Genomic DNA, 54,679 nt, shown 5'->3' on the forward strand with positions numbered 1-54,679 from the left:
GGCTATCGGCAGCGGGAAATCGGCTTCCGCTCCGCTACAGCCGCTTCCCCGCTGCCGATAGTGCCCAGCCTCAATCCGAGGCTGTTTGACTGAACCAACTGGCCCCTTTTTAAACCGGTGCCTGGCCCCATTTTATACCGGCGTTGACAGGCCTTGTCGGTGGTGATCCCCTGCGCCATGTGCATGTTGAGCGCATAGGCCAGGTCCACCCGGCTCAGCATGGGATCGCCAGACGCGAGCACGACCCGGTCCCTCCCCGCCGTCTCGACTGTCACGCTGTCGCGATCGACGGCGACAACCCGAGCGAGCGAGGCGTTGGTCAGGCCGCGCGGCTTGTCGTTGGCCGTCCAGCGTATGCGGTCACCGGCCCGCAAGTGGAGATCCTTCTTCTCGCTGAGCTGGAGGCGATCGCGTATCTCGGTCGGCGACAATTTCTGCGGATCGAAACGTATTCGGCGGCGGCCTTCGTCCAGCTCGACCTTGCCATTGGCGTGGACAGCCAGGACATCGTAGCGCCCGGCGCGGAGCCCTACGTCCTGGCCGCCGCCCCGACCGACCTCGAGCGTCATGCCGGCGCGGTAGGTGGCCGCGTAGCGCAGTTCCTCGCGCGTCGTGTTGACCCGCTCATAGACCGTGAGGTGGATGCCCTCCCCTTCCAGCGATCCTTCGGCGGCAAGACCCGCCTGGATCCTCTCGTTGATCGTCGCACGTGCCTCGCGCCCCGAGGCAAAGACCGCGGTCGCCTGGCGCTCCGCGGGATCGAGCGCCAGCCAGAGATCGGCGGCATGTTCTGCGGGCTGGGAGGCTTCGATGACCTTGTCGCCCAGCACCCGCATCGCCTCGCTTGCCTTGCCGATATTGGCAAGCGCGGCGACGGTGCGCAGGACGTCGGTCCGCTGGCGGATATTCTCGTCCATGCGCGCCAGCGTGCCGCCCGCCGCCTGGATCATGGCAAAGGATTTGCCCGCATCGATCGAGGAGAGCTGCTGCCGGTCACCGACCAGCACGAGCTTGTCGACGCCAAGTGTCTCGACGATGGCGTGGAGCTTGAGCATATCGTTCGACGACACCATCGAGGTCTCGTCGACGACAAGCATCGATCCGGCATGTGCCGCCCGCGCCGCATCGTAGCCCGGCTCATGCGGTTCGGCGACATACCGTTCATGGGCAAGCACGAAGGAGGCGATGGTTTGCACAGGGACGCCTGCGCCTTCGGCGAGGTCCGCGACCATCTTGTTCTGGAAGGCAAGGCCGGTGATCGCGCGTCCTTCCGCCTCCGCCACGCGGGCGACGGCCTGAAGCATCGTCGATTTGCCGGCGCCGGCGATGCCCTGGATAGAGACCGTGCGGTCGGCCGAGCCGAGGATCAAGGTGGCGGCGGCGAGCTGGCCCGTATTGAGGGGCTGCGTCGCGGCGGCCTGCAGGCGGCTCGGCGCCTCTGACGCGTCGATGATTGGGTTCGCCTGTCCGCGGCCCGCCTCTACCTGGGCCAGGATCTGGGTTTCCGTCGCAAGCGCCTGCCGGGTGGTGACGAAGTCGGCTGCGCGCTCCTGTCCCCTGAGCAGCGTGCCGCGCGCGACGAGTTGCTGGATCCGCTGTTCGATCCGATCGATCGTCACGTCCTTGAGGCCAAGGTCGAGCGCGGTCTTGGCAAGACGATGGATGGGAAAGGCCGCCTCGCGTTCGCTATGAATACGGACTGCCGAGGCGACCGCGAGCTGGGCCCGCGCGATGGCGGGCGACTGGGTGACGCGGGCAAGGCCGCGATCGACCAAAGGATCCGCGGGCCGGACAAGGTCGCCGAGCTTTTCGCGCCCGGCGGCGATCGCCTCGGTCACCGCCTTGTAGCCGCGCTCGAGGGGTCCGAGCGCCCCATGGCGATCGGACCGCGCCAGGGCGCCCTCGACGAGGGCTTTTCCGTCGAATCCGAGCGTCGCGGCCTTGTCGATCCATTGCTGCTTGAGGGCGTCGCGATCGTCGACATTGAGCTTGGGATCGCGGGTATTGGTGGTGATCTGGTCGCGGCCCTTGTGTGAGACGATGCCAAGCGCCGCCGCCTTTTCGAGGATCGCTTCGCGGCGCTGGCTGTAGGCATCAATCACCTTGCGCGGTACGCCGGCGATCTCGAAGGTGCCGTGCTTGCCGAGCGCCTCGATCCTGAAACCGAGCTGCTCGATGCCTTCGCGCAGATAGGCGTGGTAGATCGAGCCGATGACGGTGTTGTGGCTCCAGATCTTGTCCGCGTGGAGCGCTTGCCATTTGCCGTCGGGCAGACGGGTCAGGTTGGCGATCACTGCATGGATATGCCCCTGGGGATCGAGGGCGCGGCTCGTGTCGTGCTGGAAGAGGGCATGGACGAGGTTGCCGGTCGCGACAGGGACGGTCCGCCCGCCAATATCCTTGCGACCTTCCGCGAGGTTTTTCTCGACCCAGGCCATCGTCTTCTGGACCGCCGCCATGTTGGCGGCGAGAATGCGCTTGTCGCCCGCCACATAGGCCAGGATCGAGGCTGACTTGGGCATGGAGAAGGTGAGGTCGAGGCCGGCCCGCCGGTTCTCTACTTGAGCCACCCCTTCTCCCGAAGGCAGGATGCCGTTGAGCATGCCCTCGAACGCTTCCTTGCCCACTTCTCCCGACAGCCCGAGCGCCCCCGCGCCCTCCCCGCCCCAGGCGCTGATCTCGGAGGATCCTTCGACGGTGTAATAGTCATCCTTCGCGAAATAGTTCGCGGCACCCGAAGCGGAGCGGACCGAGGCGACCGACAGCATGTCAGATCCCCATGTCCATGCCGTCGTCCTCGCGCCCGAACGCCTGCCTTAGCTCGATCAGCGTCTGATCCTCGACCTGGGGCGCTGGCGCAGGTTGACCCCGCCCGTCGCGATCGCGCGGCACGCTATGAGGATCCTCGGTCGAAGCGCGCGCCGCCTGTGCCTTGTCGATGGCGTGCGTGGGGGTTGCTGGCCGCTCGTCGCTCTCGGCCGCACGCTGCGCCCGGCGGGCCGCTTCATCATGCTCATCCTCGACTTCGGCCGACAGGATATTGGCAGCGAGTTCCTTGGCCAGATTGACGGGAACGGCAACCTCGCCGATCACCTGCGCGGCGCCGTCGCGCCCGCCCGCCTCGCCCCCATCGCTCCCCTCGAACGCCTCCTCTCCGCGCCTTGATCGCACCGGCTGGAGATTGGGACGGGCGATGAAGCCCTGGGCGACCTGGGGATAGTCTTTCCACTGGAGCTGGATGCGCGCGGCGGGGAAGCCGTCGGGAAATTTCACGAAACCATGCATCGAGGGAAGGTTGGTGATGTCGTCCGCGATGACGAGCGGCTCGACCTGCTTGCGCGGCGTCAGTGTCGAGGCGTCGCGCGTGTTGTTGTAGCCGTAGCTATAGGCTTCATCCATCTGCCGTACTTCGCGGTTGCCGATGTAGCGCGCGCATTGCTCGGCGGTGTCGAGATCGGCGGTTGCGAGCATCAGCTTCGAGCGCGCGAGCGAGGCGAGATTGCGGGCACCCTGCTCGCCATAGACCTCGATCAGTTTTTCGAAGCTGTGGATCCCCAGGATCATCGCGCCGCCGAACGCGCGGGCGGTCTGGAGACCATTCTCGATCGCGGGCAGACGATGGAGTGCGCCGAGTTCGTCGAACATGAACCAGGTGCGCAGATCGCGGGTGCGCGGCATGGTCATGAGGCGGTTGATGGCGATGTCCATCCACAGCGTCAGCAGCGCCCGGTTCATCGCCAGATCGACATAGTTCGAGGTGATGAACAGGATCGCGCCGGGCTTCTTCTCGGTCGTGATCCAGTCGCGGATCGAGAAGCGTGGCCCCTCGTCGGGAAGGAAGCGCAGCACCTGCGCATTGGTATTGAAGACCGCGCGGATCGATTCCGCCATGCGTGCGGCTTCCGGCGCGGTGAGCGGGTCCGCGATCGTGTTGGCAAGGAAACGGTGAACCCGCTTCAGGTCGGCCGTCATCAGGTTCTCGGAGAGCGCGAGATTGGTCGTCGCGCCGCGCTCCTGGAGCCGGATGCACATCTCGATGAAGAGGGTGCGCGCCGCGAGCGCCCAGAAGGGTTCGGCAGAGCCGCCGTCCGAGGGAATGAGCGCCGCCGCTGCGGCAGTGAATTCGCTATGCGTGGTGCAGTCGTTGAAGATCGACCAGGCCGGGCAGCGCGCGTCCATTGGGTTGAGGATCATATCGCGCGCGGGATCGTAGAAGGCTTCGACATAGGCGCCGGTGAGATCGAAGATGACGGCCGTGTCCTCGCGGGCCCGCATCTGCGAAACCAGGCTCCTGAGTTCGGTCGTCTTGCCCGATCCGGTCGTACCGATGAGCATGGTATGCGACTGCTCGGTGCGATGCGGATAGGGGATGCCCGCAAGCGTATAGGGGTGATGGATACCCGCCGCCTTGCGGGCACGAAACGGCATGTCGAGAATCTTGGCCGGGGCGAGGCCGGGCAAGCGATCCTGCGCCTCCTCTTCGAACTTCGCATAATTATGTTGGCTGATCTCATTGAGCAGGACATGGCGGGCGACCAGCATGGCTCCGCGCTCGTGGCGTTCCTGAAGGATCGTCTTGCCCCGCCGGCGCGAAAGATCGACGAACCAGAGTGCGACCGGGATGGAGATGAAGATGGATACGAAGAAGGCCGCCAGAAGGCCTTTCATCGCGATCTTCCAGGCCTGGATGACCTCGGCGATATAAGGCACCGCGGGCATCACCGTACGCATGACCTCGCCGCTCGGCAGGGTGACGTTGACGCGCTTGTTGGGGTTGAGGTCGACCCAGTTCCAGAGCGCCGCATAGATCTTCATGCAGATGAGCTGGAAGCCGTGCTCGTCGAGCTTGATCGACATGATCACGAACCAGGCGGCCGCGAACAGGAAGAACCACATCAGGATGGGCAGTTTCGCACCCGAGAACCACATCAGAAGTTCGTGGGTGAGAAGCTGCGAGCCGCGGGTAAAATTGCCCGAATTGCGCTGCACCCGTCCGCGCGCGCTGTGATGGGTCAAGGGGATGACCCGGCCGTCTGTGCGAATGTCGTTTTTACGCGCCATGATACTGCTCCAGGCGCTTGTCAGTTTCCGCGACGATGCGGTCGCGGAATTCGGGAAATTGCTCGCGGATGATGATGTCGAGGGCGAGCTGCTGGAACTCGCCGATGCGCGCGAGACGAAGCTGGCTGGCAGTCAGGACCGAAGCTCCGCCAAGATAGGCATCGATGGCGCGGCGGATGACGTCGGACGGCCGACAGTGACGCGCATCGGCGACCGCGACGAGACGGTCGAACCGGTCTCGCGCCATGCGCAGCGAGACGATCTTCGAACTGTGGGACAAGCCAGCCTCCTAGCAGAGAGGCTGGTGGAGCTTGAAGCGCGATGCCGCTTATAGAGGAGAGCGCGACGCTCCGCAAGAATAGGCGCAGTCAGTAGGGCCGCCGTAAACAGCGATGACAGCTAAGATATTGAATTAGGGCTTATTATTACTTCGGCCGCGCGCGTCATACAGTGTAAACACCGGCCCCTCTGCCGTAACCCGTTGGATTGCGGGCTTATTTCCTGCAGCTTGCTGCGTAGGGTGTGCTAAAATCCTGAGAGTTTGCCCCGTTGCCCTGGGACGTGCGGGTCGTCGTCTATGAGGGGATGGAACCGGCCTCCGGCGGGCGGCGCTCCGCCCTTTGCGGCGGAACTTGCCTTGGGTCAGGCCGGCAGGTGCGGCGCTTTGAGGCGCCAGTGCGGCATAAAGCGGCGCGGTGGTGCGAGCGGTGACACGTTGTCGGTCCCGACTGGCCCTTCGGACGTCCGCCTCAAATGCGCAGGCAACGTTCTTTTGCTCTGACGCAAGGGGAACCCGCAGCCCCGCCTGCGTGAGGTCTCCGTCGCTTTGGCAGCGGGGGCGAAACGCCCCCGCCCCAGGCGAGGATCGTCACCCGGATGGGCGGAGACGAGGCGTTCGCATCGGCTCCGTGCGCTTGGCCGGGGACAGGCCCCGCAGGGGTCGGCGGCGGCCTAGCGAATAGAGCCGTCATCGGGCCTGGCCCGATGGGCCCAGCGATCCCTTTCCTGTCTTCCGCCGGGCCTCTCCATCGCTTATAGGAGAGCCGCGTTCACAGCCCGATCAGCTTGAACGAAAGGCCTTCCTATGGCGAAATCCCTGGACGATGAACGCGCGGCCATTGCCGCCGACGAAGAGCGACTGGCCGATCGCCGCAAGCGGCTCGCGGAACGTGAGCGCGACGCGGCGTTGGCGGCCCTCGACAAGGCGGGGCTGCTCAAGCTCCCGCTCGACCGCATCGAGGCCTTCGCCGCGCAGGTGAAGAAGCTCGGTTTCGAGGAAGTCACCAAGCGCCTCGCCGCCTGAAACGACCCCGCCGCGCCGCGGCGCGGCACGGACGCGGGGGGCTCGATGCCCCCCGCGTCCGTCTGTCCCGAGCAGCAAAAAAGGAGAGGCCTTGCGGCCCCTCCCCTCGGTTTCAATATTCGTCCGACAGACCGCCCGGCACTGTGTGCACCACCCGGTCGATAAGCCTCATCGGCAGCGCATCATAGTCGCCTTCGTCGATGCTGATGTAGCGGCCCTCGCTCTCCTGGATGACATGCTGGTCGAAGAAGCTGTGGAGCGCGCGGCGCTGTGCGCAGGCGACGGCGGCGAAGAAGGCGGCGTTGTCGGCGGCGGCGCTGGTCATCTGGGTCTGCATCGTCTTTCTCCTCTTGTCTTGAAGGACAGGGGAGTGGCCGTCGGCCGTCCGGGATCGGGTCAAGGACCGCCGGCATCGCCGGCGGCCGCGAAGCGGGCGACGGGGGTGCCGATTTTGTCCTGGTTGCCGTGGAGCGAAGCGGAGCGGTGGCCAGGTCAAAATTGGGGGGACCGTCGATCCTTGAGGCGGTCCCGGACGGCTGACATCATGGGATGTCTGTGAGAGATATTTTCCTCTCGTGGGGGCGCCCCGGCCGAGGCGAGCGGCCCGCGGACCGAAGGGTCCGCTTGGGGGTCGCGAGCGAGCCGGGCGAACCGGCGCGGGGATGGCCGGTAGAAGCGGAAATCCGCAGCGACGGGCGGCGGTTCAGAGCGGGTTCACGGGCATCCCGCCAAGAAAAAGGCGACCCCTGATGATGCAGGGATCGCCTCAAGTTTGGGGTGCTCGCAACAAAAGCCGCGAGTCCCTCGGGTCGCACCGTGTTTGTAGCATCAAATGATGCAGGAATAGTTGGCGAATTGCGTCGGCTTTGGCAGCTATTTGCCTAAAGCATCAGGCGGGCGGGATCGCGACTTGCCGCCGCCGCGTCGAAGCCCCGCTGCCAGGCTTGATCTCTCGCGCTGCCCCGCCGGTAGCTGCTCCCGCCATGACCCATGACGAAGGCGCGCCAGCCGGCCTTTTCCGCTTCCCACAAGGCATCGACTGGCGCGTGGCCGAACAACATCAAAAGGTCGAGGCGCGGCGCGCGTTCGGGCTGCAAAGGACGTGCCCGGCGTGTCATCGTGCCCCGCCCTGCACTGCCGATTCCGGCGCGCTCATACCGGCGCCGTCGACCGCGCCCTGCCCGCCGATTTCGAGCACAATGTCGCCGCTCATCGGCAGGCGGCGGGTGCGGATCTGTGCGCGCGTGAACTGCGCTTCGTCGAGGACCGCGATCACATCAGCGTCATAGTCGAAGAGCCTGGCGAGGGCGGCCAGGGCCAGCGTGTCGACCCGGGCGCTCAGCGCATAGTCCAGCGCCTGCTCGTCGCCCTCTTTCTGCCGCAGGAGGTCGAGACCCTGCCGGAGCGCTTCGGCTTCGAGATAGGTGCGCAGGCGGGCATAGTGTCGCGCGCTGATGCGGGCCACGAGCGGGCGATATTGGATCGTGGACGCGGCGGCAGCATTGCGAAACGGGATCGACATGGGAGCTCTCCTTGTCTGTTGGCTCGCGCCTTTCCACCCCTCTTTTCTTTGGGCTTTGCGGGCCGGTCTCCAGAGCCCGCCGATAGAGGTTTCAGGGCCGCCTTTGGCGCGGCGCGACGGGGTTCGATGCCCCGGCGCGCCGCCCTGCCAGACGAAAAGACGGAGGAGAGGCCCCGGCCTGAGCCGGAGCCTCTCCGATGGGCTCATGCCCGCTTGGCCGTCCGCTGGTGGGCGAGATTGACGACGTGGAGCGGAACCCCGGCCTGGCGCAGCTTCTGTGCGAGGTTCATCTGGATGCCGGAGCCCTCGCAGATGACCGCTTCGACGGGCTTGAGGTTCACCAGCCGGTCGTTGCGGACGAAGGCGGCGCGGTTGCCCTGGCTGCGGTCCAGGCGGAACTGGATGACCTTGACGCCGCGAGCGGCGGCCCAGGCGTGGGCAATGGCATCGCAGCCCTTGGCCTGCGCGGTCGTGGCGAGGATCATCTCGGGGATGCGCGTCTTGATGCGGTCGAGACCCTTGTAGAGCAGGTCATGATCTTCCCAGACCTGGCCGCCCGAGAAGATGACCACCGGACCATCGGGCGCGAACTGTTCGCGGCGCGTCCGGGCGCGTCCTGCCAGATAATCGCGCGCGTCGATCATCGAGGCGCTGAGCGCGGAGGATACCCGGCTGCCCTTGACGGGCGAGAAGGGCTTGCCGGTCTCGACCCGGTAGACTTCGGCGGCATGGTCGCGCATGCATTCCATCGCTTCGCGGCATCCCTGCAGCGTCTGGCAGAGCAGCTGCGTGTCCTCGAGTTCCGTCGCGTAGATTTCCGAGGGGTCGTAGTGGCGCGCGAGCTCCCCGAGCGCCTTGGCGGCGTCATCCTCGCGGCCCTCGATGCGCTTGGCCACGACATGGAAGCTGTTGGCAAAGCCCCAGGCGAGATCGGCGGCATAGGCTTCCATCCTGGTGTCGCGCAGGACGTCGAACATCGTCTGCATCATCATGTCGACCGCGGCGCGAACCTGCTCCGGGTCGGGCATGTCGAGCGCTTCGGGCGCCTCGACGATGGAGAGCTTGGCCATCTCGCTATGCTCGATGAAGGCGGCTCCATAATTGCGGCTGGCGTCGTCATTGTCGCGGCTTGCGGCGATGAAGCTGGCGAGATCGGCGAAGTTGGTGAAGTTGGTCATGAGTGCCTCCGTGTGAGTGTCTCATCCATTCGATGAGGTCCTCCGCCGGGCGTGCGGCGGTCAAGCTGGTCAGGGACGGCGACCGGTCTCCGGTCGCCGCCGCTTTGCGGGGAGTGGGGGAACCGATTTTGTCGGGGTCGGCGCGGCACGCGGCGGCGCCGTCAAAATTGGGGGGACCGCTCATCCTTGACGAGCGCCGATCCCCGCACGCCACACTTGGACGACTAGAGAGAGATAAATAGAAAACTGGGGGATCCGGTTGGCGCCCCCGCAAGGTGATCGTCACCCGGCAGGGCGGAGACGCGGCGCAGGCGCGGCTCCGGGAGCGCCAGCGACTAGAGCGCCGGTCCCGGCCGGCGGCCGGGATGCGCCGCCCCCCTCCCTTTTATCGCGCCCCGCCGCGCCGGCGACGGGATATCCAGCCCAGCTCGGACTATCGAGGATCGCCCTGCCCACGAGATCGCTGGCGCGGGCCAGGCGCTAGGGCTATTTTCGAGACCGGACGCCAGGGACTCGGGCGTCAAATGCGGGACACGAAGATCATGGTCAAAGGCAAGGGCAGCGAGCGCGCCGCGCGGGCGCTGTGCGAGGCGGAGGGCCTGGCTTGCGACATCCGCTTCGAGGGCGCGCCAATGTGGCAAAGCTTCCTGCCGCAGGTCCAGACCGTCCTCGCCGCGATCGAGGACCCGGGCGTGGCCCATGGCGAGGAATGGACGCGGATCATCGCCCATCTGCGGGCGCAGGCCGGGCCGCGCTGAGCGCCCGGCCCGGTCTTCGACCTAGCCGCCGGGCTTGGCGGCGCGGTCGGTGTTGCGCTTGTCCGCGACATAGGTCTGGCCGTTGTCGCCCTTCATGATGACGAACAGGCCGGTCGCCTCGAACAGTCGGGGGAAATTCTTGACCCCATAGTTGCGCGGATCGATCGGCGCCTGGCGCTTTACCGCGCTGCCGGCCGCCGCCATGTGCGCCCAGCCATCGTCGCGGGCCGCGGCCTCGACCGCGCCGCGCAGGGTGGTGATGAGCTTGCTGTCCTGCGCGAGCGACTTGGCGACCGGCGTCGTCGTCGCTTCTGGCGGAGCGGCAGGCGCGGCGGCAGCGGCCGGCGCAGTGGCAGGCGCCGCCTTGCGGCGACCGCGCACCTTGTGCGGCGCAGCAGCCAGAGCCTCGGCCTCCGGTTCGGCAGGCGGGGTGCTGTCCTCGAGGCCGTCAAGGAAGAGGAAAGTGGTGCAGGCGTTGACGAAAGGCGTCGGCGTCTTGCGCTCGCCGAACCCGTAGACCTCATGGCCATTGGCCTTGAGCTGCATGATCAGCGGCGTGAAGTCGGCATCGCTCGACGCGATCGCGAAGGCGTCCAGGTCCTGGGTATAGAGCAGTTCCATCGCGTCGATGACGAGCGCGATATCGGTGGCGTTCTTGCCGGTGGAATAGCTGAACTGCTGGATGGGCCGAATCGCGAAATCGTGGAGCTTTCCGGTCCAGCCCTTGAGCGTCGTCGCCGCCCAGTTGCCATAGGCGCGGCGGATATTGGCAGTGCCATATTTGCTGAGCTCGGCGAGGATGGCGCCGATCTTGGCATGGCTCACATTGTCGGCATCGATGAGAAGCGCGATGCGGCGGCTGGGTGTGGCGGCGAGGGGCGTGTCGGGTTCCAAGAGCGGTCCTTTGTGCAAGAGTGCCGCAGGCGCGCGGGGGATGCGCACCTGCGGCCAGCGAAGGGCGGCGCATGGGCGCCGCCCTTCGCCTGTCAGAAGAAGTGGAGCCGGTCGGCGATGACCTCGGCGCCGTAGCGGGCGTTGCCGTCGCGGTCTTCCCAGCTCGAATAGTGCAGATAGCCCGAAATGGCGACGACGTCGCCCTTCTTGCGCGTGGCCGCAGCCTTGCCCTGGCCGTTGAAGCAGGTGACCTTGTGGAACTCGGTGGTCTTGGCCGTGTAGCCGGTCGACTCGTCGATATAGGTCTTGCCGTCCTTGAGCTTGACCCGGTCGGTCGCGACGATGAGGGTGACGGGGCCATTGCCCGAGGGGGTCTGCGGATCCTTGGCGACGCGGCCGGTGAGATTGACTTCGTTCATGATGAGCCTCCTTGGGTTGCCGGCGTTCCTTCCCGCCGGTGACACCGATTGGCGGCGTGGGGCTGGGACCTGCACCGACGCGCGCAGCGCGGGAGGGGAACCCCTGGAAGGCGCTGGCGCGGGCCGCCGCGCAGCGGCAACACGGGCGCCTGGAACGGGGTTGCCGGGCCCATCCCCTCGCCGCAGGTGTCACGTCAACGGCGCGGAAGGGACGCTGGCAGCCCAGGCCGGCGGTGAACGGACAATTGTCAGGCCGCCCCCAGGATCGGCTCCCCTTGCGGCAATGGCCCTGGCACCCGGCGCGGCGGGCGAGGCTCATGCGCCGGCAGACCGGCCGGACGCGGGCGCAGGGCGAGCGACCAATGGCGCGCCGACGGGTTCCCCTGGGATACCAAGCGGTCCGGGCGGCCCGGCGATCTTGCGCGAAGCAGGCGGCCCTCGCCCGCCCGGGCTATCGGCTTGAGCGAGAGCACCGCATCAGCGCCCGCGCGCCGTCAGGGCTGGACGATGGCCTCCGACCAGGTGCCGAGCACCGCCCCATCGGCGGGGTTCTCGATGCGCACCTCGTCGAGCGCGATGGCAAGGAGGCAGACCGGGCGCTGGTCCGGGCCGGCGGCCTGGGTGCAGCGCAGGCTGCCGCCATCCGGAAGGCGGGCGAGCCGGCCGATGAGCCGGATACGGAGCCCCTTCGGCCCGGGCGCTGCGTCCGGCGCCAGCCGCTTGACCAGGTCATAGGCCCGCCCAGCCCGCGCTGTATCGGTGCGTCCCGGCTCGCTGCGCCATTGGGCAAGGGCGAGCGTCTGCTCCGTCGGCAGCGGAGGTGCCCCCTCGCTTGCAGGCGGTCCGGGAGCAACGGGCGGACAGGTCTCGGCGTTAGACCAGGGCCGCTCGATCCAGAAGCCCTCGAGCCGGGCCTGCCCGCCCGCTTCCCCCGCCCTGGCGTCCACGCCCGTATCCCCTTCGCCGCTCGTCCCGTCCCCGCCCTTATCCGGAGCAAGCCCCCAGTCGGCCAGCGACCAGCGGGCGGGCGCGACATGAACGCGCAGGGTCTGCTGCGCGGCATCATAGCGCCAGCGCACGGGCGCGGCGCTGTCGGCAGTGGCAGGCCCGGCGCAGCCGAAAGGGAGGACGAGCTCGAACCGCTGGCCCTGCAGGCCGGTCGGCAGCGTCTGCCCCGATGCGGCGGCATCGGCCGCCTTGGCGACGAGCGCGACGAGGTCCTCGCGGCCGAGGATATGCGGCGGTTCAGGCTGTGCCGCCGGCGACGGCGGCGCGGGCTGGGTCGCGGGCGGCGGCGCGCTGTCCGGCCTCGGCGACGTGCTGCGCCCGAGCAGGAATCCCCCGCCCGCCAGCGCGAGCGCGGCCACGAGACCGCCGGCAATGGCAAGACGGCTGGTCCTGAGATTGGGCTCGCGCATGTCCTGGTGATACCAAATTGCAAGGCCGGCTCCACCCCGCCCGGCCTGTTTCTTTTGACCGGGCGTTGACAGGGGCGGACCTGGGTTCGAGGCAGGGACGCGATGACGATCGATCAAATTCTCACCTTGCTCGTGCTGGTCGGCGTGGTCGGCGTGATGATCTGGGACCGGCTGCGCGCCGACGTCGTGGCGCTTGCGGGCGCGGCGATCCTCCTCATGACCGGGGTCGTGCGACCGGTCGACGTGCAAGGCGCTTTCGCCAGTCCCGCCATCATCGCCCTCGCCTCGCTGTTCGTCATTGCCTATGCGCTGGAGCTCTCAGGCCTGCTCGGCCGGGCCATCGAACTCGGCGTCGGTCTCTGCCGGCGCCTGGGCGCCAAGGGGGTGTGGCTGCTCCTCTCGATGATCGGCGGCCTCTCCTGTTTTCTCAATTCGACGCCGATCGTGGTGCTGGGCGCGCCGGTGATCCGCGATATCGCACGCACCCTGGGACAGTCGCCCAAGCGCTATCTGATGCCGCTGTCCTACATCACCGTGCTCACCGGCTGCTGCACGCTGGTGGGCACCTCGACGAACCTTCTCGTCGACGACATGGCGAGCATAGCCGGGCAGGCGCGCTTCGGCATTTTCGAGATCACGCCCGTGGGCCTGCCGATCGCCCTGGTCGGCGGGCTCTATCTCTATTTCGTCAGCGGTCGGCTGCTGCGGGCGCATGAGAGCGACGAGCGGGACCGCGAGCCCGGACCGCTCGAACCCGTCCATATCGGCAATGCCCAGGTCGGCGACGCGAGGCTGTTCGCGCAAAAGCGCCCCTTCCAACCGCTCAAGGCCGCGATGGCCTTTGCCATCTTTGCCGGCGCGATCGCGCTGGCGGCGTTCGGGGTCGCACCGATCGCGGCGACGGCGCTCAGCGGCGCGGTCCTTCTGATCCTGTTGCGCGTGATCAGCGCCGACGAGGCCTATGGCGGACTGCGTCCGGAAATCCTGATCCTCATCGCGGGCATGGTGGTGATCGGCATCGCCATGGAATCGAGCGGGCTGGCGGGCGAGGCCTCGGAGTTCCTGATTTCCAGCGTCCACGGGCTGAGCCCGCTCGTCGCGCTGATCGTTCTCTACCTCGCCACGATGGTGCTGACCGAGCTTCTGTCCAACGCCACCGTGGCGGTGCTCGTGACGCCTGTCGCCGTGGCGCTGGCCGACAGTCTTGGGGTCAGCCCGCGGCCTTTTCTGGTCGGAGTCATGATGGCCGCGAGCGCCGCCTTCGCGACCCCTTTCGGCTACCAGACCAACGTCATCGTCTACCAAATGGCGGGCTATCGCTATATGGACTTCGTCCGGGTCGGCCTGCCGCTCAACCTCCTGACCGCAACCGTGGCGATCCTCGCGATCCAGGCCTTTTTTCCGTTCTGAGCCGGACTGGATCGGCCCTTTCCAGCCGAAACGAAGACAGGACCCGCTGCGCGGGGGAAGCGCGGCGGATCCTGCCAGAGCCTTCCGCGCCGGAGGCGCGGCGCGGAAAGGGTAAGAGGATGGTTGCGGTCAGTCGGCGGTTTCGACCGCGCGCTGGCGACGGCCGCGGCGGCCCTGGGCGGGCGCCTGCGCATCATCACCGCCAAAATCGTCGCCCGCGGTCGAGGCGCCCAGCCCTTCGGGCTCGCGCTGTCCGGCCTGGGCGGCGTCGTCGCCCGGCAGCGGCGGCAGGCCCTCATCGGCGGGCATCGCGATTTCGGCGGGGAGTTCGCGGCGGCGCGAGGGGCGCGACCAGACGACATTGTAGGAGCCGTCCTGCTGCTGGAACAGCGAGACATAGAGCGGCTGGGCGAAGCTCGGATCCTCGATCTTGCCGTTGTAGAAGATGAGGCCGCTTTCGCGCGAGGCGAGCTCGAACAGCGCGCCGACGCGGACCCAGGCGCGCGCAGCCGACAGCGCCATCACCTCGAATTTGGGCGCGTTGGGATTGGCCGAGTGGACCGGGCGGAGCGCGATGGTGAGCTCGACGGTCAGGGTGGAGACACGGCCGACGAGGTGGCCGGCGGCGTTCTTGGCGATGGAACCGATGTTCATGGGACTTCTCCGTTGTCGAAAGCGTCCTCGAACCCCTTGTCCGGGACGCCAGTCCCTCACCCCCTCCTCTCCTCGGCCGTTCGGCCGAGCAGGCGCCGCCAGGCGCCCAGCATCGCCCGCGTCTTCCCGCGGGCGATGGCCTGAAACTGGCCCGTCTTGTCCGCGCAGTCCGGTCTTGAAGCCTAATGCTGCGAACCGAACAGGATCCGCTTGACCTCGATCTGGTGCGCGCCGTCGCGCTTGCCGGCGGCGGCGTTCATCTCTTCGCGCAGACGCGCGGCGAGATCGTCCGGAATGAGCGCATGGGGCGCGACAAGCGCGATCGCGGCCTCGGGGTCGAGCAGTTCGCCCGGCTCGGTGCCGACCCACAGCAGGATTTCGCCATCCTCATCCCCATCCTCCTTATTGTCCCGGGCGCTCCCGGCCTCGGGATCTTCGGCCTCGGGGGTACGCGAGAAGACCTACGCAAATAGGGTCTGGAGCGGGCGGTCGAAACCGACGACGGCGCGCAGCACCTCTGGGCACTCGGGGCGGGGCGCAAGCCTATGACGGCTCATGATTTTGTCCTCCTCGCAAGTTGCTTGAATGGTTGGCGCTGCGACATCGCCGCCATATCTTCCCAAGTTCAATCCCAAGATGGAGACAGCCATGGGCAAAGCCACCGAAGGGCATATCGATATCGGCATCGGCGAGAAGGACCGCGCGGCCATCGCCGAAGGTCTCTCCCGTCTCTTGGCCGACACCTATACGCTCTACCTCACCACCCACAATTTCCATTGGAACGTGACCGGCCCGATGTTCAACACGCTCCATAACATGTTCATGGTGCAATATACCGAGCTGTGGAACTCGGTCGATCTCATCGCCGAGCGCATTCGTTCGCTGGGACACAAGGCGCCGGGCTCCTACGCGCAGTTCAGCGAACTGGCATCGATCGACGATGCGCCCGTCGATCCGCCCAAGGCGCTCGACATGGTCGCCATCCTGGTGACGGGCCATGAGGCGGTGGCGCGCACCGCGCGCTCGATCTTCCCCCTGGCTGACAAGGCGAGCGACGAGCCCACCGCCGATCTTTTGACCCAGCGGCTGACCGTGCACGAAAAGACGGCCTGGATGCTACGCTCGCTGTTGCAGAACTAAGCGACTGACCGTTATCCGATAGGGTGCCCGGCCTCTGTGCGCCCTGTCGGACGAGGCGGCTCCTAATCTGCTCGGCCTGGGAAACTTAAACTGTCCCCGGGGGTTTGTCCGTCATACCTGCCCAGCGTCCGGCGTGGGCGGGTTCACCGACATGACCAGTGACAGGAGCTCCCATGCCCAGGAAACCCGCGACCGATACCGCTGTGATCGTTCCGGCCGACATCGCTCCGGGGAAGCCGGTGTCCGGGGAATCCCGGCAGAAGGCCTCGCCCGTGCCTCCCGACGCACAGCTGTCCGAAAGCTATGCTGAAAAACAGGGCGACGGCGGCGAGACCCATCAGGTCGCGGCCGACGGCGCGCCGGCGCTCACCACGAGCCAAGGGGTTCCGGTCGCCGACGATCAGAACAGCCTGAAGCAAGGCGCGCGCGGTCCGACGCTGCTCGAGGATTTTCATTTTCGCGAGAAGATCTTTCACTTCGACCATGAGCGGATCCCCGAGCGCGTGGTCCATGCCCGCGGCTATGGCGCGCACGGCTTTTTCGAGCTGACCGACAGCCTCGCCGACATCAGCCGGGCGGACATCTTCCAGCGCGTGGGCGAGCGCACGCCCGCCTTCGTTCGCTTCTCGACCGTGGCGGGCTCGAAGGGTTCGTTCGACCTGGCGCGTGACGTGCGCGGCTTCGCGGTCAAGCTCTATACCAAGGAAGGCAACTGGGATCTGGTCGGCAACAACATCCCGGTCTTCTTCATCCAGGATGCGATCAAGTTTCCCGACCTCGTCCATGCGGCAAAGCCCGAACCCGACCGCGCCTTCCCGCAGGCGCAGACCGCCCATGACAATTTCTGGGATTTCATCAGCCTGACCCCCGAATCCATGCACATGATCATGTGGGCCATGTCGGACCGGGCGATCCCGCGTTCATTCCGCACGATGGAAGGCTTTGGCGTCCATACCTTCCGGCTTGTCAGCGCCGAGGGCAAGTCGACCTTCGTCAAGTTCCACTGGAAGCCCAAGCAGGGCCTGCAGTCGGTGCTGTGGAACGAGGCGGTCAAGATCAACGGCGCCGACCCGGACTTTCATCGCCGCGATCTGTGGGAAGCGATCAATGGCGGTGACTTTCCCGAATGGGAGCTCGGCGTCCAGCTGTTCGACCAGGCGTTCGCCGACCAGTTCGATTTCGACGTGCTCGACGCGACCAAGATCATTCCCGAAGAGATACTGCCCGTCCGGGTCGTGGGCCGTCTGGTGCTCGACCGGGTGGTCGACAATTTCTTCGCCGAGACCGAACAGGTTGCTTTCTGCACGCAGAATGTCGTGCCGGGTATCGACTTCACCAACGACCCGCTGCTCCAGGGGCGTAATTTCTCCTACCTCGATACTCAGCTCAAGCGCTTGGGCTCGCCCAATTTCACGCATATCCCGATCAACGCGCCCAAATGCCCCGTCGCCCATTTCCAGCAGGACGGTCATATGGCGATGACCAACCCCCGGGGGCGGGTCAATTATGAGCCCAACAGCTGGGGTGCGACGCTCGGCGGACCGCGCGAGGATCCGGTCCGGGGGTTCCGAAGCTTCGCCGAGGAGGCGGATGGCGCCAAGCTGCGCATCCGCCCGGAAAGCTTTGCCGATCACTACAGCCAGGCCCGGCAATTCTATGTGAGCCAGGAGCCGATCGAGCAGAAGCATATCGCTGATGCCTTGGTTTTCGAGCTCAGCAAGGTCGAACGCCCGGACATTCGCGCCCGTGTCGTCTCGCACCTCATCAACATCGACGACGGCCTGGCCGGCACCGTCGCGGACGGCCTGGGCCTTCCCGAATTGCCCGCGCCCGCGCAGGCTGCGCAGCCGACCCGGAGCGATTTGCCGCCGTCGGACGCGCTGTCGATCGTGAAGAACGGACCGCCGAGCTTCAAGGGCTGCAAGCTTGGCATTCTCCTGAGCGACGGCGCCGATGCCGCGCTGTTTGGCGGCCTCGTCAAGGCGCTCGACAAGGTGGGCGCGGTCTATGACGTGATCGCCCCCAAGATCGGCGGCGTGACGCTTGATGATGGCACCAAGGTCGCGGCCAAGCAGAAGATCGACGGCGGACCTTCGGTGCTGTTCGACGCGGTGGCCATCGTCGTCTCGGCCGACGGCGCTGCGCTGCTTGCCGATGACGCGGCCACGCAGGACTTCGTGCGCGATGCCTTTGGCCATTGCAAATATATCGGCCTCACGCTCGATGCGCAGCCGATCTTTGCCAATGCCGGCATCCTCCAGAAGCTCGACGATGCCTGTATCGAGCTTGGCGCCGCCAAGGATGCGGCGGCCTTCGTCGACACGATCGCGGCGCTGCGCTTCTGGCCCCGCGAACTCAAGGTCGACATGGATGCCAAATGAGCCCGGCGATCTGCCGCCCCTGCCCTCGCCCGAGCGGCTGCGCGAACTGATGTTCGATGCGGCGCAGCTGGGACGGACCGACGTGCTGCCGGCCCTGCTGCATGCGGGCTGCGCGGTCGAGGCAAAGGATGAGCGGGGCTATACCCCGCTCATCCTGGCGGCCTATCATGGGCATGACGAGGCCGTGGCGCTGCTGCTCAATCACGGCGCCGATCCCGAGGCGGGTGATGCCGCGCGCGGCAATACCGCGCTGATGGGCGCGGCGTTCAAGGGCTTCACATCGGTCGCCCGGCTGCTTCTCGAGCGCGGGGCAGACGCCGAGACGACCAACAAGGCCGGCCAGACTGCCCTCATGCTCGCCGCGCTGTTCGACCGGCGAGAGATTGCCGATCTCCTGGTCGCGCAGGGCGCGGACCCCGAGCGGTGCGACGCCGCGGGCAACTCGGCGCTGTCGGTTGCGCGAGACCAGAACAACGCCGCCATGGGCGAGCATTTGCGCGGCGCTTGTCCTGCATCTCGGCCTGGGAGTTGGCCGGCAGAAAGCGCCATTCTCACATCGTAGGAGGGCGTGGGAGCGTGCAGGGGCGACCATGTCCGATGGTATTGGGCGCTGCATCGCCGTCATTGGCCGCCCTTATCGCGGTCTGCCCAACGCGGTCTGCTCAAGGGAGCGCTGGCTGATCTGGGGATGCGATGCGCGGTCGGCGACACGGGGCAGTAGGACGCGGAGAAAAGGGCGGCTGCTCTTGTCGGGCGGTGCCCGGGAGACGCCGCAGGCGATAGGCGCGTTCGATGGCTGCGACGGCGTGGCCGGCCAGCAGACACTGGGCTTCGAGCGAAAGGGGCGCAGCGCCCACGAACGCGAGGGTGACACCGGCGTCGCCGCGGCGCTCGAAACGAAGAGTACCCTGGGCGCAGACCGCAAGTCCTGCTTCAAAGTCGCGCGACCAGAGCCCGGGCGTTGTGTGCGAATCCATGCACACTTGTACCGCAAAATGACGAAAGGCTGGTTATGGCGACGACGTTCAAAACCCTAGACATTGGTCGCATGGCGCTTGACCCCGCCAAGGCGTCGCGCGAGAGCGCGGGCGTCACGTACTCGTCCGCCGGATCCGGTGCGCGACATGCCGGGCCGCGCCTTCGGCGCTGCTGATCGCTTTGCCGGCGGCGGCCGCCGCCTGGTGCGCGCCGGCCTGGCGCAAGAGGGTGCGCGCTTCGCGCAGGCGCTCGACAGCGTTGGCGATGGCCTGGCCCTGCTCGGGCGAGGCAGGCGTGATGGGACGCATGGTTGACCTCCTTGGTGGATAAGCTTGTGGTCAGAGCCGGCATAACCGGTGGGTATGCTGTGGGCGCGCGGTGCACATGTCGCGGGATGGCGCAGCGCAGCGCGGCTGCCTAGAGACGGCTGGTGGCCTGCCCCGCGGTGAAGTCGGCGAGCCATTGCTCCATGGTCGGTCTTTCGCTCACCGGCACGAGCGCGGCCGCGTCCTGGAAGCGCAGCAGCTCGGTGGGAGCGGTCCGCAGGATCTCGCCGATCTCGGCCTCGGGCAGCAGCTGCTCGGCACGGATAAAGTCGGTGATCCGCCCCGGACGGGTTCGGGTAGAGCGCCGCCAGAGCCCCTCGACCGTATGGAGACGGGGGCCGCGCGCGCCTCGATGAGCACGATGAGGCGCAGGCACCAGGCCGGCAGGGCGCGGACCTCATCGGGCTTGATGGCGCCGCAGAAGAAGCAGGACGATTTGGGCGGGACCGGGAGGCCGGCTTGCGCAATCCGGGCCTCGCAGCGTGCGCGCGTCCAGCCCCAGTCGCGCAGCGGATAGCGGCACTCGAACAGCGGGTCGTCGATCCCGGCGGCATGGCGATAACGGCGTGCGTCGGCGGGCGAGGCGTCGTAGCCGATCAGGCGCACGACCTTCCGGCCTGCCGCCCAGGCGGCCTTGGCCGGCGGCCATTGCTTGAGGAAGGCCTCCTGGGGCGCGACCTTCCATTTGAGCGAGCAGCTGTGACGGCCCAGGCTAATGCTCGGCAGCGTCGCGTTCGCCAGCAGGTTGGTGAGGATCGTCGCATAGGGCGGATAGTGCTTGAAGCGCTTGGGCCGGTAAGCGACGACTTCATAGGGAATGCCCCGGGCCGCCATCCAGGCGGCCATCATCGTCTGATATTCATACGTTTCGGGCTTTTCGGCCCCAGGGTCGGCGGTGAGGACGAGATCGGGCGTTTCGCCGCGCGCATGCAGCTCGATAAGGAGCGCGGTGGAATCGACCCCGATGCCGTAGGCAAGGATGATGGGGGCCTGCGGATCGAGGGCGATCCTGTCGGGCACGCGGCAAGGTGCCGCGTCATTAGGCGCGCGGTGCATGAGGTGTCCTTTTGGGGGCCTGCCCGCAGGCGGGCGCTACTGACAAAAATGTGGACAGCCGCCCCGCGCGCGCGCAGCATCGTGCCGCGGGGGGAAACGAAAGATGCCGCTCAGGGCGCATATGATCGTCTACGCAGCGCCGCCCCACGACGCGGTGCGCACCGTGCAGTGCCAATGCGGATGGAAAGCGACGGCCGAACCCGACAGTCCCGCTGACTATCGCGCCACCATGGCGCATTGGCTCGCCCGGTGGCTGGGCCATGTCGACCCGCCGCCGGCCTGAGAGTCAGGCGAACAATCGGCAATCCGATGGGGTGGCGGGTGCCAGATTGAGATCCCGGCGGATCTTCCGGGCGAAGCGATCGGGCGCCATGAGGTCGCGGATCGAGGCATAATGGTTGCGCTCGCCGATATGGTCGCTTCGGCCGTGGACGCGCCGGTAGACGATCTCGCGGTCCGGTCCCATGAGGCCAAGGCTAAGCTGGACCCAGATGTCCTCGCCGTGGAGCGTGATTTCGCCGGAGACGGCAACGCCGCCCTTGTTGGACCGGACATCGAAGCTGCCCTCGGCCAAACCCAGGGCCTCGGCGAGCCGCCGCACCGCGATCCGTCCCTCGCTATGGAAGAGGCGCTTGGCGGGCTCGTCATAGGCAACGCCGCGATAGGCGAGCGTCTTGAGCACAGGATGCCGCCGGATCTCAGCGATCGCGTCCAGGCATTCGCGGCGCAGGAGAGTGCTGGGCGGCCAGGCTTCGCACACTTGCGACAGGTGACGGATAAGGAGGATGACCGCAGGGTCGATCTCGGCGTCCTTGCCAGCGTTGCGGCAGTCGGTGATCGCGGCGCCGATCGCGTGCAATGTGGTGGTGACACTCGAGAGCGCGCTCGGGTCGAGGGCCTGCTGGTGGCGAAACGCAACATCGTAGCTCATGGGGAAAGTCTCCGAGGGGCCAAACGATCCACGTCGCTCGTCCTCTCGGCCCCCCTCCCCTTTTTCCGGCGCCTGGCGCTGGGCGGTCCTTGCAGACTGCGGACCTTTCCGGTGCGGCCACGGGAAAGAACCGCCGGATAGTCAGACGCCTCGGCAAGGTATAAAATTCCTCCGAAATGGAGAGGACTCAGGCGATGGGCATCGACATGATGGAATGCCTGCGTGGCGGCGTGTCGGACCTGCGCATCCCTGGACATCCTGAGCTTGGTGAGCGCGCGAACGAGATGGCGGGACCGGATGCGACCGGTATCTTCAGCGTCATAGGACCGTTTCAGGTCGATCTTTTCGCGCGGGCCGTCTGCGCCACCGCCTTTTCCCGTGGCAGTGTCGCGCCGCCCGAGGCGGCCGCAATCGAACTGCGCTACGTGCTAGCCCAGCCGGTCCGGTTCGACCGGCTGGTCGGAGCCGTACGCGACCGCCGGGACGCGCGGAACAGTCTGCCCGTGAAGGTGCAACGCCTGACGGTGGCTGGACTTCCCGCTCTCTATCAGGTCATCGAGGGGCGTCACCGGGCCTTCGCCGCGCGCGACGCGGGCGACAACACGATCGCGGCCCGGATCGACATGGACTATCGCTGCGATCCCTCCGCCTTCTGCCTGCTTGGCGATACGCTGATGCGCGAGGCCGAGGGCATACGGTGGCCGGTCTCGCCGCTTCGGCCTTGGGACCTGCCGATCGAAGCGGCGGGCGCGGCGGTGACGCCCGACCTCAACTATACGCTCCAGGCCCTGGGCGTGCGTAGCCTCCCGGTCAGCAGCGCGCTCAGCTACGACCTCAATCTCGCCAGGGCCGTTCATCGCGAACTCCCCAGTGCGGCCGACAAGGCCTGATCCAGGTCGATGCCGACCAGTTGACCATGCCAGATGTTCACGGTCCGTTCCCACGCGAAGGGAGTTTCCGCCATGAGCATGTCCAATTTTCTCGACCGGTTCGATCTCGATATCACGCTACGGGATGCCGCGCTCGATCCCGACGATCGGCCGACGCGCCGGATGATCGCCAATGCGGCCATCGGCATGGATGCGCTCGATGCTTATTATGCCGTGCGCGAGATCCGCGAGGCGGCCCAGTGGATCCACGAGGGGCTGGCGCAAGGCAAACGGAAGCTCGCAAGCCTCCTGTCCAATCCGCAGGCCGACGACTTTCAGCGGACGATCTATTTCTGCTTGGCTGGTCGCGGCGTGGTCGAGATGCTCGACGACCTCGCCTGGTTGGAGGATCTGCTCGAGCGGCGCGGCCGGATCGCGGGCCAGATCCACCGTGAAAAGCGAACGATCCTCCCGCTGACCAACCCCTATGTCGCGGCGGAGCCCGATGGTCCCCTGCTGGAGAGTCGTGCCGATTTCGTCCAAGGTGCGTCCTGGTGGGCGGAGGCGGTCGTCAAATCCTGAGCTGCAGGGCTGTGCCGCGTCCGGCGCCGTGCTTGGTGATCGCCATCAAGCCTCAGGGTGCATCAGGTCTGCGGCCCATTGCTCGACCCATCCGGTCACAAGCGCATCATGATCGAGGTCGCCGCTTTCGATGAGCGCGCGCAGATCCTCCCGCGCTTGGGCGATCGCCTCCTGCCAGAGATCGAACCGCAGCGGCGACGCTATCGCTGGCGCCGCGATCGGCAGGGAGCGGGCAGGCTGGCGTAACCGCGCCAGCTGCTGCTCGACCCACCGCTCCATCTCGTCGGCGACGAGGTCATCCGACTTTCGACACCCATGCGCCCGCGCCTTACTACGCGCTGCGATGCCATAGGCCTGGCTGTCGATCGAGGCGACGCGGCGCGCGAAGGGTTTGAGGAAGGGAATAGCCGCGCCCTTGACGCCGAAGAGATGCAACCGCACCGCCGGCGGCAGGACGCGGTCGAGATGATCCACCACCGCGATGAGACCGGCGTCGCCATGGATGGGTCGTCGGCACATCGATCCGACACCGATGAGGGTATGGCGATCGACAAGACCTGCGAGCGCGGTGTCACAGCGTTCGTAATCTTGCGGCAGGCGGCCCTGGATGACCGGCAGGAACGTGCTGGCGATATTCCGATCGACAGCGCGCGCATGGCATTCGATATTGGCCCGGACGGTGCGCGCGATCCGGTCCAGAACCTCCTCCCGGTCTCGGGCAACCTCTTGCTCCACGCAATAGTCGAGGCTCGCCCACCAGCGAAAGGGATAGGCGGATGCGAGCGCGACATAGTCGTCGATGGTCCAGGGAAAGCCGCCATAGCGAGCCATGGCGCTGAACCCGGCACTGTCCAGGCAAAGACTGTGGAGACCGGCCGCATTCTTCAGGCCCTGGAGTTTCCAGCCGGCCCATTCACGTCCCTGCGCTGCGTCCACCCAGCGGGAGAAAGCGTTGGCGGAGACGAGGACCGGCAGCGCAAGCCTGCGCGCGCGGGCGAGCAGCGGGCCGGAGCGAAGATGCGGCAGCCCGACCATCAGCGTGATCGCGCGCGATTGGGACGAGGACGTAATCATACGACATGTCCTTGGAGACCAGTCTCATCGGCAAAGCCCGCCGCCAGCCTCGGCGCGCCCAGGTGCCTGCGGGGTGTGCCGCGCGCTTCAAGCGCCGAGGTGATTATTGTCGGCGCTCGCAGGCGAGGCGTTCGCCCTTGCGCCATCGTGCGGGGGGCAGCCAGGTGCCGGCAAAGGCCCCTGCCTTGCGGCCTTGGGCCTCGGCGTAGGCCGCCTCATAGCGCGCGCGGCGCGCGGGATCGCGGCGAAGATACTGCGATTGCGGGATTGCAAGCCCGGCGCGGAGCAGCGTCTCGCCGAGGTCAGCGCCGCGAACGGTCACGGTGGCGACCGGACGGCCATAGGTTGATGAGGGCGTCAACGTGATGACCGCCTCGGCGTCGCGCAGAGCCCGTGCTGCGAGATCCTGCGCGGCCTTGCCGCACGACCAGCGGCCGTTCCGGCGCTCGCACATCTGCCTTGTCTCGAAGGCATCGATCCCGAGCAGGCGGATATCGACGGCGAGCGTATCGCCGTCGAGCGCGCGGCCGCGCGCATGGAAGCTCTGGGCGTCCGACAGGCTGGAGCCCATAAGCAGGGCTGCAAAGACGCTTGAGAGCATGACCTTGCGACCCATCATGATACTATGACCGTCTCGACCTGCTCATAGCGGGCCGGGACCAGGGCCACGCGGTAGGGCTGGAGAAGATCGCCGGTGCGCACGACGCTGATCGGCCCGCCGTCGGCGGCGAACAGACGTGCAGCGACGCGCTCGGCATTCTGTCGGCTGCACAGGAGGTCGCGTTTGGCGGACCGGGGAAAGGGAAAAGGGAACATGATCAGATCCTTGTCTTCGCAGGAGGGACGGGAGGCAAGAGCGCTCAGGCGAAGAGGGTCTTGTGGACCTTGGTCTCCGGGACGATCGTCCAGGCCTGGTCCATGAAGCGGCCAATCCGGTAGGGCATGCGCGTCTCGGGATCGCGCAGGATGACCCGGCGGCCGATCCGGTCAACGATGAATTCTTCGCCCACATGCCCGTCGGAGAACCGGACCGGGGCGGGCAGCTTGATGCGCGCGCCGGTCTCGATCTTTCGGGAACGGCGGGCGAGCGCCTCGCGGGAGCGACGTCGCCAGTCGAGCGCATGCTCGTTTGTGGTCGGTGTCAGAAGATCGAGGATCGCGGCGGGACAGGCAGCCTCGCAGGGGCCCATATTTTCCGTCATACCCTTGTAGCCAAAATTTTCGCCGCTCGCGCTGCGCGGGTTCCACAGGACGAGGCAGACGATGGCGAAGACCTCGCCGCCGATGCCGTCGCGTGTCACCTGAGCGGCCGCATAATAGACGCGGTTTGCAGGGCAGGACGAGGCGAGCACCTTGAGGCCGCGCGTGCCGCCCTCGGGATGGTCGCGCTCATAGGTGAACTGGTCGTCGAGATAGGCTTTCGCGGTTGCGTGCCCGCCCATCGAATGGCGGGACATGGTGAGCCAACCCATGAGGGTTCTCCTTGGATGAGAGGGGATTACCAGTCGTAGACCGGCAGTTCGGCGATCGGTGCGCAGTCGCGGTCGAACTGCAGCCAGGCCGCGCCGGTCGCTTCGGCGAGGTCGAGGCAGGCCTTGAGCGAGCCGGGCATATGCGCGCGGGCTGGCGACGCGACCCAGATGAACCAGCCACAATCCAGTCATCGGTCCATGAGGATATGCGCCTGCCACAGCTCGGGGTTGAGGCGGGCCGCAAGCGGCGGCGGATAGGCGAGGATGGCGTCCAGTTCCGCCGCGACCTCGGCTGAGAGATGGGCCGTCGACAGGCAGGCCAGGATCTTGGTTTCAAGGGTCATGGCGGCCGCCTCATGCAGCCGCGGCAAGTTCGGGCGGCGGGGCGCTGCCCGCTTGCCCGGCCTCGCCGAACGCCGTCAGATAGGCGAAGGCCTGTTCGGCCTTGGACGCAGCGTGGATGATGGCGGTCTTGTCGGCCTTGAGGATGCCGAGCCAGTGGCCGACATAGCTCGCGTGGCTGTCGTGCAACTCGTTGGGGAGGCCAAGCTCGGCACAGACCAGCCCGGCGGTGATCTCGGCGACAAGTTCTTCGAATGCGTAGGCCTTGTCGCCAAAGCGTTTGCCGAAGCTGCGCGCGAGCCGGTCGCCATGGCCGGTCCAATGCCCCGTTTCATGGACCCTAACGCTCGCATAATGGTCCATCGAGATGAAGCTCGAGCGCTTGGGCATCTGGATATAGTCGAAGGTGGGCGAGTAGAAGGCGCCGTTGCCGCCACGACGGACATCGGCGGGGATCGCCGCGAAGAAGCTGTCGATCGCCGCTTGCCGCAGAGAGGGGGACAGCGGCGTGGCCGGCACCTCGGGCGGGTAATAATAGCCGGGCAGGCCATCGATCTGGTCGGCGTTGAAGACGATGTAATGGCGCAGGAAGCGGATGCTGCGTGCCACGGCCTCACCGCTCACGGCGTCTGTCTCGGTCTTCTTGAACGAGGAATAATAGACGGACAGGGCACCCTGCTCGCCGCGGCGGACCTGCGCGCCGAGCTTGCTCGCCTGCCGATAGGTCATCCAGTAGCGCGACCGGTAGCCGTGCATGTCGCCGAGCGCCCAAAGCAGGAGATTGTTGATCCCCGTATAGGGCGTGCCGCAGTGCCGGAGCGGCCGGCCGCCGCTGCCACTCGTGCGCCAGGGCCGGGTCCAGGGCGGTACGCCCTTTTCAAGGCGATCGATGATGAGGGCGCTGATTTCGGCCGCGGCATCCCGGCCGGTTCGTGCAGGCTTGGACATGATGGAAAACTCCTCACAGACGAGACGACCACCGGCGCGAGAACACGCCGGTGGTCGCTTGCGGACAGGATTTGAGGCTCAGGCCTCGGCGGCGGCGAGTTCGTCTTCGTCGGCCTCGGCCGGCTTGGAGGCCGTCGGCGCGGCCGTCACCGCGTCACCGTCGTCCGTCTCGCTGTCATCAGCCCCGTCGCTTTCGGCCACGTCCAGGTCGCCAGGCGCATCGAGGAGTCCCTCTGCCTGTTCCGGCACGCGGTCCAGGAAGCGCATGGCATTGGGGACCCACGCGAGCGCCGCCTCCTTGACGTCGGGCTCGACGATCGACTCCCCGGCAAAGAGCTTTTCGCAGCTCGCGGCGATCTCGCCCTTCTTGAGCGTGGCATGGCGCGCGGTCAGCGAGCCTCTACCGACATCGTTGAGCAGGGTGAGGATCGTACCCTTGTTGACCCGGTCGAAGAAATTCTCCGCGGTGGGTCGCCACCAGGCGGCGACATCGATCTCGAGGATCGAGGCGAGGCGGTTCTGCAGCGGGATCTGTTCCGCCTTGAAACCGCCCTTGGCCTCGAGCGAGACGGCGACGATGTAGGCGAGCCAGGCTGCCTTGGCGTCGTCTCCGAGCGCGCGGAAGGCCTCGAACCGCTCCACGATATCGGCTGGTTCCGTCCAGGCCGCGTCGAGCCCGTCATGGGCCTCGGCGAGATACTGCCGCGCCCGGGTCACCGGCATATCACCCGAGATCGGGTCTTGCGGTGCTCCGGCCCGCAGCGTCGAGCCATAGTGGGCACTGTGGTAGCCGGTATGACGCGTGGACTGGCTGCGCGCGTCGATCATCGTGAACAGGGCATAGTCGAGCGCGAGCGCGGGTTCGGCGAGGAGCGAGGCCGCCAGAATGTCACGGCGCTGCATGGCGAGTTCGTCGTAGAGCCGGGCGCTGAGCGGCTTGCCGCCCGGACCCACGGCTTCCTCGGGCAGGCTGGGCGCCTCCTTGTCGGCCCCGCCGATGCGGAAACCCCCTGCGAGGCGCTCGCCCTCTTCGCCGCCCTCGCCGTCGTCCTCCTCGCCCTCGCCCTGCGCCTCGTCATCAATGCGCTGGATGGGCTGTTCGCTGAAGAACTGCGTGTCGAGGCGCATTTCGCCCTGCGGGGTCAGCAGGAGGAACGCACCGACATGCGGCTTGAGCTCGTCAGGGAGCACCGGCAGCCGGTTCTCGATGGCTTCGGCCTCGGCCATCAGCGCGTCGTCCTCGCTGTCGAGCGCCTTGAACTGATCCTCGTCGAGCGCCTCGTCCTGCATCAGCTCTTCGAGCTCGCTGCGCCGCGCCTCGATCGCTTCAAGGCGTGCGGCCTGCTCGTCGGTCAGTTCAGGCGGATCGAGCATGACGCGGTAGAGATCCTGCGCGTGGTTATAGGCATAGCTGCTTGCGATCGGCCGGATCCAGGCGAGCCCGGATTCCTCGCCGATGCGCTTGGCCTCGGCTTCCATCATCTTGGCAGCGACGCCCTTGGCGATCTCGGGATCGATCCAGCGGTCGCCGCCCTCGCTGAAGAGGTCGCGATCGACCCGGCCGCCGGCGGCAGCATAGCAGTCCTCGCCGATCAGAAGCGCGATCGGTTCGTTGGATTTAAGGGCGTCGTTGGCGATGACGCGGCGGATGGAATCGGCGTTGACGTAGCTGTTCTGGCCGTAGGTGCTCCAGACATCGAGCTGCTTGTCGTGACTTTCCGTCGAGGCATAGGCCTTGGCGATGTCGAGCGTAATCGCGCCCGAGGCCAGCGCGTCGAAGATCGGCTCGGCCAGCGAGGCCAGGCGCAGGCGGCCTTCGACGAAGCGGCGGGTTTTGCCGAAGCGTTTGGCGACCCCGTCGATGTCGGCGCCCTTGCCGACGAAATGCTCATAGGCGCGGCATTCTTCGGCCGGGGTGAGCGGCAGCTGGTGATAGGTGGCGGCGAAGGACGTTTCGCTCAGATGTGCGATGTCGCCCGTGATGACGCGCACCGGCACGTCATAGTCGGCCGCGACGATCGAACCCGCCTCGACCAGGCGCATCAGTGCGCGCCAGCGCCGTCCCCCGTCGAGCACTTCAAACGTGCCCTTGGGCTTGGCCGGGGTCACCAGCATGTTCTGCAGGATGCCGCGGGCCTCGACGTCGGGGGTGAGTTCGTCGAGACGCAGCCGGTCTTCCGAAACCTTGCGCACATTGATCGGCGAGAGGCGGAGCTTGTTGAGTTTGACGCTGTCGATCACTGGAAGTCTCCTTGATGCCCGGACCATCCCGGGACACCCCTTCCGACCCCCCTTCTCTTTGCAGCGGCCCCGCCGCTGGCCGTTTCGGGCGCCTGGTCTGTCCGACCAGGGGCTGCGGCCTGCGGGTGCGACAGCGATCGCCTAGGCACGCGGATCGGGGCGCCGACACCTGCCAACGACGCTGGGAACCCGGTCAAAAAAAGGAACCGGTTGGCCGCTCCCGGCCCCTCTGTTAGGGCGGGGCTGCGCTGCGCAAAGGGTAGCGCCGGACCTCGCAAGTCCGTGAACACAAGCAACTCGAAAACCATCGGTTTCCGGGCTGCCGTCGCGCATGTCCAGACCTTCGGGTTAAAGGTGACGGCGCATGTGTGTTCACATGTTGCGAGGTCCGGCGGCTCCCGCGTCCAGTGCGCGGGAGTTCGGACGACAGGCCAATCGCCCCTCTCCCGCGGTTCAACCGGGAGCTCGAGGATATGGGCATGGCAGACACGAACAGCCGGGGCATCGCGATAGGCCTCATGCGGCATGCGATGGTGTTTCTGGAAAAGGCCGAGGACTGGGAGACGGCGGCGCGCCTGCAACATGCGCTCGATGTGGCGCTCGCGGCGCGGCCCCTCCAGCCCGGCGAAGAGGTCGATCCGCAATGTGCCGCGCTCATCGCGGCTATTCCGCTCAGCAGCGACTAGGCCGCCCCCGAGCGGGCGGCCGGAAGACCGGGAGGCGCGCACATCATCCGGTAGCGGACGGCGGGGCTTATGCTATCCTAGGCCCATGGCACCAGCACGAGTGGATGCAATGGACACATGACAAGAGGGCGCTTGCGGTCGGCCTGATCCGCAAGGCAGTTCAATTGCTCGAATAGGCGGGCGACAAGGCTGGCGCGGCAACGACCCAGGCGGCGCTCGCGGCCATGCTGCTGACCCAGCCCCTGGCGGGATTGGAAATCGAGCCGGATGCCGCGAGCCTGATCGTGGCTATGCCGCTCGAGCCTCGGGCCTGAGCAGCCGGCCGAGGATATCGGCAGCACCCTCCACCGGCACGAACACGCGCGTGCGGTAGCTGATGATCTCGGTGAAGCAGCCAAGCGATTTGAGATAGGCAAGCTGCGCGGGCGGCGCGCCCACCAGTTCTATGCGGGGCAGGCCGTTCACCACCGCGCGCTTGATCGCCATCGGGAACGGCTGCGTCAGTTCGACGCTGCGTCCGCCGAGCGCGGACTTGACGATATCGCCGGGCGGCAGGTTCTCGGCGCGATCGAGGCCGAGTTTGGTGTAGAGCTGCACGACATGATCGTCGAAGACGATGCGGCCGAGCCAGGACTGGCCGCTCTGGTCGGCGATGCGGTTGACGACGAGATGGTCGCTCGGCAGCGCTGACCAGATCGGCAGCAGGAGCCCGGTCGCGAGCCGGATCGTCTCGGTATCGACCTGCGCCGCCGCCGCTTCGGCCTCGGCGGCCCAGAGTGCGCGGAAAGCCTCCTCGTCGATCGGTGACCAGGCGGTTTCGGCGAGATCGGCAAGGCGCATATAGTCGTTGCGGGTCGGGCGCATGAGTTCGATGCGAGGGATGGGCGTCCCGTCCTTCTCTTCCATATGGGCGCGGGCCTTCACCTGCAGTGCGACCAGGCCGGATTTGGCATTGCGCAGGAAGGCGTGGCGGGGATGACTTTCAGCGATGCGCAGGATGCGCTCGAGCGAGACAGGCGTCTTGCGGCGCGCCACCTCGATGGTGAGGAGGTGGGACGTCGCGCCGCTGACCGGATCGGTGCGCAGGATCGTGTCGTCGATGATCGTCGCGGTATCGACGAGCATGGTCTCCACGCCGACGTCTAGCCGCCCCGCTTCGCGCGCGGCCTGTACCCGGGTTTCGACGAGGGCGAGGAACTCCTCGAAGATCCGGTTCTGCAGCCCAATCGGGAGCGCAAGCAATCGGTTGAGCCAGCGCTGGATCGGCGGCAGCTCGTCCTTCAGCACGCCGTCCTTGTCGGTGAGCTCCAGGCCGGTGCGCTCCTCGAACTCGGCCAGCGTGGTGCTCTTGAGCTTGCCCAGGTGCAGGAGGTGGAACCAGCTCGTCAGCGCCGCGCAGGCGTAGCTGCTTTCCAGATTGTCGGCGGGGTCGAAGAGATTCTGTCCTCCGGTCTGGCGTTGCCCCCGGGTCAGCGCGCCCAGCGTATCGAGGCGCCGGGCGATGGTGCTGGTGAAGCGCAGCTCGCCCTTGCAGTCGGTGGTTACCAGCCGGAACAGGGGCGTGCAGGCCTGATGCGTGCGATGGGTGCGCCCCAGACCCTGGATCGCCCGGTCGGCCCGCCAGCCGGGTTCGAGCAGGAGATGGGCCCGCTGCTCCTGGTTCACCGGTTCGAGGCTCGCATGATAGGAGCGGCCAGTCCCGCCCGCGTCGCTGAAGATGAGGATGCGCTTGAGGCCGCCCATGAAGGCGGCGGCCTCGGCCTGGCTGGTTCGGGTCGAGCGGGTCTCGAGCTTCTGGCGCCCGTCGCTCGCCTGGATCAGCCGCTTGGTGCGTCCCGTAATTTCGGCGACATTGTCATGGCCGAAATGATTGAGCAGCCCGTCGAGCGCGGAGGTGATCGGCGGCAGCGCGCAAAGCTGCTCGATGAGACTGGCGCGCGCCGCGAGCGCCTGCGGATTATCAACCGGATTGCCGTTCTCGTCGTCCATCGGCACCGAGCGCTCGGCGCCGGTGTCGTCGGTGGAGACGCGCATTTGCCGGGTCGGAAAGGCGCGTTCGAGATAGTCGATGACATATTCGCGCGGGCTCAGGTCGATATCGAGTTCGGCGCGCTCGTCCGGGGCGAGCTGGCCCAGGCGGCGGTCGAGGATGGACTCGGCCGTGGTGACAAGCTGCATGACCACCGATTTGCCTTCGGCGAGATGCTGCTCGGCCGCAGCGATCACGGTCGGCAGTTTCATCGACAGGAGCACCTGTCCGAAGAAGCGCTGCTTGGTCGACTCGAAGCGCGAGCGCGCCGAAGCCTTGGCGCCGCTGTTTAGCGTATTGCCTTCGAGGCCGTCGAGCGCGGTCCAGTCGCGCCGCGCATCTTCGAGCAGCGGCTCGTTCTTGGTGACCCAGATGTTGCGCCGCTGGCCCTGCAGCCAGTTGTCGAGGATGCAGGCGGCGACCTGCCGGCCCTTGCCGGCCCCGGTGCCGTCGCCCAGGAAAAAAAGCCCTTGCGATAGGTCCGCCCGTCCTCGGCGAGGACGAGCCCGACGCCCTCCTTGTCCGGCTTGAAGCGGCCCGGGAGGGTCTGCGACCAGGCATGGCCTGCATAGACGACCGTTTCGAGCTGGGAGGCGGAGAGCAGGCGTTCTGACACAGTGCGCTCGGGCAGTCGGGGCACATAGTGTGGGATAGGAGCGGCGATCGATCCCATCGCGACGGATTCGACGAGTGCGGTCGGGTGCTCGCCCGCTTTGTCGAATACGATGCGGCTCGGCCGATAGGGCAGATAGACACCGGTCTGCTCCAGCAGCGGTGCCGGGGCTTCGAGGCGCTCATAATCGACCGGGAGAACGTCGTTGCGCGCCGGTGCGAAATAGGCGCGCGGCTTGACCGAAGCGCTCTTGACCGCGCGGAAGAGCGAGATGCCTTTGGCGGGCACCGGTGCCGCGCGGACGGGTGCTGTAATGACAGGCGGCGCGGCACGYGGCGGCACGGTGAGGACCGCGGCCAGTTCTTCGACCGACGCGCGCTGGATGACGGCGGGCGGCGCGTTCCCCGCGACCTTATCGATGACGAAGAGCCGCACGGCGATGCTCGTACCATGCTTGATGTAGCATTTCTCGAGCCGCAGCGACGTTCGCACGCTCGCCTCGCGCAGCACGGTTTCGAAATGGTCGCGCATGCGCGCACTTGGGCCAAACCAGTCGGGCATGATCGCCACCAGGCGTCCGCCCGGGGCAAGGTGGCGCAGTGCCGCCTGGAGGTGCCGCACAGCGGCCAGGTCGTCGGCGCCGCTTCCCAGCGAGCGCGAGAAGGGCGGGTTCATCAGGATGATGCTCGGCCGCTCTTGCCGGGCCATGAGCGACCCGATCGCGGCGCCGTCATACCCGGTGATGAGGGCTTCGGGGAACAGGGCCGCCAGCCGCGATCGCCGCGTGGGATCGAGTTCGTTGAGTTGGAGCGACCGATGATCTCCGAGCTGTGCGACGAGAAGGCCATTGCCTGCGCTGGGTTCGAGCACCACGTCCTGCGGCCCGACGTCGGCGAGCAGCACCGCGAGCGCCGCGATATCGGCGGGCGTCGAGAATTGCTGCCAGGCGAGCTGCGCTTCGCTGCGCACGGTCTGGGTCGGCAGGCGCTGAACGAGCGCATGGGCCTGCGTCACGTCGGCGAAGCTCTCGAGAGCATAGGGCTTCTCGCGCAGATAGAGGGCCGTTGCGTGCTCCAGGAGTTCGAAGCTGTCGCGCTGTGTCCAGCGGCCATCGGCGTCGCTGCCGCCAAAGGCGCTCGTCATCGCTTCGTTGAGCTGGCGGCGGGTGATGGGCGCCCCCCTGCGCAGCAGGAGAAGCAGGGCCTGGGCAGCAAGGCGGTCGGATGCGCCGGCGGCGGCGAAGAGATCGGACATGAGGGTATGCTCCTGTGAAAGCTGCCCCTTCGGCAGCATCACAATTCCGATCCCCCTTCCCTTTTCCGGGCCGCGCCGCGCCGGGATGGTGATGGTCATCCGGCGCCCTCCGGGACGTCGCTCGGCCTCGCTATGGCCCCCTGTGCGAGACCATTCGCTCTCAGAGCTAGACTGCGCGCCGAACGCGCATTTCCCCTGCATGTTGAACGACGCATGTCGCTCTTGCAGGTAGCGTGATCCGCAATATGAAGGCCGGGCCGGTCGATGGCCGCTGCTGCCTTAGGGCCCTAACAACGGAGAACAGATTGGCCGACGATCTTCTTGTCACACTGACCGCCGATATCGTGTCGGCCCATGTGTCGAACAATTCCGTGTCTCCCTCCGACCTGCCGGTACTCATCGAGGCGGTCTATGGAGCGCTGGATCAGGCCGGGACAACGCCTTCCGTGTCCGAAACTGCCAAGTTGCAACCGGCCGTTCAGATCCGCCGGTCGATCATGCCAGACTATCTGGTGTGTCTGGAAGATGGCAAGAAGCTGACGCTGCTCAAGCGCCATCTGGCGACCCATTATCAGCTGAAGCCCAAAGCCTATCGTGTAAAATGGGGCCTTCCGAAGGACTACCCGATGGTCGCGCCGAACTATCGGGAACGGCGGAGCACATTGGCCAAGGCGTTAGGGCTGGGGAGAAAGGCTGGCGAACAGGCTCCGGCGACGAACGCCACTGGCAAGGGCCGTAAGAAGCTCGGCATCGCGATCCCCAAGCCGATCGACGATCGCCCATAGCCTGCAAGTGCAGGTTTATCGGTCGGCAACGCGACAGGCTAGCACGATCCGATGGCGTTCCGCGAAGATCGCTTATCGCGACCGGCGTAATCTCCTGTCATTTGCCGCCACCTTCTGGCGATAATGCTTCAGGGTGCCGCGTGTTTTGCTCAATGGCGTCGTATCAAGGGCACCGGTCATCATCTTGGTCTGCAGTCCGATCATGGCGCGGACTTTTTCTGAGACCATCAATTCCGCTTCGACGCTTCCATCGTCTTCGCCTGCGGCGATCTTGGCAAGCCTCATCGTCATGACTGTCTCGGCTTCGGCGCCCAGCATCCAGAAATCGAATCCGGCTTTCATCCACGCGGTGTACATGGCGGTCATCGACTGGCTCCTGCCTCATGTGTGGTATCATTGTCGGCTGTCTGCATCTTCCTTCCAGACTGCGCCGTTCGACTGAACATTCTCATCGGCCCGCATCAAGATGCCTATTCAACGCGCAAAGCACAGATTTCGCTTGCAGTAGGCAGGCGCACAAGCTCCAGGGTGCTGCCGCGCCACCGCACAAGTCCAAGCCGTTCGAAATCGCGCAGCCAGCCTTCCATCGGCCATCGTTTCCAGTGTGCGTGAAATGTCTTTGCATTGCGAACAATATCGGACACGTGCTGCACGGGCGGTTCATAGCTTTCATGATATTGGTGGCAGGCGATGGCCTGTCCGACGAACAGCAGCCTGAAGCCGGCAGCGACAGCCCTGAAACCAAAGTCGGTGTCCTCCGCGCCATAGCCCGTGAACGCCTCATCGAAGCCGCCCAACGCCGCAAAGCTTGATCGGCGCAGCGCAAAGGCCAGCGACCAGAACAGCCCGGCATTGCTCTCCTCGCGCACGCCGCGGGCAGGAAATGAGCGCACAGGGTGCGCCCGCCCGCGTTCAAGCAGGTCGCACTCCTGCCAGCTTCCGCGCGCATCGTCGGGGCCAAGATAACGAACATCGGCGCACAGCAGGCTATCGTGCTCGCTGAGGGTATCGGCCAGCAGGCCGACGCACGCGCGCAGAGGAATGCAATCGACATCAAGGAAGATCAGCATCTCATGCCGGGCCAGGGATGCGGCCCGGTTGCGGGCGGCCGCCAGGGGGAGCCCTTGGGTCTCGAACCGATCGATGCGAACGGGAAAGCTTGCTGCGCCGACCTCGACCGGCTCGTCACTCATATCCACGATGATCAGTTCATCGGGTTGTCGATCGCTTCTGCGCAGGCCCTCGACAAGCTGCGCCAGATGCGCGCTGCGGTTACGAACGATGGTAAGGACCGATATGCCCATCAGCGACGCGTCCACAGGTCGAGCCGGTAGGTATCTCGGCGCTCGGCCAGTTCCACATCGAATTTCTGGGCCATGTCGAACCACAAGGTCTCGACCGCCGCATCCCCGCTTTGCGGATAATCGGTTTGCGCGGTGTAATGGACCAGGATGACCCTGCCGCCGGGCACAACATGATCGCGCAGCCATTTGCCAGCACGATCCAGATCGGCCAGATCCCAATAATAGGTCACCTCAGACAGCACCACCAGATCGAAGTCCTTGGCTTCGGGGGCCTCCTGCGGGAACGCCATGTGCGCCAGCCTGACGCCGGGCTGATCGCCCAGGCGCGCCCTCGCCTGCGCCAACGCCTTCGCGCTGATGTCCACGGCAAGAAGGCTGTCGCACAGGGGTGCGAGATAGCCCGTCAGAACGCCATGCGCGCAGCCGATCTCGAGGGCGCGCGCATACCGTCGGTCGGGCAGCACATCATGGGTGTGGGCAAATTTGGCGGCTTCATACGCGCTCGACGCCAGATCCCATGGGTCGTCATCCGATCCGAAAATGTCGTCGAAATATTGTGCGTCCAGGCTCGAGCGGGTCATCGGCAATCCCTTCTCAATGTCAGCACGTCTCGCGCGGCCATGCGGCGCTTTTCGCGCGGAAGCCGAAATCCATCGCCCATCACCGGCGAAATCTGGCTTCGATGGGCGAGCAGGGCCTGACGCCGCTGTCCGACGGGCATGGCCGGCGTGGCGATATGTCGCGCCAGGCGCGGCGCCTCACCCCAGACATGATAGGCAAACAGAGCGACCGGGCGCTTCGCCCTGTGCACAGCGGCCTCGGCCAGTCTGAAGGCCGCGACATGGTCGCAATGCGCCTCGCTATGGTCGGAAACGGCGATCGCATCGATCCGGCGCCAGCGCAGCAGCGCCGCGAGCCGACCGGCCTCCCGCATGAACGGATTGCTGTCAATCGGATGGGGATGCGCGTCGCGCCACCCCATCCAGATCGTCGGGACCGCTTGGGCGCCCAGCCTGCCGAGTGCGTGGCGGGCTTCTTTGCGTCTGGTCACAGCGACGCGCGGCGTAGTTTCGAGATGCGAGCCCGTGCCATCGGTCAGAAATGCGATCATACCGAGCCGGTCTTGCGCGGCGCAATGCGCGATCAGCGCGCCCGCCCCCAATGTCTCGTCGTCGGGGTGGGGAGCTAGGACGAGCCAGCGCGCCGATGCCCATCGGCTTTGTACCAGAGGCTCGCCCTTCACCATAGTCGGTCACTCTCGTCCCAGATGTCGTGATCCAGAAGCATTTGGGCGGCCTCGTCCCGCGCATGATCGGGTCCCGCTTGGCGCAGATAGAGGGAGAGATCGCGAATGATCTTGTCCGCCCGTTCCCCATCGAATGCACTGCGCGTCCCCAATATCCGGGCTGCGGCCTCCATCACGGCAAAGCCTGCATTTTCGACGACCCCGCGGGTCAGGCGCGCAACGGCGACGGCATCGTCATGACCTGACGCAAAGCGCCGTGCTGCTTCATCGACCCAGAAACCTGCGGTGCGCACCGCAACGACCGCATCGGCAAACCGTGCCCGCTGCTGCGGCTCGTTGCAACCCGCATCGCCCATGGTCGATCGGATTTCCGCGACCAGGGCCTCGATGCCACCCAGTTGCGCCGCGCAGAAGCGCCAGGCTCCGGCCGTAAAACGAGGATCACGGTCATAGTCGCCCGGTTGGCCCAGCAGCATGCGCGGTTCGACGGCTATTGCGTCGAGCAGATAGCGACCGCTCACGCTCGCGCGCATCCCCCGGACTCGCCATCCCGACAGGTCCGTTCGGGCCTGCTCGTTGGCGGGGACGATCACCAGGCGCCGGTCGGTGCCTTCGCCGGCGGCAGTGACCAGCGTATAGTCGAGCCCGCCCGCCCCGCTTGCGAACATCTTCTGGCCGACAAGAGACATGGCCGCTCCGCCGACTATCCGTACGCCGGGGGAAGGCTCGGTGGCCCACACCCCGAACCATGCGCCGCGATCCAGAACCTGGGTCAACCAGTCTTGCTGATCGCGCGTCCCGTACCAGTCGAACAGCGACATCGCATTGACATGCCCTTCGTAGAGCCGTCCGATACTAAGGTCGCCCCGTCCCACCTCGCGCAAGGTCTTCGCCATAGCGCATGCGCGCGCCGCTTCATTTTCAAAGCGAACCCCTCCGCATGCTTCGGGGGCGAACCTGCGATGATGACCGCTCTCCACCAGAACCGCTAGGCTATCACACGGGAAATTGGGGGCCGCGTCGTAGCCCGCGCCCAGCGTTGCAAGGCGATCGACGATGTCCGCCGTCGTCTCCATGACCCGCTCGTGTTGGTCCAGGATCATGCGATACCACCTTTATGTTCCATGGCAGCGACAGAAAGGCTGTTCAACCACTCCGCCACCCGTTGCGGCCCGCTCTCCCCGGTCAGGCAAGTGGGCCACTGCTGATTTTGCGCGATCGCCCGATCGATGAGGTCGGACCACTCCCGCGGATGAGGTGGCTCGCGGCACAGGATCGCACCGCCCACGGCAGCCAGGCTGTTGGCCTTGGACATCTGCTCGTCGAAGGGCCGTGGTTCGGGTAGACAGATGTAAGGCCGGCGCGCCGATAGTACGGCGCTGACGACGCCATCGCCGGCGCCGCCGATGACCACCCCGGCAGTCGCAATCTGCGCGTCCGCGTCATCGACCCACCCCCGCAATTCGAGATTATCGGGCATGTCGCAGGGCATGGTGCAGGGCCCTATGACGCGCCATCGCCATGCGGGCGTGGCTCTGGCTGCGGCGGCCCATCGCTCTCCGTCGGAGATGCCGCCCCCGCGGCCCACAACGACCAGCACGGTGCTATCCCCGCCGGGCGCATAGTGTGGATCCGACCGGATGATGCCCGGCGCATGGAAAGTTTTCTCGCGGATCCAGATCGGTATGTCGTCATCGTCCATGGCTTCGTGGAACGGCGCAAGCAGCCCCGTAGCCCCACGAAATGCGTCCAGATGGGCTGGATCCAGCCGTTTCCCGCTCAACCGAACATAAACCGTCGGCACCGAGGCAAGTCGTGCCAGCATCGCCACTTCGGCCGACACATCCACCACCATCAGGCGCGGACGTGCCTCGGCGATCCAGCCTGCCATCCGTCTGATACGCTGACGGATGCCTTCATGATCCAGCGGCGCATAATGCAAGGAGGCCGGACGATCGGCGTGGTCGATACCCGCGAAACTTGCGTCCAGACGATCGTCGGGCAGGTCCAGGAAGGGAAGGTTTCCGGTCCGGCCGGCAAGACCGGTCCCCATCAGCATGACATCGTCGAGCGATTGCCCGATCGCGATCGCGCGCTGGCGATGGCCGTGGCCATGATGATGGATATAATATCCGATCGGGCGGCTCAACCGATGTCTTCCAGGGTGGGCAGCGGCATGTCGCAGGGCATAGGCGCAAGCGCGCGTTCTGCGATCAGGCAATCGGCGGCGCTCATCTCTCCCTTGGCCCATAGCCGCCAGCGGGCGCGCTCCTCCCAGTGCGATAGAGCGGGAACCATGGGATTCTTCTCTTTTGCGACGTAGTCCATCCATTGCTGCATGTCCGCTGCCATGCCGCCACTGGCGCGGCCGGCGGTTCGGGCGGATGCGCGGGTCCATACGGCGTAGGGGTGGATCAGTTTGCCGCCTGCACCACATGCGGCTTCGACCAGGGCGCGATCCTCGCCGGAGGACAGGAGCGGTACGCCGCCGGCTTGGCGATAAAGCTCGACCGATAGGGCAAGGCTTGCCCCTGTATGATCGCCGTGCCGGGGCGGCCTATCCCAGGGGACCGGATCGATGGCGTCCTCGATCGCACGCACCGCCCGCCAATAGGCATCGAACCGGCGGCGTAGCAAGAAAATGCCCGGCGCCGTTTCCGCCTCAAGCTCGTCAAGCTCGATGCGGCCGCCAATGATCCGATCGGCGGAAAAGTGCCTTAAATTGGTCTCCACCCAGTCCAGAGGCGGTCGACAGTCGGCGTCTGTGGAAAGCAGCATGCCTTCGGACGAGATAAGATCAGCGCCCATGTCCATCGCGGCGCGGCGGGCGGATCCGGCATGGGCCCGCGCGGGCTCGAACACGCGCTGGACGATGTGAAGATCGAACGCCGCGTGGGATCGAAGCATGGCGTCTACCGCTGTTGCGTGCGTGGCATCGCTACTATTGTTCACGCAGATAGCGACAGCGAAGGTTTGAACAGTTTGCTGCGCCAAGGCGTCAATCAAGCGGCCGATATGCTCAGCCTCATTTCGGGCCGGTATGCAGACGCAGACAGCGGGGGTCATGCAACGCTGRCAATGAGCGGTGCGGTCTCTGGCTCGGCGGCGAGAGCCGGGAGGGCAACGAGCCTTCGATATACAGCTTCATACTCGTCGACCATGCGCTGCGCGTCGCAATATCGCTCCGCATGTGCCCTGCACGCGCTGCGGCTCAGCCCCGACGCTGCGAGCGCCGCAGAGGCGAGCGACGCGACATCGTCGGGCTTTGCAAGAACGCCGCACTCTTCGGTCAACAGCGCAGGCACGCCGCCGCGCCGGAACGCGGCCACGGGGGTGCCGCAAGCCAACGCCTCCGCCACGACCAGGCCATAAGGCTCTTCCCAGCGCGGCGTGCACAGCGCGGCGATCGCCCCGCCCACGAGTTGGGCGAGTTCGCGATGATAAAGATGGCCGACATATTCGACATTCGCTCCCAGTCGAGGCGCGACGGCCTCGTCGAAATAGCTCTGGTTCGAGATGGGGCCAGCGATACGCAACGGCAGTCCGGCAAGGCGGGCCGCATCGATCGCATAGTCCAGCCCCTTTTCCGGGACGATCCGGCCATACCAGACGAGATAAGGTGTCTCGCTCGCGACCGGTTGATAGGGAAAATGCGTCAGGTCGATGCCGTTGGGAATGATATGATCCGTTTTCGCCACGTGGCTCCACATGTGAGCCGTTGCCTTCGACACAGCGACATAGGTCATCGGCCCGCGGTTGAGCCGTACCCCGCTTTCCAGCCAGCAAAAGGGCGGCGTGTGGAGCGTCGTCAGGACGGGACTGGCAAGCGTTTCCGCCATGCTGACGGGAAGATAGTGCAAGGAATTGTTGTGGATCACATCGAAGGATCGCGACCGTAGTTCGGTCATCAATCCAAGATAGGCATGATGTTCGCGGAAGAAGGCGACATCATTGGCTTCGGCGATGCCCGTTTCAAGAAGCGAGGTTTCATCGCAGATCGCTTCGACACCCAATGCGGGATCGGAGCGCGTCGATGCAAAGAGAGTAACATCGTGTCCACGTTCGCGCAGCGACCGTGCGAGCATGTGAGTGTGCATCTCCAGCCCGCCCGCGAAGGGCTCACCGATCGGGAACTTTAAATGAGCTATTATCGCAACGCGCATCAACGACTCCCCGCGACGATCCAGATGGTTCGCCATCGCTGGAAAACTAACGCATATGAGAAGGATTATTTCCCGGCTCCGGGGCATTTTCTGGGTGCGCGATCGGCGTGATTCACAGGACTATAGTTACCATTACGCTTTGGGTTGCTCGAAGACACTTGGACACTTCGAAGAACCGAGCAATTTGGGCGTGATGTAGACGAGCAGGTGCCCGAGAGCGCCGGAGCCCTTCTTTTGGCGGCCTGATCTGCTGATTTTCTGAAGCGAGCCGGGTGATCCACCCCGGTTTCCAGGTCATGCAGGCGCAGTGCGCCCCTCAAGCCAGGTGAGCCGCTGAAAGTTATAAGCGAGGTTGGCCATGCCGATCTTGATGCGGGCGCGAGCGATGCCGATGGTGCGCACGACCAGGCCCATGCGATGCTTCTGTCCGGCGAAGACATGCTCGACGGCCGAGCGAACCGCCGAGCGCCTTGCGTTGGCGCGTGCAATACGCTCGGGCATCGCCCGTCGGTGCGGTTTCCGCTGGTGGATGTGGCTGGTGAACATGCCCTTGGCCAGGAAGGCCTCGTTCTTCTTCGATCGGTAGGCCGTATCGGCCCAGACGCCCGAGGCGGTGTTGTCCGGACTGATCAGCACCGGCAGCCTGGCCCCATCGTGAGCATTCGCCGCGCTGGCATCCCAGGTGCGGATCAGGCCGTGAGCCCGGTCGATGCCGATGTGGTTTTTATAACCAAACATCGGAATGGCGAGGTCGACCGGCTTGAACGCCGTGGGATCGGCGCCTTCCTTCACCTTGGCCTTGGTGTACTTCACGCTCCAGCGGGCATCGCGATCCTTCTGCCGGACTTTCGCAGGCCTGTCCTTCCAGCGCTCGGGGATCCGGCCCTCCTTGATTGCCGCCTTCTCCTCTTCGGTATTGCGCTGCTTGGGCGCCGGCACCACGGTGGCATCGATGATCTGCCCGCCCATGGCGAGGTAGCCCCGGTCGGTCAGCGCCGCATCGAACCGGGCGAAGAGCTTGTCGATCGCCTTGGCATTCACCAGGCGCTCCCGAAACAGCCATACCGTTGTCGCATCGGGCACTGTTCCGTCGAGACCCAGGCCCAGGAAGCGTTGGAACGAGAGCCGGTCCTTGATCTGGAATTCCGTCCCTTCGTCCGACAGCGAGTAGAGCGCCTGCAGCACCAGGATCTTGAACATGAGGACCGGGTCGAACGGCGGACGCCCACCCTTGCCCCGAGGGCCGCGGCGCAGCGCCGCGACCAGTGGCCCACGGAATACCTCGAAGTCCACGACGGCCGCCAAGCGCTCCAACGGATCACCGGCCGCGCTCAACGCCTCATATCGGTCCGAAAGATCGAAGAAACCCGGCTGTCAAACCATCACCGCCTCCGCTGTCGCGCTCGCGCAGTGAATCATCTCATGCCGTCAGGCGCTACCGGTTTTTCGAAGTGTCCACTTCTGTTCTTAACTTTAACTGCCCTAATTAACGATACCATTGCGCTTTTATGAGCGAGATCCCTGCATTTGCGATCATGTATACCCATTTATTGAGGTTACCTCTTGCGCACTTTGCTTCGTCATCTGTCCAGGGAGATGAAAGCCGGCCGCTGAAGGCCTGTTTGCGTATCCAGAAACCAGCTTGGGAACAGGTTTTTCCAATTTGTGTTTTACAGATGTATCTTGAGAAGGAGAGTGTGATGAGCATCGTAGGTAAAGCCAAAGAAGCCGCTGGTTTCGTGAAGGAAGAGCTGAACGAACACGGTGACACACCCGAAGCAAAGAAGAAGGCGCAGGAAGGCCGCGATCTGCGTAACGAAGGTCGTGTCGAAGATGGCAAGGCTCCCAAGACGACCGAACCAGGAACCGGCGCCAAGGAATAAGGCTCGTTGCGAGCTTCAGGGCGCCGCGCCGAAAGGTGCGGCGTCCTTTTGTTTAGTCGTCCCGCATCCGGGTGTCAGGACGTCGACCCGTCTCTCATCACGGCCGTTCGTCTCGGGCATTTGCTCAAGTGGCCGCCGGGAAAATCATCGCTGAGCTATATTGGGCAAAGCTCTTGATGGCTCTCGACCCTGGCTTCGAGCACGCGGGCCCAATCCTTCGCGCAACCGGGGGGAGGCATGTGGACAATGTCGAGGTCATCGCGGGCGTAGTAATCCTTCGCCTGGGCCGCCGCGCGCCGTCCTTCCAAGTCATTGTCACTTGCAAGGAATAGCCGCTTCACGCGAGGCGGTATGGTCATCTGATGAAGCCTGCGTGCGCCCAAGCTTGCCCAGCAGGGAATGCCGGTCAGCAAAGTAAAGGCCCAAGCCGTCTCGAAGCCCTCGGCAATCGCCAGGGTCTCTCCTGGCTGTCCGCCCTGCCATGCGCCCCGCCCCGGCGTGCCCAGCATGACCTTGCGCGTATAGCGGCCTTCAGGGTCCAGGAAGATGCGCTGGATGGCGGTCAGGCTCTGACCTTCCTGGACGGGGACCAGCAAGGCGGGAAGAAACTGCGTTCGCGGCTTGGGAAGATAGGGACAACGTGGATGGAACCGCAGGCCCTGGACGAGCGGCACGAGGTGGCGCCCGCGCAGGTAGGTTTCCCCAAGCGTACCGATGATCTCGGTGCCCTGGTCCCACACGGGCTGTGGATTGCCCCTTCCCCGCCCTTCAGTGCTGCTGGGCGCAGGGAAATGTCGGCCCGGTTGCACGCGCCGAAGCTCACGCAGCACGTCTTCGCGCGCGCAGCCGGCAAAGCAGGTCACGAGGAAACCGCGGTCGCCCTGGCGGATCGAAAGGCTGGGGTCGCTGTCGGCATGGGCGGGGCATCGGCACATGGCGACATTACCGCTCCATGTGCCCCCGAGGGCGCCGACGAGATCGATGAGTTCCTGGGACGGTCTAAGGGCTGTAAGCGGCATGATATCCTCCTTGCTTACCGTCCTGTTCCCCCCTTTCCTCCTCCTTGGGGTGGACGTGGGCTGCAGAGCCCGTTCAAATTCAGTGCTCGGTCCGGGGCGTCTTGAGCGAAGCGCGCGCAAGGGCTCGGACGACCCTGCGAGCCTTGGCATCGTAGTCGACGACATCCGTATCGGGCAGACGGCCGCGAACGGTCTGGCGCGCGGGTGGAAACCCGGGGTCTGTGCTCGCGAAGACGACACGGTTCCCGCCATTTTCGGCCGGAACGACGATCGTGCGGTTCCCGAAGCTGGCCCCGATGCGGCGCACGAGCGTGGCAAAGGCCATGGCATTGTCGCACAGATTGGCCACCAGTAGTCCGTTTCTGCCGAGGCGATCTCGGCAGCTGTCGTAGAAAGAGCGCTCGCTCAGCGCGGGGGGAAGGCCCCGGCTGTCAAAGCCGTCGAGAAGGAGGATGTCGGGCGCGCCGGGGGCGCTGAGGATATAGTCCAGGCCATTGGCGCAGATTACGCGGAACCGGTCGTTGTCGGGCGGAATGTGGAACTGCTCGCGCAGTGCGATGACTGCGGGATCGATCTCGACCACGGTGATGTCGCACTGGGGCAGGCAGCGATAGCAGGCCTTGGCAAGCGATCCGCCACCCAGTCCGATCATTTCGATCTTTCGCGGCACGGGACGGAACAGGCGGAAGCCCATCATCATGCGCGTATAGTCGAACAGGAGATGGTCGGGATCGCTGATCCGCATGCCGCTCTGGACTGTGGTCCAGTCGAAGAGCAGCGACAACATGTCGCCGAACCGGAACAGCATCGGCCCCGTCTCACCGAAGGGCGCGTCGAGCGCGATCGGGATGTTCTCCGCGCCCTGGAAGCGGCCCTCAAGATTGCTGCCCGGCGCAGGCCGATCGAACCGCAGATCGAAGACCATGTCGTGAAACAGCTCGAGATCGATCGACGGCCCTACCCCGCCCCAGTCGGTCATCGGCGCGGCGCCTTCGCGGAGGGCGTCAGGCTCACGTCGCGGCGATGGAGAGCGATGCCGAGCAGCAAGGCCGCCGCGGCGGCAACCCAGATGGCCTGGTGGCCTATGACGCCAAATAGGATTGCGCCAAGCACCGCGCCCGCCAGGAGGCCGAGCCATAGCAGGAGATAGGGAACCCATCCGAACCGATCGCCGCCCATGAGCGCGGACAGCAGCCGCTGGCCCAGCTTCACCAGCGTGCCGGTCATATAGGTGAGGCCGATCTGAACTTCGCCATCATGTTCGAACAGGGCATTTTCCGCGCCCATCGCCATGGCGAGCACCGCAGCCGCGGCCCAGGTCGCGTCGGCTGCCGCAAGCAACGAGGCGGCAGTCAGCATGGCCGCGATGAGGTACATGAGCGCGCCATGGCGGGCGCGCCTGATGGTTCGTCCGCACAGCGAGCCGAGCATGACGCCCACGACAAAGGATGCGATCAGTCCGCCGGCGGTTAGGGCGTCTGTGACATGCTCGCTCAAGCCGACGGCAAGCCGCGTGGAGTTGCCGCTCATGAACGAGACGAAGAAGCCGCCGAGATAGAGGAAGCCGAGCGCGTCGACAAAGCCGGCGAGCGCGGAAAAGCAGGCGGCGAGACCCCAGACGCTTCGCGCATAGCGGTTCATCGCGGCGCGTCCCTAAGTAGCGCTGGCCGTGCCGCTGCACGACAGATCACGATCCCACCGCGCAATCTCATGGCGGTTCGCCAGATGGATTGCGGAAAGCCGAGCCAGGTCCTGCGTTTCGAGCGACCGGTCCGCGAGACCCTGGCGGAGAAAATCATACAATCGCTGATTGTGAAGGAGAAGGAATTCCCCAACTGCCCGCGCCGTCATTATGTCTCCCGATTATGTCTCAGCGCAAACCGCTTTGCTGACGGGCCTCTCGATCGATGTTTGATCATTCAGCCCGTTTTCTGACGCCGCGAACCTTAGCACATTCGCTCTCATTTCGTAAGATTGAATTGTGATGTATGAAACATCATTAGGCCAGTCGGGCGCTTGGCATTCACAGCCGCCGCCTGCCCCGACCCGCCCCCTCCCCTACCAGGAAGGCAGCGCCCTCGACCGAGGACGCTGCCCTGGCTACCGGCGCGCTATCGCAGCCGCACCGGCACATAGGCCGGCGCTTCGCCGCGCCCCTTGACCCGTAGCAGGATCGCCGAACGTCCCGCCGTCCTGGCCTGCCGGATCGCGGCTTCCAGATCAGCGGCGCTCGCGACCGGCCGGTTGTTGGCCGAGAGGATGATGTCGCCGCGGCTGAGGCCCTTGCGCGCCGCATCGGAATTGCCCTCGACGCTGCTGATGACGAGGCCCTGGGAGACGTCGCTCGCGCCGAGCTGACGGGCGATGCTTGGAGTCAGCGGTTCGACGGCAAGGCCGAGCGTCTTTTCGCTGGGGGATGCGCGATCCTTGTCGAAATCGTCGAAACGACGGTCATCGCGGCCAAAACCCTGCCGGGCGAGCTTGTCCTCGCTCGGGCGAAGCACCGGCGTGGCAATCACGGTCATGCGCTGGTTGCCGCGCATGAGTTCGACTGCCACCTTGCGGCCAGGTTCGACGCTCGCAACGAGGTACGACAGGCTTTGGTTTGGAGTCACCTCCTTGCCGTCGACCCGCAGGATGACGTCGCCGGCGCGAATGCCGGCCTGTGCCGCGGGCCCGCCGGGCTCCACGCTCTGGACGAACTCGCCGCGGTCTCGCGGAACGCCGAGCGATGACGCGAGGTCTTCGGTCATAGGCTGTATGGTCACGCCCAGATAACCGCGCTCGATGGCCTTCCCGGCCTTGAGCTTCTCGACGATCGGCGCGGCGATCTCCGCGGGGATGGCAAAGCCGATCCCGACATTTCCGCCCGTGGGTGAGAAGATCGCATTATTGATGCCGATGACCCGCCCGCTGCTGTCGAACATTGGGCCGCCCGAATTGCCGCGGTTGATCGAGGCGTCGGTCTGCAGATAGCGGTCATAGGCGCGCCCTGTACCCGTATTGCGGTAGACCGCCGAAACGATACCGGCCGTGACCGTGCCGCCCAGGCCGAAAGGATTGCCGATCGCGAGCACCCAGTCGCCAACCCTGACGCGCGTGGAATCGCCGAAGGTCACGAAGGGCAGTTGTTTGCGCGACGTGATCTTGAGGACCGCCAGGTCCGAGGCGGGATCGCTGCCGACGAGGGTCGCCGGATATTCCTCGCCATTGTGCAAGGTGACCGTGATCGTCTCCACCTTGCCCTGCCCATCAGCGGTGATGACGTGGTTGTTGGTGACGATATAGCCGTCGGCGGAAAGGATGAAGCCTGAGCCGAGCGACTGTGCCTCGCGGGTGCGCGGTCCAGTGGGACCGCCGAAGAAGCGCTCGAAGGGCGTGCCGGCAAAGGGGCTGGAACTCGGCATCTGCACGCGCTGGCGGGTCGAGATGTTGACGACGGCGGGCGCCAGCCGTTCGGTGAGATCGGCAAAGCTTTGCGGCGCGCCCGGGCGCGGCATGACTGGCGATACGGCGGGCGGCGATTGCGCCGCAGCGGACGATGGCTGGCCGATGGCAAGGCCGAAGGCGGCAGCGGTGGTTAATAGGGAGGCAAAGATCCTGTCAGGATTTCGCACGAAATTCTCCTCTTCCTTCCTTTCTCGAGATAGGGACGGGCGGCGCGGCACTGGCTACGCCGGCTTTGGTCGATGTCGGAAGCCGCAGGGTCCGCAAAGGAATGCGATGAGATGTCCTCACGCCAATGGCCGCGCGCTCACGCACGCGGCCAAAGCGTCACCGGATCCGGGCGGCCCGCATCAGGTCGTGTGGGACAGACCCGCCTGCGCCGATCCGCTGGTCGTCTGCATCTGCGGCTTGGCCGCGGCGCTGCAGTCGCCGGTGCTGGTCTTCGTCATCTTCGGCTGCGCGTTCGCCGTGCCGTCCGAGGTCCAGGTCACGCTCTGCGCGCATCCATTGGGACCGATGGTGGTCGAGCTATAGCTGTAGTGGACCTGCGCGCCCTTCGACAGGCCGGAGAAGGACACGAAATGCGGTGCCTCGCTCGCCGTCACGTCAGCGCTTTGGGCATGGAGATCCACGACGCGCCGCATCATGGCGTTCATCTGCACATCCATCAGCGCCGATATCCGGTCCATCTGCGCGAAAGGCTGGAAGGCCGCATCGACGAAGTCGATCTGGTCTGGCTGGGCTTGGGAAATTTTGACCTGCGGAGGTGTATCGCCGAAATAAGTGATGGGGGCGATCTCACCGCCCGGCAGGTTGACGGTCATTTTGTGCTCGTGGGACGCGGCATAGGCCACACCGCCCACCAGCGAGGCGGCAAGACAGCCGCCGAGCAGAAGTTTGTGCGTGGTTCGCATGGGGATCTCCCTTACAATTCAAGCACAGGGCAAATTGCCATTCGAAGGCTGAACGCGCGATGACTGCGGCTCAGCGAGAGTGTCGCGGAACGGCACTCCGCGTGCAAGCGCATTGTCCCGCCGTACCGCCCCTTATCCCTCGATGCGAAGGAAGGAGGCGGCGTTGTCGTGGAGGATCAGACGCTTTTGCCTCTCTGTGAGAAATGGCGCGCGTCTGATCCGCTCGATCGCAATTCCGATAGCGTCGGGCCATACCATGTTGTCGGACCCAAACATGATCCGCCGTTCGAAACCTGCGTCGATCAGCCGACGCAGATAGGGGTAGAATTGCTGGTCGGGATAGGCCCAGTCGAGAACAGCCACATCAACATAGAGCTGCGGATGGGCGAACATCATCGCGATCATCGCGTCTCCGAAAGGCCAGCCGGCGTGGGCAACATAGACCCGCAGCTTGGGATGACGGATGAGCACGGGTTCTAGGCGGAGCGGATCACCGGCCGAGACGAGATAATGCGGCGTGGCGAAGTAAGCTGTGCCAGGGGGCCCGGGCCCCATGTGGATGCCGATCGGGATGTCGTTGGCCTCCGCGAAAGCGAAAAAGGGCTCCATGCGTGGATCGTCGGGGGCGATGCCGGCATATTGCGTGGTAATCTCGCTCAGCGCCTGCATTTTGCCTTCGGCGTGGAGCCGGCGCAGATCTTCAATCGGAGGGAGGGTGTCGCTGCTGCCGAAGCCGATGCCAGGAAGCATGTGGCCATCCCCATGACGGCGATAGTCATCCACCACCTCCGCTGTGCCGCCGGCAAGGGCCTGCACATTGTACCGTTTCAGCTGGGCGATGCCACGATCGCGCAGAGTATCCGCGTCGGTCGGCGATGACAGCACGGTCGGGCAATCGGGGCGGCCGGTAAACCAGTCGAGATACCCGTCCATCGGTTGCCCGGGATCGCGCGGGGCCCATTCAGGATAGGGAGCGCAGGCCTTGCCCCCGGGAGGTCCCTGATCGTCAGGACGATCAGCGTGGAAATGCATATCGATCACGTCGAACTTCGGCTGAGCGGGAGCTGGTGTTCCGTTAAAGGCGATAGCAACGGTACAGCCAAGCGTCGCTACGTAGTAAAGCGCTCGCCTGCTCATTGTACATCCCGCCCCATTGCGCATGATCTTGCCCGTTAAAACAGTATCGGCCGGTCCGGTGAACACGCCTGATTCGCAATACGATCCCCTTGATACGGTCGTGTCGTTAGTCAAGCGGCGTTCAAGATCGACGCGAGGCGGTGATCGATTGCACGCAAGTTTGACTTGGAGGATGTTTTGCTCCGGCGAGGATGATAGGCGGTTGTGGGATGCGATGGGGCAGCCGACCAGGGCATCGTGCGCAACCTCGGCGGTTCTGCGGAAGGGTACTTCTTCCTCAAAAAATCCATCTTTAGAAACGCCCAAGCGGAGCGCGGGAGCTTCTATATTTCAATGATTCTAAGATTCAGGGGCAATTTCGCCCGTGGAACCAATGGGTTAGACCCCGTTCATGTGAGCAGCTGGGGGCTTTATCGTGAGGACTCGGGGGCCTTTATGCGAGCGGCCGGGGGCCTTTGCCTGAGTGGCCGGGGGATTATGTGAGGGATCGGGGGAATCGTCCCAGTAGCTTGCAAAACAACACGGGAATGGCTTGAAAGGCCAGCCTTTTTGGTACGACGCCGGCCCTAAACCTCGACCGACCTTCTTTATGTGAGCGATCGGGGGCGATCCCCCTGCCCTTCCCGTCCGTTTATATGAGCTTTCGGGGGGCCTCACTATACCGGTGAAATTCCTTATTTCGAACCGAGTGGCTTTATATGAGCGATCGGGGGGCTTTAAAAAAACCCAGTAAAAGCAAGTAGATGCTGTGGCTTTTATGTGAGCGCGCGGGGGATGCCGCAATGCGGCCGGTAAAAGCGCTGCACTGGGGAATGTCGGGTCAGGAACTTTATATGAGCGATGGGGGGATCTAGCGAGACTCGCGGTGAATCGGCGAGTCGGACAATTTCTTTATATGAGTGGTCGGGGGCCGCCGGTTTGCGCCTCTGTCAGCCTTTATGTGAGGGCTGGGGGGCATGTCTATGTGAGTGAACGGGGGGATGTTCTCTTTATGACAAGGTGATGATATGCAACTCACATGAAGCCCGATTCGGACATCGTTGAGATCGAGGTTTCCCCGGAAGCGGATGGCCTGAGCCGGACGCTGCGGGTCGCTGATGTGATTCGCCGCCGCGATCTCGATTTTGTAAGCAAACCGGGCGAGCTCGTCGAATCCGAGTTTGAAACCGGTTCCTTGAGCGCTGCCGGGCGCAAGGCCTTCGCCCTCATGCTGCGCAAGGCTGGGCCGGACGCTGGCGAGGACAGAAACTTCACCATTACCAAGAAGGAGCTGCGCGGATCGCACAAGGGCAATGAGCGCATCCAGCCCGTGATGGACGAGCTTTTGCGCGTGATCGTGCGCATCCGCACGACGACCAAGAAGGGCAAGCCCGCGATCATGTCGCAGTCCCTTCTCTCGAGCTGCGTCGAGGAGATCTCCGAAGACGGCATGAGCGTCGTGGAGTACGAGTTTTCGGAAGCCTTCAAGCGCGTGATGCAGCGCTCGGACTATTATGCGCGGGTCAATCTGGGCGTCATGCTGGCGCTGCAGTCGCGCTATTCGCTGACGCTCTATGACCTGGGCTGCCTGATCATCAACCGGCAGAACCGGGTCGTGAAGATGGAGGTCGAGGAACTGCGCCGGCGTCTGGGCGTGCCGGAGGGTAGCTTCAAGAATTTCGCGGAATTCCGCCGCGATGTCCTGGCAAAATCGAAGCTGGAGATTGACCAGCTCGCGGATTTCACCGTGGAATGGGACGAGATCCGCGGGTCGGGGCGTGGACGGCCGGTCGAGGCTGTGAAGCTCACATTCAGGCCCAAGGATCCCGTCGATCAGGAGGAAACCGCCAAGGAGCTCGATCGGCCGAAAGTGGGACGGCGTGCCAGGCGGGACGGAACGGTCGAAACCGTCGCACCTCCGCCCGTCCCCCTGCCCTCGGCGCGCCCCTTCCCTTCGGGATCGCTGAACTTCTGCCCTGACCAACGCATTATCACGATCTTTCGCGATTTTGGCGGAGGCTGGGACAAGGACATGATTGCCGATGCCTACAGACAGAAAATGGGCGCAAAGCTGGAGACCCTGACGGGCACCGCGCTCTACAAATCGTGGGAAGGCTTCTGCAAAAGCTGGGTCGCAATGCGCGGGACGCCCTGAAGGCCCTCCCCCCGTTCCTCACATAAAGAGCCGGGGCCCTACTCCCCGCTACCCCCCTGCCCTTCCGCGAGATCAATCAGCGCCATGATGCCGTCGGGCAGGCTGAGATTGCGATCGTCGCACCAGCGAACGAGCCGGTCGCGCTCGGGCGGCGACAGGCGCATGCTGATGTGCAGTGAGCGCGCGGGACCACGCTGCGGCTTGCGCTTCGGAATGATGCCGACCTCGCTCGCGACTTGCGGAAAATAGCCAGGCGGGAGCGTCGCTGGCGCCGGTTCGCGGACGGGCGCCGGTGCGGCGGCCGGCGCGGGCTTGGGCGTCGCAGCGATCAGGTTCTTGAGGCGGTCGGCCGGGTCTTCGCTATGCTCGATGCGCTGCCGGGTGGAGCTGATGATGTCCCCCATCGCGCCGGCGGCAGACTTGGGCTCAGGCATTGACGGCCTCCTTGTTCTGAATTTCGCTGAGTATGTCGGCCAGGATGCCTTGCGCGATGCGCCGCGCCTTCTCTGTCTTGGCCAGGCCGGCGGCCTCCACCTCGGCCAGCGTCATGCGATAGTTGGACATGGCGCGGAACGCGTCGAGCGTATGCATCTGCTCGTTGAAGGTCGGCAGAGCATTGCTGATCTGGCTGTCGATCTCCCATTCGGCCTTGGAGCGGGCGACTTGCCCTGTCTGCGTGATCAGGACCCTGTAGGGCACGCCGCCGCACATCTTGCCCAGCATGTCGCTGGTTTCCACGGTGCGCTCGAGATCGAGGCGCGATGAGCGCGTCGGAATGACGACGAAATCGGAATCCATCGCCGCGTAGGCGGTCTTGAAGTTCGAAGTGCCCTCGGAATCGACAATGACGAGCTGTGCGGCATCGCGCGCGCGCGCGATAGCGGGGCCAATGTCCGCGTCCCGGAGCTGCGAGGCGTCTTCCACGGTGATGCGCCCCTCCCCTGCCCTGTCGGCGTTCATCCGGTCCCGATACCAGTTAAGCAAGCTGTTCTGACGGTCGGCATCGAGCATGAAGACTGAACCGCCGAGAGCCTCGAATTCGGAAGCGAGCGCGAGCGCGAGCGTGGTCTTGCCGGCGCCGCCTTTGCTTTGCGCGATCGTGATGACGGGCATGTGAACTCCTGTAATGCGATAGCGCTGCACACTGCGCGGCACAATCATGGCCCACCCCGCACCGCGCCGCACACAATGACCGCGCCACTGATAGCGTCACCGCCCGCGCCACGCAAGGCGCGTATAGGCGCGACAGCGCGTGCGAGGGCGCGGTGGTATTCGCAAGCGCGGGGTATGGTGCCCGCGCGATGAGCCGCGAGTGCTCATGTGCGGTACAGGGCGTCTATGCCAGCGGACACGCACGCGCAAATGCCAGCGACATGTGCCGCGCTGGGGCAAGCGTGATTGCTGCATAAAGTGCAGCGGAATGTGGTGCGGAGGCGCGTCACAGAGCGCGGCACATCGTGCGACACAATATTAAATACAGGTATTACAAGGAATTAGACTGCCTACAAGGCGGCGAGGGCCCAATCTGATCGACGCTGGACATCACCTATCGGGCATTGAGAAGCTCATCGATCGCCGCCATCTCCGCGTCGAATTGATCGAAGACAGCCGCCAGATTTCGAGATGGCGAGGGAAGGGGCCTCTCCACGCGGGGGCGCCCAAGCGGGGCTTTGGCGAAGCCAAACTCGACAGCGAGGTCGACGCTCATGAAAATACGCCACGTCCGCCTTGTCGTGATTTCGGTCAGAAGCCCGGTACCGGCGGCGCGCTCCAGCAATTTGCTTGCGCCGGTCGCGGTCAGATCAAGAAGTCGCGCCACAGCCTGTGGCGACAGGACCGGTTGGCGAAGCGTAAGCGCCAGGAGGGAGGGCAGGGCACCGGGACGATAAGACTCCGCGATTGCCGTTCGGGCTTTGCGATGGAGGCGCTCCAGATGGTCAAGGCGTTCAAGGCCACGCTCGGCGCGCGCGGCAAGGGCCCGCAGGAGCGCGAGCCAATCGGCTTCATTCAGCGTCTTCTTCAAGCGGAAGGCTTTGGCGCCGCCGACGAGGCAAGGGAGGGGGCTGGCTGTCAGATCCTGGTCTCGTAAGGCGAACGGCAGGCCGAGCCAGGGGTCGAGTCCGCCTCGTACTTGTGCATAGCGCCGGATCTGTTCGAGCGCGCGGACGAGGGGAGGGTGGCCCGCGGCCTCGGCCGGCAATTCGACAGCCTTGGGAAGCGCATCGCGCCAGACAAAGGGGTCCGATGACCCCAGCATGTCCTGCCAGGGCGCGAACGCCTCATATTCGCCGCGGTTCGTGGCGCGCAGCGGGCGGCCGGGGATCGTGACCCGGCAGCCCCAGGAAAATAGGTCGATTTCATCGACCTCGTGCCCTTCCAGCTGAAGAGCGCGCGCATAGCCCGCCCACGCTGCGCGGGTCTGCCACGCCGAGAGCACCAAACTACCGGAAATTCGGTTATTTAGCGTCGCTATCACTGCGGTCGCATGTGCAACTTCAGTGACGACCCTTGGCGTATAGCTTGGTCCGAAGCCAGCGATATCCATGGGGCCAAAGTAACAAATACTGAGCTTAAAAGCAATCTCGGTTCACTTTGCTCACACATTTAAGGCAGCCCCTTGCCGAGGCGAGGGGCGACCCCTCGTTAGAGGCGCCGGTAGGCCCCGCTGTCGCTTCCCGAGACGCAGCTTTCATCCGCGTAAATCGGCCGGCGGGGCTGTCCAAGCGCCCGAAAGTCGCCCGCATGCCCATGGGACGCGGGAAAGGGCCGCGGGTCGAATCTCGGGGGACGGGGCTGGCCAAAACCGGTGCTGACGTTTATCAAACGGGGGCAACCCCTCGATTGCCCCCGTTTGATGGAATGTGACAGTGGCTTTGATCGGCTATGCCCGCGTATCGACCGAAGATCAGGACACGGCAGGCCAACGCCTTGCGCTGGAGCAGCAGGGTTGCGCCCTCATCTTCGAAGACAAGGCCAGCGGGGGAAGCCGGGACCGCCCAAACCTCAGCAGGGCATTGGCAAGGGTAGGGGAGGGCGACACCCTCATTGTCGTGCGGATCGATCGATTGGCGCGCTCGCTCGTCCATCTGCTGGAGATCGTCGAGCAGC

The 54,679-nt window shown here is 65.4% G+C and carries 55 protein-coding genes and 2 pseudogenes (1 of these 57 cut by a window edge); 16 read left to right on the top strand and 41 right to left on the bottom strand.

Features of this window, described 5'->3' with window-relative positions; genetic code table 11:
* Positions 1-2: 2 nt before the first annotated feature.
* From mobF to AB4Z00_RS17645, 3 genes are read right to left on the bottom strand one after another with little or no spacing between them, the layout of a single operon-like run.
* Positions 3-2,768 (bottom strand): MobF family relaxase, encoded by a 2,766-nt coding sequence (gene mobF / locus AB4Z00_RS17635; protein ID WP_442046746.1) that lies wholly within the window; start codon positions 2,766-2,768, stop codon positions 3-5.
* Position 2,769: 1 nt separating this feature from the next.
* Complete coding sequence (locus AB4Z00_RS17640) at positions 2,770-5,061, bottom strand: type IV secretion system DNA-binding domain-containing protein (protein WP_442046747.1); 2,292 nt, start codon at positions 5,059-5,061, stop codon at positions 2,770-2,772.
* Complete coding sequence (locus tag AB4Z00_RS17645; RefSeq protein WP_036529739.1) at positions 5,051-5,341, bottom strand: hypothetical protein; 291 nt, start codon at positions 5,339-5,341, stop codon at positions 5,051-5,053. Before AB4Z00_RS17645 ends, AB4Z00_RS17640 begins: the two co-directional genes overlap by 11 nt.
* Before the next feature lie 804 nt (positions 5,342-6,145).
* On the opposite strand from AB4Z00_RS17645, the gene AB4Z00_RS17650 reads away from it, so the two are divergent.
* A complete protein-coding gene (locus tag AB4Z00_RS17650; RefSeq protein WP_036529740.1) occupies positions 6,146-6,364 on the top strand; it encodes a hypothetical protein in 219 nt (72 codons plus the stop codon).
* Between the two features lie 112 nt (positions 6,365-6,476).
* On the opposite strand, the gene AB4Z00_RS17655 is transcribed toward AB4Z00_RS17650, so the two are convergent.
* From AB4Z00_RS17655 to AB4Z00_RS17670, 4 genes are all read right to left on the bottom strand, one after another.
* Positions 6,477-6,701, bottom strand: coding sequence for a hypothetical protein (locus AB4Z00_RS17655; protein WP_036529741.1), 225 nt, complete (start codon positions 6,699-6,701; stop codon positions 6,477-6,479).
* A gap of 544 nt (positions 6,702-7,245) precedes the next feature.
* On the bottom strand, positions 7,246-7,482 hold the full coding sequence (locus tag AB4Z00_RS17660) for a hypothetical protein (protein WP_236727478.1): 237 nt from the start codon (positions 7,480-7,482) through the stop codon (positions 7,246-7,248).
* Positions 7,479-7,886, bottom strand: a complete 408-nt coding sequence (locus AB4Z00_RS17665; protein ID WP_051587174.1) for a hypothetical protein — start codon at positions 7,884-7,886, stop codon at positions 7,479-7,481. The genes AB4Z00_RS17660 and AB4Z00_RS17665 overlap by 4 nt, the downstream gene beginning before the upstream one ends.
* A 203-nt stretch (positions 7,887-8,089) precedes the next feature.
* Positions 8,090-9,064, bottom strand: coding sequence for a DUF2493 domain-containing protein (locus AB4Z00_RS17670; protein ID WP_008829872.1), 975 nt, complete (start codon positions 9,062-9,064; stop codon positions 8,090-8,092).
* 524 nt (positions 9,065-9,588) lie between these two features.
* Between AB4Z00_RS17670 and AB4Z00_RS17675 the strand changes: the two genes are divergently transcribed.
* Entirely contained in the window at positions 9,589-9,822 is a 234-nt protein-coding gene (locus AB4Z00_RS17675; protein ID WP_236727479.1) for a hypothetical protein, read from the top strand.
* 21 nt (positions 9,823-9,843) lie between these two features.
* Here AB4Z00_RS17675 and AB4Z00_RS17680 read toward each other — a convergent pair whose 3' ends face one another.
* The 3 genes from AB4Z00_RS17680 to AB4Z00_RS17690 form a co-directional block, all read right to left on the bottom strand.
* On the bottom strand, positions 9,844-10,716 hold the full coding sequence (locus tag AB4Z00_RS17680) for an NYN domain-containing protein (RefSeq protein WP_442046748.1): 873 nt from the start codon (positions 10,714-10,716) through the stop codon (positions 9,844-9,846).
* A gap of 92 nt (positions 10,717-10,808) precedes the next feature.
* The gene (locus AB4Z00_RS17685) at positions 10,809-11,135 is read right to left on the bottom strand and encodes a single-stranded DNA-binding protein (protein WP_036529745.1); all 327 of its coding nucleotides are present in this window, start codon (positions 11,133-11,135) and stop codon (positions 10,809-10,811) included.
* A 494-nt stretch (positions 11,136-11,629) separates the two neighbouring features.
* Complete coding sequence (locus AB4Z00_RS17690) at positions 11,630-12,553, bottom strand: hypothetical protein (protein WP_442046749.1); 924 nt, start codon at positions 12,551-12,553, stop codon at positions 11,630-11,632.
* Positions 12,554-12,655: 102 nt separating this feature from the next.
* Between AB4Z00_RS17690 and AB4Z00_RS17695 the strand changes: the two genes are divergently transcribed.
* The gene (locus AB4Z00_RS17695; RefSeq protein ID WP_442046750.1) at positions 12,656-13,963 is read left to right on the top strand and encodes an SLC13 family permease; all 1,308 of its coding nucleotides are present in this window, start codon (positions 12,656-12,658) and stop codon (positions 13,961-13,963) included.
* 129 nt (positions 13,964-14,092) lie between these two features.
* Here AB4Z00_RS17695 and AB4Z00_RS17700 read toward each other — a convergent pair whose 3' ends face one another.
* The gene (locus AB4Z00_RS17700; protein WP_442046751.1) at positions 14,093-14,617 is read right to left on the bottom strand and encodes a DUF736 domain-containing protein; all 525 of its coding nucleotides are present in this window, start codon (positions 14,615-14,617) and stop codon (positions 14,093-14,095) included.
* Between the two features lie 185 nt (positions 14,618-14,802).
* On the opposite strand from AB4Z00_RS17700, the gene AB4Z00_RS17705 reads away from it, so the two are divergent.
* The 5 genes from AB4Z00_RS17705 (at position 14,803) to AB4Z00_RS17725 (ending at position 19,175) form a co-directional block, all read left to right on the top strand.
* Positions 14,803-15,090: a hypothetical protein gene (locus AB4Z00_RS17705; RefSeq protein WP_442046752.1), complete on the top strand. Its 288-nt coding sequence runs from the start codon at positions 14,803-14,805 to the stop codon at positions 15,088-15,090.
* A gap of 175 nt (positions 15,091-15,265) precedes the next feature.
* Positions 15,266-15,757, top strand: a complete 492-nt coding sequence (locus tag AB4Z00_RS17710) for a Dps family protein (RefSeq protein WP_036529754.1) — start codon at positions 15,266-15,268, stop codon at positions 15,755-15,757.
* A 173-nt stretch (positions 15,758-15,930) separates the two neighbouring features.
* Positions 15,931-18,138 carry a catalase gene (locus AB4Z00_RS17715; RefSeq protein ID WP_442046753.1) on the top strand — a complete coding sequence of 736 codons (2,208 nt, stop codon included), beginning with the start codon at positions 15,931-15,933 and terminating at the stop codon, positions 18,136-18,138.
* Positions 18,128-18,700, top strand: coding sequence for an ankyrin repeat domain-containing protein (locus AB4Z00_RS17720; RefSeq protein ID WP_442046754.1), 573 nt, complete (start codon positions 18,128-18,130; stop codon positions 18,698-18,700). The genes AB4Z00_RS17715 and AB4Z00_RS17720 overlap by 11 nt, the downstream gene beginning before the upstream one ends.
* Positions 18,701-18,728: 28 nt before the next feature.
* Positions 18,729-19,175: a hypothetical protein gene (locus AB4Z00_RS17725; protein WP_313443502.1), complete on the top strand. Its 447-nt coding sequence runs from the start codon at positions 18,729-18,731 to the stop codon at positions 19,173-19,175.
* Between the two features lie 54 nt (positions 19,176-19,229).
* On the opposite strand, the gene AB4Z00_RS17730 is transcribed toward AB4Z00_RS17725, so the two are convergent.
* Both AB4Z00_RS17730 and AB4Z00_RS17735 read right to left on the bottom strand, forming a co-directional pair.
* On the bottom strand, positions 19,230-19,424 hold the full coding sequence (locus tag AB4Z00_RS17730) for a hypothetical protein (RefSeq protein ID WP_313443503.1): 195 nt from the start codon (positions 19,422-19,424) through the stop codon (positions 19,230-19,232).
* Between the two features lie 109 nt (positions 19,425-19,533).
* Positions 19,534-20,498, bottom strand: a pseudogene (locus AB4Z00_RS17735) (hypothetical protein).
* Between the two features lie 103 nt (positions 20,499-20,601).
* On the opposite strand from AB4Z00_RS17735, the gene AB4Z00_RS17740 reads away from it, so the two are divergent.
* Entirely contained in the window at positions 20,602-20,781 is a 180-nt protein-coding gene (locus AB4Z00_RS17740) for a hypothetical protein (protein ID WP_095687442.1), read from the top strand.
* 3 nt (positions 20,782-20,784) lie between these two features.
* On the opposite strand, the gene AB4Z00_RS17745 is transcribed toward AB4Z00_RS17740, so the two are convergent.
* Positions 20,785-21,429, bottom strand: a complete 645-nt coding sequence (locus AB4Z00_RS17745; RefSeq protein ID WP_036529767.1) for a hypothetical protein — start codon at positions 21,427-21,429, stop codon at positions 20,785-20,787.
* A gap of 194 nt (positions 21,430-21,623) precedes the next feature.
* Here AB4Z00_RS17745 and AB4Z00_RS17750 point away from each other — a divergent pair, with 194 nt between their 5' ends.
* Together AB4Z00_RS17750 and AB4Z00_RS17755 are read left to right on the top strand one after the other, a co-directional pair.
* Positions 21,624-22,319: a hypothetical protein gene (locus AB4Z00_RS17750; RefSeq protein WP_236727480.1), complete on the top strand. Its 696-nt coding sequence runs from the start codon at positions 21,624-21,626 to the stop codon at positions 22,317-22,319.
* A gap of 72 nt (positions 22,320-22,391) precedes the next feature.
* Complete coding sequence (locus AB4Z00_RS17755; RefSeq protein WP_442046755.1) at positions 22,392-22,880, top strand: hypothetical protein; 489 nt, start codon at positions 22,392-22,394, stop codon at positions 22,878-22,880.
* A gap of 45 nt (positions 22,881-22,925) precedes the next feature.
* Here AB4Z00_RS17755 and AB4Z00_RS17760 read toward each other — a convergent pair whose 3' ends face one another.
* From AB4Z00_RS17760 to AB4Z00_RS17795, 8 genes are all read right to left on the bottom strand, one after another.
* A complete protein-coding gene (locus tag AB4Z00_RS17760; RefSeq protein WP_036529772.1) occupies positions 22,926-23,954 on the bottom strand; it encodes a deazapurine DNA modification protein DpdA family protein in 1,029 nt (342 codons plus the stop codon).
* Between the two features lie 103 nt (positions 23,955-24,057).
* Positions 24,058-24,573, bottom strand: a complete 516-nt coding sequence (locus AB4Z00_RS17765; RefSeq protein WP_442046756.1) for a thermonuclease family protein — start codon at positions 24,571-24,573, stop codon at positions 24,058-24,060.
* Entirely contained in the window at positions 24,570-24,770 is a 201-nt protein-coding gene (locus AB4Z00_RS17770) for a hypothetical protein (protein WP_036529776.1), read from the bottom strand. Before AB4Z00_RS17770 ends, AB4Z00_RS17765 begins: the two co-directional genes overlap by 4 nt.
* Before the next feature lie 44 nt (positions 24,771-24,814).
* On the bottom strand, positions 24,815-25,426 hold the full coding sequence (locus AB4Z00_RS17775; protein ID WP_442046757.1) for a DUF6927 domain-containing protein: 612 nt from the start codon (positions 25,424-25,426) through the stop codon (positions 24,815-24,817).
* A gap of 26 nt (positions 25,427-25,452) precedes the next feature.
* Complete coding sequence (locus AB4Z00_RS17780; protein WP_442046883.1) at positions 25,453-25,614, bottom strand: DUF5983 family protein; 162 nt, start codon at positions 25,612-25,614, stop codon at positions 25,453-25,455.
* Positions 25,615-25,770 (bottom strand): hypothetical protein, encoded by a 156-nt coding sequence (locus AB4Z00_RS17785; RefSeq protein ID WP_442046758.1) that lies wholly within the window; start codon positions 25,768-25,770, stop codon positions 25,615-25,617. It abuts the gene before it with no gap.
* A gap of 10 nt (positions 25,771-25,780) precedes the next feature.
* Positions 25,781-26,716, bottom strand: coding sequence for an ArdC family protein (locus AB4Z00_RS17790; protein ID WP_442046759.1), 936 nt, complete (start codon positions 26,714-26,716; stop codon positions 25,781-25,783).
* Positions 26,717-26,794: 78 nt separating this feature from the next.
* Complete coding sequence (locus AB4Z00_RS17795; protein WP_442046760.1) at positions 26,795-28,957, bottom strand: ParB/RepB/Spo0J family partition protein; 2,163 nt, start codon at positions 28,955-28,957, stop codon at positions 26,795-26,797.
* Positions 28,958-29,436: 479 nt separating this feature from the next.
* Here AB4Z00_RS17795 and AB4Z00_RS17800 point away from each other — a divergent pair, with 479 nt between their 5' ends.
* The gene (locus AB4Z00_RS17800) at positions 29,437-29,643 is read left to right on the top strand and encodes a hypothetical protein (RefSeq protein ID WP_442046761.1); all 207 of its coding nucleotides are present in this window, start codon (positions 29,437-29,439) and stop codon (positions 29,641-29,643) included.
* Between the two features lie 288 nt (positions 29,644-29,931).
* Here the strand turns inward: AB4Z00_RS17800 and AB4Z00_RS17805 are convergent.
* Positions 29,932-33,539, bottom strand: a pseudogene (locus tag AB4Z00_RS17805) (strawberry notch C-terminal domain-containing protein).
* A 305-nt stretch (positions 33,540-33,844) separates the two neighbouring features.
* Here AB4Z00_RS17805 and AB4Z00_RS17810 point away from each other — a divergent pair.
* On the top strand, positions 33,845-34,324 hold the full coding sequence (locus AB4Z00_RS17810) for a MucR family transcriptional regulator (RefSeq protein WP_313443059.1): 480 nt from the start codon (positions 33,845-33,847) through the stop codon (positions 34,322-34,324).
* A gap of 72 nt (positions 34,325-34,396) precedes the next feature.
* Here the strand turns inward: AB4Z00_RS17810 and AB4Z00_RS17815 are convergent, their stop codons facing one another.
* The 9 genes from AB4Z00_RS17815 to AB4Z00_RS17855 form a co-directional block, all read right to left on the bottom strand.
* The gene (locus AB4Z00_RS17815) at positions 34,397-34,690 is read right to left on the bottom strand and encodes a hypothetical protein (RefSeq protein ID WP_313443061.1); all 294 of its coding nucleotides are present in this window, start codon (positions 34,688-34,690) and stop codon (positions 34,397-34,399) included.
* 104 nt (positions 34,691-34,794) lie between these two features.
* Positions 34,795-35,628 (bottom strand): glycosyltransferase family 2 protein, encoded by an 834-nt coding sequence (locus AB4Z00_RS17820; RefSeq protein ID WP_036529425.1) that lies wholly within the window; start codon positions 35,626-35,628, stop codon positions 34,795-34,797.
* Positions 35,628-36,209 (bottom strand): class I SAM-dependent DNA methyltransferase, encoded by a 582-nt coding sequence (locus tag AB4Z00_RS17825; protein ID WP_036529391.1) that lies wholly within the window; start codon positions 36,207-36,209, stop codon positions 35,628-35,630. Before AB4Z00_RS17825 ends, AB4Z00_RS17820 begins: the two co-directional genes overlap by 1 nt.
* The gene (locus AB4Z00_RS17830; protein WP_313443065.1) at positions 36,206-36,874 is read right to left on the bottom strand and encodes a PIG-L deacetylase family protein; all 669 of its coding nucleotides are present in this window, start codon (positions 36,872-36,874) and stop codon (positions 36,206-36,208) included. The genes AB4Z00_RS17825 and AB4Z00_RS17830 overlap by 4 nt, the downstream gene beginning before the upstream one ends.
* Positions 36,868-37,977: an acyl-CoA dehydrogenase gene (locus tag AB4Z00_RS17835; protein ID WP_313443067.1), complete on the bottom strand. Its 1,110-nt coding sequence runs from the start codon at positions 37,975-37,977 to the stop codon at positions 36,868-36,870. Before AB4Z00_RS17835 ends, AB4Z00_RS17830 begins: the two co-directional genes overlap by 7 nt.
* Positions 37,974-39,023 (bottom strand): glycosyl transferase, encoded by a 1,050-nt coding sequence (locus tag AB4Z00_RS17840; RefSeq protein ID WP_036529387.1) that lies wholly within the window; start codon positions 39,021-39,023, stop codon positions 37,974-37,976. The genes AB4Z00_RS17835 and AB4Z00_RS17840 overlap by 4 nt, the downstream gene beginning before the upstream one ends.
* Positions 39,020-39,940: a glycosyltransferase gene (locus AB4Z00_RS17845; protein ID WP_036529386.1), complete on the bottom strand. Its 921-nt coding sequence runs from the start codon at positions 39,938-39,940 to the stop codon at positions 39,020-39,022. The genes AB4Z00_RS17840 and AB4Z00_RS17845 overlap by 4 nt, the downstream gene beginning before the upstream one ends.
* A complete protein-coding gene (locus tag AB4Z00_RS17850; RefSeq protein WP_442046762.1) occupies positions 39,937-41,037 on the bottom strand; it encodes a glycosyltransferase family 4 protein in 1,101 nt (366 codons plus the stop codon). The genes AB4Z00_RS17845 and AB4Z00_RS17850 overlap by 4 nt, the downstream gene beginning before the upstream one ends.
* A 294-nt stretch (positions 41,038-41,331) precedes the next feature.
* Entirely contained in the window at positions 41,332-42,372 is a 1,041-nt protein-coding gene (locus AB4Z00_RS17855; protein ID WP_236727463.1) for an IS5 family transposase, read from the bottom strand.
* Positions 42,373-42,545: 173 nt separating this feature from the next.
* On the opposite strand from AB4Z00_RS17855, the gene AB4Z00_RS17860 reads away from it, so the two are divergent.
* Positions 42,546-42,920 (top strand): hypothetical protein, encoded by a 375-nt coding sequence (locus AB4Z00_RS17860; protein WP_313443512.1) that lies wholly within the window; start codon positions 42,546-42,548, stop codon positions 42,918-42,920.
* Positions 42,921-43,075: 155 nt separating this feature from the next.
* On the opposite strand, the gene AB4Z00_RS17865 is transcribed toward AB4Z00_RS17860, so the two are convergent.
* From AB4Z00_RS17865 to AB4Z00_RS17890, 6 genes are all read right to left on the bottom strand, one after another.
* Positions 43,076-43,939, bottom strand: a complete 864-nt coding sequence (locus AB4Z00_RS17865; protein WP_036529384.1) for a DUF7146 domain-containing protein — start codon at positions 43,937-43,939, stop codon at positions 43,076-43,078.
* A 79-nt stretch (positions 43,940-44,018) separates the two neighbouring features.
* Positions 44,019-44,918, bottom strand: coding sequence for a fused MFS/spermidine synthase (locus tag AB4Z00_RS17870; protein WP_442046763.1), 900 nt, complete (start codon positions 44,916-44,918; stop codon positions 44,019-44,021).
* On the bottom strand, positions 44,915-45,580 hold the full coding sequence (locus AB4Z00_RS17875) for a YoaK family protein (protein WP_442046764.1): 666 nt from the start codon (positions 45,578-45,580) through the stop codon (positions 44,915-44,917). Before AB4Z00_RS17875 ends, AB4Z00_RS17870 begins: the two co-directional genes overlap by 4 nt.
* Positions 45,581-46,050: 470 nt before the next feature.
* Entirely contained in the window at positions 46,051-47,556 is a 1,506-nt protein-coding gene (locus tag AB4Z00_RS17880; protein ID WP_442046765.1) for a Do family serine endopeptidase, read from the bottom strand.
* Positions 47,557-47,736: 180 nt separating this feature from the next.
* Positions 47,737-48,300 carry a hypothetical protein gene (locus tag AB4Z00_RS17885; protein WP_442046766.1) on the bottom strand — a complete coding sequence of 188 codons (564 nt, stop codon included), beginning with the start codon at positions 48,298-48,300 and terminating at the stop codon, positions 47,737-47,739.
* A 132-nt stretch (positions 48,301-48,432) separates the two neighbouring features.
* Positions 48,433-49,743: an amidohydrolase family protein gene (locus tag AB4Z00_RS17890; RefSeq protein ID WP_442046767.1), complete on the bottom strand. Its 1,311-nt coding sequence runs from the start codon at positions 49,741-49,743 to the stop codon at positions 48,433-48,435.
* Between the two features lie 712 nt (positions 49,744-50,455).
* Between AB4Z00_RS17890 and AB4Z00_RS17895 the strand changes: the two genes are divergently transcribed.
* Positions 50,456-51,571, top strand: coding sequence for a replication initiation protein (locus tag AB4Z00_RS17895; protein ID WP_442046768.1), 1,116 nt, complete (start codon positions 50,456-50,458; stop codon positions 51,569-51,571).
* A 38-nt stretch (positions 51,572-51,609) separates the two neighbouring features.
* Here the strand turns inward: AB4Z00_RS17895 and AB4Z00_RS17900 are convergent, their stop codons facing one another.
* The 3 genes from AB4Z00_RS17900 to AB4Z00_RS17910 form a co-directional block, all read right to left on the bottom strand.
* The gene (locus AB4Z00_RS17900) at positions 51,610-52,005 is read right to left on the bottom strand and encodes a hypothetical protein (RefSeq protein WP_442046769.1); all 396 of its coding nucleotides are present in this window, start codon (positions 52,003-52,005) and stop codon (positions 51,610-51,612) included.
* Positions 51,998-52,684 (bottom strand): ParA family protein, encoded by a 687-nt coding sequence (locus AB4Z00_RS17905; RefSeq protein ID WP_011950540.1) that lies wholly within the window; start codon positions 52,682-52,684, stop codon positions 51,998-52,000. Before AB4Z00_RS17905 ends, AB4Z00_RS17900 begins: the two co-directional genes overlap by 8 nt.
* 433 nt (positions 52,685-53,117) lie before the next feature.
* On the bottom strand, positions 53,118-54,116 hold the full coding sequence (locus AB4Z00_RS17910; protein WP_442046770.1) for a hypothetical protein: 999 nt from the start codon (positions 54,114-54,116) through the stop codon (positions 53,118-53,120).
* A gap of 322 nt (positions 54,117-54,438) precedes the next feature.
* Here AB4Z00_RS17910 and AB4Z00_RS17915 point away from each other — a divergent pair, with 322 nt between their 5' ends.
* A protein-coding gene (locus AB4Z00_RS17915) for a recombinase family protein (RefSeq protein WP_036529372.1) crosses the window boundary here: on the top strand, positions 54,439-54,679 show its beginning. It continues 683 nt past the right edge of the window; the window shows 241 of its 924 coding nt (coding positions 1-241); the start codon lies at positions 54,439-54,441; its stop codon lies off the right edge, out of view.

The sequence above is a fragment of the Novosphingobium sp. YAF33 genome (assembly GCF_052113265.1).
In the GTDB taxonomy this organism is placed as follows: domain Bacteria; phylum Pseudomonadota; class Alphaproteobacteria; order Sphingomonadales; family Sphingomonadaceae; genus Novosphingobium.

What these genes read in the sequence shown, in the direction of transcription:
- mobF (WP_442046746.1), bottom strand. Translation starts at nt 2,768, where the DNA reads ATGCTGTCGGTCGCCTCGGTCCGCTCCGCTTCGGGTGCCGCGAACTAT.
- AB4Z00_RS17640 (WP_442046747.1), bottom strand. Translation starts at nt 5,061, where the DNA reads ATGGCGCGTAAAAACGACATTCGCACAGACGGCCGGGTCATCCCCTTG.
- AB4Z00_RS17650 (WP_036529740.1), top strand. Translation starts at nt 6,146, where the DNA reads ATGGCGAAATCCCTGGACGATGAACGCGCGGCCATTGCCGCCGACGAA.
- AB4Z00_RS17655 (WP_036529741.1), bottom strand. Translation starts at nt 6,701, where the DNA reads ATGCAGACCCAGATGACCAGCGCCGCCGCCGACAACGCCGCCTTCTTC.
- AB4Z00_RS17660 (WP_236727478.1), bottom strand. Translation starts at nt 7,482, where the DNA reads ATGACACGCCGGGCACGTCCTTTGCAGCCCGAACGCGCGCCGCGCCTC.
- AB4Z00_RS17665 (WP_051587174.1), bottom strand. Translation starts at nt 7,886, where the DNA reads ATGTCGATCCCGTTTCGCAATGCTGCCGCCGCGTCCACGATCCAATAT.
- AB4Z00_RS17670 (WP_008829872.1), bottom strand. Translation starts at nt 9,064, where the DNA reads ATGACCAACTTCACCAACTTCGCCGATCTCGCCAGCTTCATCGCCGCA.
- AB4Z00_RS17675 (WP_236727479.1), top strand. Translation starts at nt 9,589, where the DNA reads ATGCGGGACACGAAGATCATGGTCAAAGGCAAGGGCAGCGAGCGCGCC.
- AB4Z00_RS17685 (WP_036529745.1), bottom strand. Translation starts at nt 11,135, where the DNA reads ATGAACGAAGTCAATCTCACCGGCCGCGTCGCCAAGGATCCGCAGACC.
- AB4Z00_RS17690 (WP_442046749.1), bottom strand. Translation starts at nt 12,553, where the DNA reads ATGCGCGAGCCCAATCTCAGGACCAGCCGTCTTGCCATTGCCGGCGGT.
- AB4Z00_RS17695 (WP_442046750.1), top strand. Translation starts at nt 12,656, where the DNA reads ATGACGATCGATCAAATTCTCACCTTGCTCGTGCTGGTCGGCGTGGTC.
- AB4Z00_RS17700 (WP_442046751.1), bottom strand. Translation starts at nt 14,617, where the DNA reads ATGAACATCGGTTCCATCGCCAAGAACGCCGCCGGCCACCTCGTCGGC.
- AB4Z00_RS17705 (WP_442046752.1), top strand. Translation starts at nt 14,803, where the DNA reads ATGCTGCGAACCGAACAGGATCCGCTTGACCTCGATCTGGTGCGCGCC.
- AB4Z00_RS17710 (WP_036529754.1), top strand. Translation starts at nt 15,266, where the DNA reads ATGGGCAAAGCCACCGAAGGGCATATCGATATCGGCATCGGCGAGAAG.
- AB4Z00_RS17715 (WP_442046753.1), top strand. Translation starts at nt 15,931, where the DNA reads ATGCCCAGGAAACCCGCGACCGATACCGCTGTGATCGTTCCGGCCGAC.
- AB4Z00_RS17720 (WP_442046754.1), top strand. Translation starts at nt 18,128, where the DNA reads ATGCCAAATGAGCCCGGCGATCTGCCGCCCCTGCCCTCGCCCGAGCGG.
- AB4Z00_RS17725 (WP_313443502.1), top strand. Translation starts at nt 18,729, where the DNA reads ATGTCCGATGGTATTGGGCGCTGCATCGCCGTCATTGGCCGCCCTTAT.
- AB4Z00_RS17730 (WP_313443503.1), bottom strand. Translation starts at nt 19,424, where the DNA reads ATGCGTCCCATCACGCCTGCCTCGCCCGAGCAGGGCCAGGCCATCGCC.
- AB4Z00_RS17740 (WP_095687442.1), top strand. Translation starts at nt 20,602, where the DNA reads ATGCCGCTCAGGGCGCATATGATCGTCTACGCAGCGCCGCCCCACGAC.
- AB4Z00_RS17745 (WP_036529767.1), bottom strand. Translation starts at nt 21,429, where the DNA reads ATGAGCTACGATGTTGCGTTTCGCCACCAGCAGGCCCTCGACCCGAGC.
- AB4Z00_RS17750 (WP_236727480.1), top strand. Translation starts at nt 21,624, where the DNA reads ATGGGCATCGACATGATGGAATGCCTGCGTGGCGGCGTGTCGGACCTG.
- AB4Z00_RS17755 (WP_442046755.1), top strand. Translation starts at nt 22,392, where the DNA reads ATGAGCATGTCCAATTTTCTCGACCGGTTCGATCTCGATATCACGCTA.
- AB4Z00_RS17760 (WP_036529772.1), bottom strand. Translation starts at nt 23,954, where the DNA reads ATGATTACGTCCTCGTCCCAATCGCGCGCGATCACGCTGATGGTCGGG.
- AB4Z00_RS17765 (WP_442046756.1), bottom strand. Translation starts at nt 24,573, where the DNA reads ATGATGGGTCGCAAGGTCATGCTCTCAAGCGTCTTTGCAGCCCTGCTT.
- AB4Z00_RS17770 (WP_036529776.1), bottom strand. Translation starts at nt 24,770, where the DNA reads ATGTTCCCTTTTCCCTTTCCCCGGTCCGCCAAACGCGACCTCCTGTGC.
- AB4Z00_RS17775 (WP_442046757.1), bottom strand. Translation starts at nt 25,426, where the DNA reads ATGGGTTGGCTCACCATGTCCCGCCATTCGATGGGCGGGCACGCAACC.
- AB4Z00_RS17785 (WP_442046758.1), bottom strand. Translation starts at nt 25,770, where the DNA reads ATGACCCTTGAAACCAAGATCCTGGCCTGCCTGTCGACGGCCCATCTC.
- AB4Z00_RS17790 (WP_442046759.1), bottom strand. Translation starts at nt 26,716, where the DNA reads ATGTCCAAGCCTGCACGAACCGGCCGGGATGCCGCGGCCGAAATCAGC.
- AB4Z00_RS17800 (WP_442046761.1), top strand. Translation starts at nt 29,437, where the DNA reads ATGGCAGACACGAACAGCCGGGGCATCGCGATAGGCCTCATGCGGCAT.
- AB4Z00_RS17815 (WP_313443061.1), bottom strand. Translation starts at nt 34,690, where the DNA reads ATGACCGCCATGTACACCGCGTGGATGAAAGCCGGATTCGATTTCTGG.
- AB4Z00_RS17820 (WP_036529425.1), bottom strand. Translation starts at nt 35,628, where the DNA reads ATGGGCATATCGGTCCTTACCATCGTTCGTAACCGCAGCGCGCATCTG.
- AB4Z00_RS17825 (WP_036529391.1), bottom strand. Translation starts at nt 36,209, where the DNA reads ATGACCCGCTCGAGCCTGGACGCACAATATTTCGACGACATTTTCGGA.
- AB4Z00_RS17830 (WP_313443065.1), bottom strand. Translation starts at nt 36,874, where the DNA reads ATGGTGAAGGGCGAGCCTCTGGTACAAAGCCGATGGGCATCGGCGCGC.
- AB4Z00_RS17835 (WP_313443067.1), bottom strand. Translation starts at nt 37,977, where the DNA reads ATGATCCTGGACCAACACGAGCGGGTCATGGAGACGACGGCGGACATC.
- AB4Z00_RS17845 (WP_036529386.1), bottom strand. Translation starts at nt 39,940, where the DNA reads ATGACCCCCGCTGTCTGCGTCTGCATACCGGCCCGAAATGAGGCTGAG.
- AB4Z00_RS17860 (WP_313443512.1), top strand. Translation starts at nt 42,546, where the DNA reads ATGAGCGAGATCCCTGCATTTGCGATCATGTATACCCATTTATTGAGG.
- AB4Z00_RS17865 (WP_036529384.1), bottom strand. Translation starts at nt 43,939, where the DNA reads ATGCCGCTTACAGCCCTTAGACCGTCCCAGGAACTCATCGATCTCGTC.
- AB4Z00_RS17870 (WP_442046763.1), bottom strand. Translation starts at nt 44,918, where the DNA reads ATGACCGACTGGGGCGGGGTAGGGCCGTCGATCGATCTCGAGCTGTTT.
- AB4Z00_RS17875 (WP_442046764.1), bottom strand. Translation starts at nt 45,580, where the DNA reads ATGAACCGCTATGCGCGAAGCGTCTGGGGTCTCGCCGCCTGCTTTTCC.
- AB4Z00_RS17885 (WP_442046766.1), bottom strand. Translation starts at nt 48,300, where the DNA reads ATGCGAACCACGCACAAACTTCTGCTCGGCGGCTGTCTTGCCGCCTCG.
- AB4Z00_RS17895 (WP_442046768.1), top strand. Translation starts at nt 50,456, where the DNA reads ATGAAGCCCGATTCGGACATCGTTGAGATCGAGGTTTCCCCGGAAGCG.
- AB4Z00_RS17900 (WP_442046769.1), bottom strand. Translation starts at nt 52,005, where the DNA reads ATGCCTGAGCCCAAGTCTGCCGCCGGCGCGATGGGGGACATCATCAGC.
- AB4Z00_RS17905 (WP_011950540.1), bottom strand. Translation starts at nt 52,684, where the DNA reads ATGCCCGTCATCACGATCGCGCAAAGCAAAGGCGGCGCCGGCAAGACC.
- AB4Z00_RS17910 (WP_442046770.1), bottom strand. Translation starts at nt 54,116, where the DNA reads ATGGATATCGCTGGCTTCGGACCAAGCTATACGCCAAGGGTCGTCACT.